The sequence below is a fragment of the Pantoea dispersa genome (assembly GCF_035783935.1).
In the GTDB taxonomy this organism is placed as follows: domain Bacteria; phylum Pseudomonadota; class Gammaproteobacteria; order Enterobacterales; family Enterobacteriaceae; genus Pantoea; species Pantoea dispersa_C.
This window is the reverse complement of sequence record NZ_JALKOV010000002.1, coordinates 115,344-172,467: the sequence shown is the minus strand read 5'-3', so window position 1 is coordinate 172,467 and position 57,124 is coordinate 115,344. Positions and strand designations below refer to the sequence as shown.

At 58.7% G+C, this 57,124-nt stretch carries 54 protein-coding genes (2 of these 54 only partly in view); 22 read left to right on the top strand and 32 right to left on the bottom strand.

Going from position 1 to position 57,124, the window contains the following annotated elements:
* The 4 genes from MXF20_RS05625 to yddG form a co-directional block, all read right to left on the bottom strand.
* Positions 1-230 carry the beginning of a cytochrome c gene (locus MXF20_RS05625; protein ID WP_325968127.1) on the bottom strand. 1,066 nt of this gene lie to the left of the window's left edge, so the window shows 230 of its 1,296 coding nt (coding positions 1-230); the start codon lies at positions 228-230; the stop codon falls past the left edge of the window.
* 18 nt (positions 231-248) lie between these two features.
* Complete coding sequence (locus MXF20_RS05620) at positions 249-2,024, bottom strand: GMC family oxidoreductase (RefSeq protein WP_325968125.1); 1,776 nt, start codon at positions 2,022-2,024, stop codon at positions 249-251.
* Positions 2,021-2,755 (bottom strand): gluconate 2-dehydrogenase subunit 3 family protein, encoded by a 735-nt coding sequence (locus MXF20_RS05615; RefSeq protein ID WP_325968124.1) that lies wholly within the window; start codon positions 2,753-2,755, stop codon positions 2,021-2,023. The genes MXF20_RS05620 and MXF20_RS05615 overlap by 4 nt, the downstream gene beginning before the upstream one ends.
* A 646-nt stretch (positions 2,756-3,401) precedes the next feature.
* On the bottom strand, positions 3,402-4,316 hold the full coding sequence (gene yddG / locus MXF20_RS05610; protein ID WP_325968122.1) for an aromatic amino acid DMT transporter YddG: 915 nt from the start codon (positions 4,314-4,316) through the stop codon (positions 3,402-3,404).
* 314 nt (positions 4,317-4,630) lie between these two features.
* On the opposite strand from yddG, the gene MXF20_RS05605 reads away from it, so the two are divergent.
* A complete protein-coding gene (locus tag MXF20_RS05605; RefSeq protein ID WP_325968121.1) occupies positions 4,631-5,638 on the top strand; it encodes an alpha/beta hydrolase in 1,008 nt (335 codons plus the stop codon).
* Positions 5,639-5,689: 51 nt separating this feature from the next.
* On the opposite strand, the gene MXF20_RS05600 is transcribed toward MXF20_RS05605, so the two are convergent.
* Complete coding sequence (locus MXF20_RS05600; protein ID WP_325968119.1) at positions 5,690-6,541, bottom strand: Vmh family MBL fold metallo-hydrolase; 852 nt, start codon at positions 6,539-6,541, stop codon at positions 5,690-5,692.
* 123 nt (positions 6,542-6,664) lie between these two features.
* Between MXF20_RS05600 and MXF20_RS05595 the strand changes: the two genes are divergently transcribed.
* The 5 genes from MXF20_RS05595 (at position 6,665) to MXF20_RS05575 (ending at position 12,128) form a co-directional block, all read left to right on the top strand.
* On the top strand, positions 6,665-7,549 hold the full coding sequence (locus tag MXF20_RS05595; RefSeq protein ID WP_325968117.1) for a LysR family transcriptional regulator: 885 nt from the start codon (positions 6,665-6,667) through the stop codon (positions 7,547-7,549).
* Positions 7,550-7,785: 236 nt separating this feature from the next.
* A complete protein-coding gene (leuE, locus tag MXF20_RS05590) occupies positions 7,786-8,424 on the top strand; it encodes a leucine efflux protein LeuE (RefSeq protein ID WP_325968116.1) in 639 nt (212 codons plus the stop codon).
* Between the two features lie 252 nt (positions 8,425-8,676).
* The gene (locus tag MXF20_RS05585; protein WP_325968115.1) at positions 8,677-10,125 is read left to right on the top strand and encodes an amidase; all 1,449 of its coding nucleotides are present in this window, start codon (positions 8,677-8,679) and stop codon (positions 10,123-10,125) included.
* Positions 10,118-11,428: a purine-cytosine permease family protein gene (locus tag MXF20_RS05580; RefSeq protein WP_325968114.1), complete on the top strand. Its 1,311-nt coding sequence runs from the start codon at positions 10,118-10,120 to the stop codon at positions 11,426-11,428. Before MXF20_RS05585 ends, MXF20_RS05580 begins: the two co-directional genes overlap by 8 nt.
* The gene (locus tag MXF20_RS05575) at positions 11,421-12,128 is read left to right on the top strand and encodes an isochorismatase family cysteine hydrolase (RefSeq protein ID WP_325968113.1); all 708 of its coding nucleotides are present in this window, start codon (positions 11,421-11,423) and stop codon (positions 12,126-12,128) included. The genes MXF20_RS05580 and MXF20_RS05575 overlap by 8 nt, the downstream gene beginning before the upstream one ends.
* A gap of 125 nt (positions 12,129-12,253) precedes the next feature.
* Here the strand turns inward: MXF20_RS05575 and MXF20_RS05570 are convergent, their stop codons facing one another.
* From MXF20_RS05570 to MXF20_RS05540, 7 genes are all read right to left on the bottom strand, one after another.
* Positions 12,254-13,048 (bottom strand): hypothetical protein, encoded by a 795-nt coding sequence (locus MXF20_RS05570; protein ID WP_325968112.1) that lies wholly within the window; start codon positions 13,046-13,048, stop codon positions 12,254-12,256.
* A 34-nt stretch (positions 13,049-13,082) separates the two neighbouring features.
* Complete coding sequence (locus MXF20_RS05565; protein WP_325968111.1) at positions 13,083-14,234, bottom strand: MFS transporter; 1,152 nt, start codon at positions 14,232-14,234, stop codon at positions 13,083-13,085.
* Positions 14,235-14,745: 511 nt separating this feature from the next.
* On the bottom strand, positions 14,746-15,129 hold the full coding sequence (locus tag MXF20_RS05560) for a drug:proton antiporter (RefSeq protein ID WP_325968110.1): 384 nt from the start codon (positions 15,127-15,129) through the stop codon (positions 14,746-14,748).
* A 57-nt stretch (positions 15,130-15,186) separates the two neighbouring features.
* Complete coding sequence (locus MXF20_RS05555; protein WP_325968109.1) at positions 15,187-15,882, bottom strand: YafY family protein; 696 nt, start codon at positions 15,880-15,882, stop codon at positions 15,187-15,189.
* A 39-nt stretch (positions 15,883-15,921) separates the two neighbouring features.
* Entirely contained in the window at positions 15,922-17,238 is a 1,317-nt protein-coding gene (locus tag MXF20_RS05550; RefSeq protein WP_325968107.1) for an MmgE/PrpD family protein, read from the bottom strand.
* Complete coding sequence (locus MXF20_RS05545) at positions 17,235-18,386, bottom strand: amidohydrolase (RefSeq protein WP_325968105.1); 1,152 nt, start codon at positions 18,384-18,386, stop codon at positions 17,235-17,237. The genes MXF20_RS05550 and MXF20_RS05545 overlap by 4 nt, the downstream gene beginning before the upstream one ends.
* Positions 18,383-18,928 (bottom strand): GNAT family N-acetyltransferase, encoded by a 546-nt coding sequence (locus MXF20_RS05540; protein ID WP_325968104.1) that lies wholly within the window; start codon positions 18,926-18,928, stop codon positions 18,383-18,385. Before MXF20_RS05540 ends, MXF20_RS05545 begins: the two co-directional genes overlap by 4 nt.
* 252 nt (positions 18,929-19,180) lie before the next feature.
* Between MXF20_RS05540 and MXF20_RS05535 the strand changes: the two genes are divergently transcribed.
* The 3 genes from MXF20_RS05535 to MXF20_RS05525 are packed head-to-tail and all read left to right on the top strand — an operon-like array spanning position 19,181 to position 22,800.
* Positions 19,181-20,251 (top strand): iron-containing alcohol dehydrogenase family protein, encoded by a 1,071-nt coding sequence (locus tag MXF20_RS05535; RefSeq protein ID WP_325968103.1) that lies wholly within the window; start codon positions 19,181-19,183, stop codon positions 20,249-20,251.
* A 34-nt stretch (positions 20,252-20,285) separates the two neighbouring features.
* Positions 20,286-21,584: an LLM class flavin-dependent oxidoreductase gene (locus MXF20_RS05530; protein WP_325968101.1), complete on the top strand. Its 1,299-nt coding sequence runs from the start codon at positions 20,286-20,288 to the stop codon at positions 21,582-21,584.
* Between the two features lie 16 nt (positions 21,585-21,600).
* Complete coding sequence (locus MXF20_RS05525; RefSeq protein ID WP_325968098.1) at positions 21,601-22,800, top strand: aminotransferase class I/II-fold pyridoxal phosphate-dependent enzyme; 1,200 nt, start codon at positions 21,601-21,603, stop codon at positions 22,798-22,800.
* Positions 22,801-22,925: 125 nt separating this feature from the next.
* Here the strand turns inward: MXF20_RS05525 and MXF20_RS05520 are convergent, their stop codons facing one another.
* On the bottom strand, positions 22,926-23,327 hold the full coding sequence (locus tag MXF20_RS05520) for an H-NS family nucleoid-associated regulatory protein (RefSeq protein WP_325968096.1): 402 nt from the start codon (positions 23,325-23,327) through the stop codon (positions 22,926-22,928).
* A 384-nt stretch (positions 23,328-23,711) separates the two neighbouring features.
* On the opposite strand from MXF20_RS05520, the gene MXF20_RS05515 reads away from it, so the two are divergent.
* Complete coding sequence (locus tag MXF20_RS05515) at positions 23,712-23,954, top strand: hypothetical protein (RefSeq protein ID WP_325968095.1); 243 nt, start codon at positions 23,712-23,714, stop codon at positions 23,952-23,954.
* Between the two features lie 98 nt (positions 23,955-24,052).
* Entirely contained in the window at positions 24,053-26,251 is a 2,199-nt protein-coding gene (fhuE, locus tag MXF20_RS05510) for a ferric-rhodotorulic acid/ferric-coprogen receptor FhuE (RefSeq protein ID WP_325968093.1), read from the top strand.
* A gap of 134 nt (positions 26,252-26,385) precedes the next feature.
* On the opposite strand, the gene MXF20_RS05505 is transcribed toward fhuE, so the two are convergent.
* Positions 26,386-27,288: a nickel transporter gene (locus MXF20_RS05505; protein ID WP_325968091.1), complete on the bottom strand. Its 903-nt coding sequence runs from the start codon at positions 27,286-27,288 to the stop codon at positions 26,386-26,388.
* A gap of 160 nt (positions 27,289-27,448) precedes the next feature.
* On the opposite strand from MXF20_RS05505, the gene fetA reads away from it, so the two are divergent.
* Positions 27,449-28,117 (top strand): iron efflux ABC transporter ATP-binding subunit FetA, encoded by a 669-nt coding sequence (gene fetA / locus MXF20_RS05500; protein ID WP_325968090.1) that lies wholly within the window; start codon positions 27,449-27,451, stop codon positions 28,115-28,117.
* Positions 28,104-28,865: an iron efflux ABC transporter permease subunit FetB gene (fetB, locus tag MXF20_RS05495; RefSeq protein WP_125310522.1), complete on the top strand. Its 762-nt coding sequence runs from the start codon at positions 28,104-28,106 to the stop codon at positions 28,863-28,865. The genes fetA and fetB overlap by 14 nt, the downstream gene beginning before the upstream one ends.
* Positions 28,866-28,947: 82 nt before the next feature.
* Here the strand turns inward: fetB and MXF20_RS05490 are convergent, their stop codons facing one another.
* The 10 genes from MXF20_RS05490 to MXF20_RS05445 are packed head-to-tail and all read right to left on the bottom strand — an operon-like array spanning position 28,948 to position 39,011.
* Complete coding sequence (locus tag MXF20_RS05490; RefSeq protein ID WP_325968088.1) at positions 28,948-29,247, bottom strand: YicS family protein; 300 nt, start codon at positions 29,245-29,247, stop codon at positions 28,948-28,950.
* Positions 29,244-30,266: an HAD family hydrolase gene (locus MXF20_RS05485; protein ID WP_325968087.1), complete on the bottom strand. Its 1,023-nt coding sequence runs from the start codon at positions 30,264-30,266 to the stop codon at positions 29,244-29,246. The genes MXF20_RS05490 and MXF20_RS05485 overlap by 4 nt, the downstream gene beginning before the upstream one ends.
* Positions 30,263-31,279, bottom strand: a complete 1,017-nt coding sequence (locus tag MXF20_RS05480; RefSeq protein ID WP_325968086.1) for an oxygen tolerance domain protein — start codon at positions 31,277-31,279, stop codon at positions 30,263-30,265. The genes MXF20_RS05485 and MXF20_RS05480 overlap by 4 nt, the downstream gene beginning before the upstream one ends.
* Positions 31,276-32,778: a VWA domain-containing protein gene (locus MXF20_RS05475; RefSeq protein WP_325968084.1), complete on the bottom strand. Its 1,503-nt coding sequence runs from the start codon at positions 32,776-32,778 to the stop codon at positions 31,276-31,278. The genes MXF20_RS05480 and MXF20_RS05475 overlap by 4 nt, the downstream gene beginning before the upstream one ends.
* Positions 32,775-33,752, bottom strand: coding sequence for a VWA domain-containing protein (locus MXF20_RS05470; protein WP_325968083.1), 978 nt, complete (start codon positions 33,750-33,752; stop codon positions 32,775-32,777). Before MXF20_RS05470 ends, MXF20_RS05475 begins: the two co-directional genes overlap by 4 nt.
* Positions 33,745-34,182, bottom strand: coding sequence for a DUF4381 family protein (locus tag MXF20_RS05465; RefSeq protein ID WP_325968082.1), 438 nt, complete (start codon positions 34,180-34,182; stop codon positions 33,745-33,747). The genes MXF20_RS05470 and MXF20_RS05465 overlap by 8 nt, the downstream gene beginning before the upstream one ends.
* Positions 34,163-35,092, bottom strand: a complete 930-nt coding sequence (locus tag MXF20_RS05460; RefSeq protein WP_325968080.1) for a DUF58 domain-containing protein — start codon at positions 35,090-35,092, stop codon at positions 34,163-34,165. The genes MXF20_RS05465 and MXF20_RS05460 overlap by 20 nt, the downstream gene beginning before the upstream one ends.
* The gene (locus MXF20_RS05455; protein WP_325968078.1) at positions 35,089-36,087 is read right to left on the bottom strand and encodes a MoxR family ATPase; all 999 of its coding nucleotides are present in this window, start codon (positions 36,085-36,087) and stop codon (positions 35,089-35,091) included. Before MXF20_RS05455 ends, MXF20_RS05460 begins: the two co-directional genes overlap by 4 nt.
* Positions 36,084-37,379 (bottom strand): anaerobic sulfatase maturase, encoded by a 1,296-nt coding sequence (locus tag MXF20_RS05450; RefSeq protein ID WP_325968077.1) that lies wholly within the window; start codon positions 37,377-37,379, stop codon positions 36,084-36,086. The genes MXF20_RS05455 and MXF20_RS05450 overlap by 4 nt, the downstream gene beginning before the upstream one ends.
* Positions 37,380-37,427: 48 nt before the next feature.
* On the bottom strand, positions 37,428-39,011 hold the full coding sequence (locus MXF20_RS05445; RefSeq protein WP_325968075.1) for an arylsulfatase: 1,584 nt from the start codon (positions 39,009-39,011) through the stop codon (positions 37,428-37,430).
* Between the two features lie 619 nt (positions 39,012-39,630).
* Between MXF20_RS05445 and MXF20_RS05440 the strand changes: the two genes are divergently transcribed.
* A complete protein-coding gene (locus tag MXF20_RS05440; RefSeq protein ID WP_058770242.1) occupies positions 39,631-39,897 on the top strand; it encodes a YdgH/BhsA/McbA-like domain containing protein in 267 nt (88 codons plus the stop codon).
* A gap of 155 nt (positions 39,898-40,052) precedes the next feature.
* On the opposite strand, the gene MXF20_RS05435 is transcribed toward MXF20_RS05440, so the two are convergent.
* The 7 genes from MXF20_RS05435 to MXF20_RS05405 are packed head-to-tail and all read right to left on the bottom strand — an operon-like array spanning position 40,053 to position 47,609.
* Positions 40,053-40,451 (bottom strand): peptidase dimerization domain-containing protein, encoded by a 399-nt coding sequence (locus tag MXF20_RS05435; protein WP_325968073.1) that lies wholly within the window; start codon positions 40,449-40,451, stop codon positions 40,053-40,055.
* A 2-nt stretch (positions 40,452-40,453) separates the two neighbouring features.
* Entirely contained in the window at positions 40,454-41,557 is a 1,104-nt protein-coding gene (locus tag MXF20_RS05430) for an alkylhydroperoxidase domain protein (RefSeq protein ID WP_325968072.1), read from the bottom strand.
* 12 nt (positions 41,558-41,569) lie between these two features.
* Positions 41,570-42,574, bottom strand: coding sequence for a putative FMN-dependent luciferase-like monooxygenase (locus MXF20_RS05425; RefSeq protein WP_325968071.1), 1,005 nt, complete (start codon positions 42,572-42,574; stop codon positions 41,570-41,572).
* Positions 42,571-44,181, bottom strand: a complete 1,611-nt coding sequence (locus tag MXF20_RS05420; protein ID WP_325968070.1) for an ABC transporter ATP-binding protein — start codon at positions 44,179-44,181, stop codon at positions 42,571-42,573. The genes MXF20_RS05425 and MXF20_RS05420 overlap by 4 nt, the downstream gene beginning before the upstream one ends.
* Positions 44,178-45,035 (bottom strand): ABC transporter permease, encoded by an 858-nt coding sequence (locus tag MXF20_RS05415; protein WP_325968069.1) that lies wholly within the window; start codon positions 45,033-45,035, stop codon positions 44,178-44,180. Before MXF20_RS05415 ends, MXF20_RS05420 begins: the two co-directional genes overlap by 4 nt.
* Complete coding sequence (locus MXF20_RS05410; RefSeq protein ID WP_325968466.1) at positions 45,035-45,976, bottom strand: ABC transporter permease; 942 nt, start codon at positions 45,974-45,976, stop codon at positions 45,035-45,037. The genes MXF20_RS05415 and MXF20_RS05410 overlap by 1 nt, the downstream gene beginning before the upstream one ends.
* Before the next feature lie 10 nt (positions 45,977-45,986).
* Positions 45,987-47,609 (bottom strand): TIGR04028 family ABC transporter substrate-binding protein, encoded by a 1,623-nt coding sequence (locus tag MXF20_RS05405; protein ID WP_325968068.1) that lies wholly within the window; start codon positions 47,607-47,609, stop codon positions 45,987-45,989.
* Positions 47,610-48,024: 415 nt separating this feature from the next.
* Between MXF20_RS05405 and MXF20_RS05400 the strand changes: the two genes are divergently transcribed.
* The 8 genes from MXF20_RS05400 to MXF20_RS05365 all read left to right on the top strand — a co-directional run bounded on the left by MXF20_RS05400 (position 48,025) and on the right by MXF20_RS05365 (position 55,661).
* Positions 48,025-49,020 (top strand): MsnO8 family LLM class oxidoreductase, encoded by a 996-nt coding sequence (locus tag MXF20_RS05400; protein WP_325968067.1) that lies wholly within the window; start codon positions 48,025-48,027, stop codon positions 49,018-49,020.
* A 12-nt stretch (positions 49,021-49,032) separates the two neighbouring features.
* Positions 49,033-50,169: an amidohydrolase gene (locus MXF20_RS05395; RefSeq protein WP_325968066.1), complete on the top strand. Its 1,137-nt coding sequence runs from the start codon at positions 49,033-49,035 to the stop codon at positions 50,167-50,169.
* Between the two features lie 79 nt (positions 50,170-50,248).
* Positions 50,249-51,562, top strand: a complete 1,314-nt coding sequence (locus tag MXF20_RS05390) for an LLM class flavin-dependent oxidoreductase (RefSeq protein WP_325968065.1) — start codon at positions 50,249-50,251, stop codon at positions 51,560-51,562.
* A gap of 17 nt (positions 51,563-51,579) precedes the next feature.
* Entirely contained in the window at positions 51,580-52,512 is a 933-nt protein-coding gene (locus tag MXF20_RS05385) for an ABC transporter substrate-binding protein (protein ID WP_325968064.1), read from the top strand.
* 9 nt (positions 52,513-52,521) lie between these two features.
* On the top strand, positions 52,522-53,034 hold the full coding sequence (locus MXF20_RS05380) for a GNAT family N-acetyltransferase (RefSeq protein WP_325968063.1): 513 nt from the start codon (positions 52,522-52,524) through the stop codon (positions 53,032-53,034).
* Between the two features lie 11 nt (positions 53,035-53,045).
* A complete protein-coding gene (locus MXF20_RS05375; protein ID WP_021509060.1) occupies positions 53,046-53,972 on the top strand; it encodes an amino acid ABC transporter permease in 927 nt (308 codons plus the stop codon).
* Positions 53,956-54,750: an amino acid ABC transporter ATP-binding protein gene (locus MXF20_RS05370; RefSeq protein ID WP_021509061.1), complete on the top strand. Its 795-nt coding sequence runs from the start codon at positions 53,956-53,958 to the stop codon at positions 54,748-54,750. The genes MXF20_RS05375 and MXF20_RS05370 overlap by 17 nt, the downstream gene beginning before the upstream one ends.
* On the top strand, positions 54,750-55,661 hold the full coding sequence (locus tag MXF20_RS05365) for an ABC transporter substrate-binding protein (protein ID WP_325968061.1): 912 nt from the start codon (positions 54,750-54,752) through the stop codon (positions 55,659-55,661). The genes MXF20_RS05370 and MXF20_RS05365 overlap by 1 nt, the downstream gene beginning before the upstream one ends.
* 120 nt (positions 55,662-55,781) lie before the next feature.
* On the opposite strand, the gene MXF20_RS05360 is transcribed toward MXF20_RS05365, so the two are convergent.
* Positions 55,782-57,124, bottom strand: partial view of an EAL domain-containing protein gene (locus tag MXF20_RS05360; protein WP_325968060.1) — the 3' portion only. It continues 16 nt past the right edge of the window; the window shows 1,343 of its 1,359 coding nt (coding positions 17-1,359); its start codon lies beyond the right edge, outside the window; the stop codon is at positions 55,782-55,784.

The following is a 57,124-nucleotide window of genomic DNA, read 5'->3' as shown; positions in this document are numbered from 1 at the left end:
GCTTTATCAGGGGTGATATTGGTCGAGTAAATCGCGCCAACCGGCGTCATCATTTTCAATCCGCCGGTAAAGCTCTGTTTTCCGGCAATGGAGTGACAGGCAACGCAATCTCCGGCAGTGGCAATATATTTACCCTTGTTGATGAGCTCCGGGGAAATATCCTCCGCTGCAGAGGATAACGCGCAGAATAGCGATAATAAGGATAGCCACTTCAAACAGGTCATTTTCATCTTCTTATCCTTATCCCCTTAAGCCTGAACCATTGGGCCTGGATTTTTCAGGTAAATCGTTTTGATTGCGTTCGCTGAAAACAGCGTGGTTGCACCGACGATTCCGGTTGGGTTGTAAGCATGGTTTTGTGGGAAGCAACTTGCACCGGCCACGAAAACGTTGGATACGTCCCAACACTGCAGGTATTTGTTAACCACGCTGGTCGCCGGGCTGTCGCCCATCACGGCGCCACCGGTGGTATGCGTAGATTGATATGGGCGAACATCGTAATGCGTAGATAAGTTTTTGAAGCCCATGTCGTAAGAATCTGGCCCGATAGCCTTAACGATATTTTCCGTTTTGCCCGCCATGAACTGGGTCATTTTGAGTTCATTCTGCTGCCAGTCAAACGTCATTCTTAATAAAGGCAGTCCATAACCATCGGTATAGGTTGGGTCAAGATCAAGATAACATTGCTTATATGGCATGACAGATGAACTGACGCCAATGCTCATATTATGCAGGTAGCTATCCCTGATTGATTTTTTCCAGCCGCTGCCCCATTTGGGCGCATTTTTCGGCGTGACAGTTTGCTCAATAGGTCGGGCACCGGTGACATGCGCAGAGACCGTACTGCCGCCGATAAAGCCTGCAGCAGAGTGATCAAAGTTTTCACTGTTGTAATTGTCAATGTAGGCACCGGACGCACCGGTGGCGGCAAAATGGTTGAAATAGGTATCTTTATTGAAGAACAGTTTTGCGCCGCCTAACATTTGATAGGCGTAATTCCTGCCAACAACCCCTTCGCCTGTTTCTGGGTTATAAGGCTTACCGATTTTAGACAGCAAAAGCAGCCGGATATTATGCAACTGGAATGCACTAAGAATCACCAGCGCCGCGGGTTGATCTACTTCACTGCCATTTTCATCAATGTAAGTTACGCCAGTGGCCAGTTTCCCCGTATTGTCTTTATTGACGCGGAGTACATGTGACTTACAGCGCAATTCAAAGTTATCGTATTGTTTGAGGGCCGGGATAATGGTGGTTTGTGGCGACGCTTTAGAATAGTTATAGCAACCAAATTTCTCACAAAAACCACAGTAATTACAGACGCCGAGGGCAACGCCATAAGGATTGGTATACGCCTCAGTGCAGATGGCGGCGGGACCCGGGAAAGGATTATAGCCCAGTTCTTTCGTGGTTTTTTCAAACAGCATGGCAGAATACTGGTAAATCAAGGGCTTGGTCGGGAAAGGGTTCGCTCGCTGCGCTTCAAAGGGGTTGCCACCTTCAATGATATTGCCATTGAGATTTCCGGCCTGGCCTGACGCGCCACAAATTTTCTCAAACTTATCAAAATAGGGTTCAATTTCACTGTAAGTGAAAGGATAGTCCTGCAGCGTCATTCCCTCGGGAATAAAACTGGCACCATATTTTTCCGTAATCACGGTTTTCAGTCGGAGATCCGCTTCCAGAGGACGCCACAGTAATCCATTCCAGTGAACGCCAGCACCGCCCACGCCGTCGCCGGGTAAAAAAGAACCCATGCGGCGATAAGGTAAAGCGGTATCTTTAGAGGTATGTCTGACCGTCACGCTCTCTTTTGATATGTTCTGAAAAAGTTTTAGCCTGACACCATATGTCAGTTCATCAATGATACGGGGATAGGCGAAGTCAGGGTAAGTATCGCGTTGTTCTCCCCGCTCCAGCGCCACAATTTTTAATCCGGTGGAGGCTAATTCCATCGCCATCAACGAGCCAGCCCAGCCAAAGCCAACAATAACTATATCTACAGGTTCTTTTTTAATCGTCATTTTTTTGCACCATACTTGCCAGAAATACTCACAGGGCCTAAAGGATAAGCTTTATCGGGGTTCTCCATTACCTGAATAAAGTCCGCGCGCGCGCCCGGAAAACCAATCAATTTCCAGGATGCCATGGTTTGATTACCGCCATGCACCGGATCGGCTAGATAACCTTCTTTCGTATTTTGCAGTAACTGAGAGAAAAATAACTTACCCGAAACGGAATCAAGCACGATTTTTCCGGACTCCAGTTCATGAAAAATCGCTTCCTGTTTTTCTTTGCTTAAATCAGCGAAATTATTCTGGAAATTTTCCCGGCAGTATTTGTTCAGGTTAATAATGCCCCGGCGGTAAATCTCGCGCGGTACCAGATTGGTCTGGTATCCCATCTCAGGAATCGACTCCTGAAACGGTGGGCTCATATACCACAGGTAACCATAGCCGTAAGGCAATTCCATTTGCTTATCGATGTAAACGGGCACGCCTTCACTCACCGCACCGGGGCCAAATTCGTCTTCGGGGATCAGCAGATCCGTTGCGGATAAAATAAATCGCCATTCATCATTGTTAAAGAAAACCGGAACGTAATGATAAGTCTCACTTTTTTCGTTAGCCGGAGCTGCAGAGGCCATCGTGCTCACTGCTGTGGTGCCCGCAATAGCGGTGAAGGGGATAACAGAAAGGGTTTTCTGCAGAAATGACCTTCTGGATGTTTTGATTTGTTGCTCTTTTGATTTCATTCAAATGATTCCTGAGTACAAAGACATTGCACTTTGCACTGCTTGTTTTTGCCCACCCCCCTTTCTTTCCCAGGGGAATAATAAATAACCTCAACTAATTGTTTTTCTGTATTCAATCCGCTGGGCATGCAGCAGCCCGATCTCTCAGGGATCGATGCGTGCTGTAAGCAGCCTCAATGGATAGTCGTTTCGATTTTACATGGTGAAACAGTGTTGTACCATATGAAACAAAGCGGTTTTGTCGCCCTATTTGTAACGAAGATATACATAGGTGGTAGGCAGATTGTTATCGATCAGTCGCTTTCATTAACATCCTGGACGGGCAAAATGTTCAGCAGACGTCAGGCAGCACGGTAGCGGTGGCGGGGTATTCGCGGGATAAAAAATGCCCGCAGAGCGGGCATAACAAAAAACCATGTGGAAAAATCTCGTAGCAACGCTTTAGCTGTGTGTTGCGTCACTATAGTAGCAACGAAAGTTCGCCCATGCTGATAATGTTCGATGAGTTAATTTTGTTGCCGTGATTCATCGCGCGCGTTTCCGTGCCATTCCGGTTGTTCGCGATGATTTCTCTGCGCTGTCCATGTCATTCGGCCCAGCGCGACTGACAGATAACCCGGCAAAAATTCATCGGGCGAAAGGCCGGTTATTCCAGCGTGTTGCTCTCCAGCTTACGCGTTGCAATTCCGCGCGTTGACCACCAGCAAAGCAGCGAACCGAGGCAAACCATCGCCGTGCCTTGCCAGAACGAAAACGTCAGGCTGGAGTGAAGGATAAACGCGGCTAACAGCGACGAAAGGATAGGGATAAAGTAAGACGCTGCGGCTAACAGCGTGACGTTGCCGTGCAGAATACCCACGTTCCACGCCGCATAGCCGAGCCCCATCGCCATCGCAGCCAGCGCCAGGCTGATGCAAGCCTGCAGTGAAAACATCACCGGCGGTTGCGGTGAAAACAGGGTCTTCAGCCACAGCGTCAGCGCCGTCAGGATGAAAAACAGCGTGATGCCGTTACTGCCTTTGGCGATGTTTTTCGTCACCACACAGTAAACCGCCCAAATCATCGCGCCGCTCAACGCCAGACCATAACTGAGCGGATTATCCATTACGTTATGGATCATTTCGTCCAGCGAAAACCCCTGATCGCCGCTCAGCACCCGGCATATACCGGCGACGGCCAGCAGCACGCCGGGAAGGATTAACAGGCTGGTCTTTTGTCGGTTGACGAGCACCGTTAAAACGATGGTCATCGCTGGCCACAGATAATTGACCATGCCGACTTCAATCGCCTGATGGCCGCTATGAGTGAAACCGAGCGACAGCGACAGACAGAGCTCGTAGCTGACAAAGAGCAGGCTGCCAATGATCACATAGCGGCGGGGAAACTGGCGCAGGTCTGGAAAACCCACGGTAACCAGCAACAGCAGGGCGCTGCCGCTGTAAATCAGTGCGGCGCCCATCACCGGACCAAAACCTTCGCTGACGCTTTTTATTAATCCCACTATCGTGCTCCACAACAGAATGGCCAGCAGACCAGTCAGGGTGGCTTTACTCTGCAGCATTGCCCGTTACCTCAATGTATGAAAAATCCCGGCGTGCTGGCCAGTGTGGCTGCTGCCAGGGGCGCAGACAAGAGCAAACTGCGCGTTGCCGATATACGCACCGCTAAAAGTGAATTCTCTGCGGTGTAATTAACAAAAAATATCCATATTAAAATCAATCGCATACGATAATTTCGCTAAACCCGGCATAAAAATAACTTGCTATTAAATAGCGCACTATATAAATTCAGACCCAGTTCAGAACACGGCCTCCGGGTCACAAACATTTAAATAGTGCGCGATATAATCGCAAAAAACTTTAAAGGAGTAACACCATGAAATTACAACACTCTCTGTTGGCCGTGGCGATGGCGACTGCGTCTGTTAACAGCTTTGCTGAGGCGCCACAACCTGAACGTCACGTGCAGCAATTTTTACAGGCGCTGAACAGCAGCGGCGGCAAACCGATTGAGCAACTGTCGCCGCAGGCGGCGCGGCAGGTACTGATTGATGCGCAGAAGGGGGTAACGCTGCCGCCGGCCGACGTCACTGAAAAAACCATTCAGGTAAACGGCCAGCCCATTAAGCTGAACATCGTAAAACCGCAGGGCGCGCACGGTACGTTGCCGGTATTCATGTTCTTCCACGGCGGCGGCTGGATCCTCGGTGATTTCCCGACCCATGAACGTCTGGTGCGCGATTTAGTGGTGGAATCAGGTGCGGCAGCGGTATTTGTCAATTACACGCCGTCACCCGAAGCGCATTATCCGGTAGCCATCAATCAGGCTTATGCCGCGACACGCTGGGTGGCAGAACACGGTAGTGAAATTGGGGTAGATGGTAAACGCCTGGCGCTGGTCGGTAACAGCGTCGGCGGTAACATGGTGGCGGCGGTTGCACTGCAGGCAAAACAGCAGCAAACGCCAGCGATTCGCTATGACATCATGCTGTGGCCGGTGACCGATGCCCGCTTTGATACCGCTTCCTATCACCAGTTTGCCAACGGTTATTTCCTGTCGCGCAACATGATGAAATGGTTCTGGGACGCCTACACCACCAAACAGAGCGAGCGCGACAATATCCTGGCTTCACCGCTGCGCGCCACCAAAGAGCAGCTGCAGGGCTTACCGCCGACGCTGATTCAGACGGCAGAACTGGATGTGCTGCGTGATGAAGGTGAAGCCTTTGGCCGCAAACTGAATGCCGCCGGAGTGGATGTCACCGTGACGCGCTACAACGGTCTGATTCACGACTACGGCCTGCTCAATCCGCTGAGCGAAGTACCAGCGGTCCGCACCGCGATTCGCCAGGCGGCGGAAGAGTTGAAAACCCATCTGCAGTAAGCATCAGGCCAGGCGCGGCAGCGTCTGGCCCTTTTTTTCACCGGCGAGTCATTACCACTTCATCTCACCGGTATTCACCTTCGCGCTCAGCTCAAGCGAACTCTCATCGGCCAGCGTCGGCCATGCCTGTTTCATCGCCTGGATTACCGCCGTCGAACCCTTGTGCTGTTGCAGCGCCCGCTCAAAACTTTGCAAATAATCCAGGGTAAAGGTGACCGCCTTATCGCCCGCCGGACGCGCACCCAGATAATGGCCGGGGATCACCACCTGCGGATTTAACTGCTGCATTTCACGCAATACCTGACGCCACTCAGCGCGACTGGCTGCGGTCTGCGTGTCCGCAGTCCAGACGTGAATGCCGGAGGACACCACGGTGCCACCCAGTATTGCCTTACTGGAAGGAATCCACACGTAGGCTGATTTTTCTGCAGCATGGCGCAGTTCGATGCGCTCACCATCGACACTGAACCGCGTCTGGTGGGTAATCTGCGGCACATACAGCTGGTGCGGCGCAGCGCCGTTCATCTGCGGTCCCCAGTACTGCAGCTTGGCGTCTTTGGTCGCTTCGATATGTTCCACTACCCGCGGCGAGGCGACAATTTTGGCCTGCGGAAACGCCTGCACCAGCGGCTCAAGACCGAAGTAGAAATCCGGATCGCCCGAGGTGATCACGATGTGGGTCAACTGCTTGCCGCGCGCTTTAATCAGTTCCACCAGCTTTTCACCATCTTTGGGGCTGAACTGCGCATCAAACAGAATCGCTTCATGCGGACCGGAGACCAGCGTCGACGAGACCGGGAAAATTCCCTGTTCCTGTGGGTTATACACGTCTAACTGCAACGGGGCGGCAAAAGCCGGCGCGGCAGCTAAGGTCACCAGCAGCGCGAGTGATTTCATCTTCATGGCATCTTCCTTTTTACGGCAACGTGCCGTCACTGAAAGACGCTATTGTAAGCAAATCGCCAGCTGGCAGAATTCCCGCAATCAGATATGATCAGTTGCATAAAACGATCAGATGGAGCCTGCATGGACAGAGTGACGGCAGCGCGGGTGTTTAACCGCATTTGTGAGCTGGGGAGCCTGAGCGCGGCGGCGCGCGCGCTGGATATTTCGCGTCCGATGGTCAGTCGCTACCTGGATGAGATGGAAAAGTGGGCGGGCGCACGGTTGCTGCACCGGTCATCGCGTCGTCTGACTATCACACCGGCGGGCGAGCAGATTTTGCATAAGACACGCGCGCTGGCGCGTCTGGCCGACGAGATTGAACAGCAGGGTGATGATGGTCAACCGCAGGGCACGCTGCGCGTGGCCTGTGCGCATTCAACGGCCACCCATATTCTCGGGCCAATGATTCCGGCGTTTCTGGCGCGTTATCCGGCGGTGCGCATCGAGCTGGAGATCAATAATCAGCCGGTTAGCCTGGTGGGCGAGCGCATCGATGTGGCCATCCGTATTACCGACGATCCGGAACCCGGTGCCATTGCCCGCCGGCTGGGTGAATGTGCCTCGGTGGTGTGTGCCGCACCCGCCTATTTAACGCAGCGGGGCGAACCGCAAACGCCAGCGGATCTGACGCAGCATAACTGCCTGCACTACAGCCGTTTTGCCGGGCAGCGCTGGCAGTTTCGCGATCCGCAAGGCGAGGCGGTTGCTGTGGTGGTGAGCGGCAATTTCAGCGCCGGTATTTCATCCGTATTGTGCGATGCCGCCATCGCCGCTTGTGGTGTGGCCATGGTGCCGGAAATGGAGGCACGCGCGGCGCTCGCCAGCGATCAGTTACGGAGCGTCCTGTCTGATTTTCAACCGCGCACCTTAGGCATTTATGGCCTGTATATGTCGCGCGAACGCCAGCCTGCAGCACTGCGCGTGTTCCTGGATGCCGTGGCGCAGCAGTTGCAGACGCTGTCATGATGCATTTGTGACAATGTCACTGATTAGCAAAGCGATGCCAGCGACGGGTTGCGCCTGGCCCGCTGTATTTTTTGCGTAACACCGCTGCACAACGCACATCGTCGCGTGAAGCGACATCGCCAGTGAACTGCTGCTACTATGCGCTGCGCCGCAGCAAAGTACGCGGCGGATTCCACTTTCAATGAATAATCAATGCGCTGGGTTTTCGCTGGCCAGCGGCATGGGGTAGCAGCGTCATGTTTCACGATTTAGGCATCATCAACCTCTGGACTTTCCTGGCGGGCGCGCTGGTGATCATTTTATTACCGGGACCCAACAGCCTGTACGTGCTGCGCACCGGGATGAGTCGCGGCGCAAAACCGGCCTGTCAGGCGATTGCCGGGGTGATGGCGGGCGATTTGGTGTTGATTTTTCTCGCCTGGGCGGGCGTTGCAACGCTGATTCGCACCAGTCCGCATATCTTTATGGTGGTGCGCTACCTCGGCGCCATGTTCCTGCTGTATCTCGGCGTGAAAATCATCATCGGCGCGCTGCGCAAACGCACCGGCGGGCAACCGGCTGAAGCGGTAAAACAGGAAAACTATTTTCTGCGCGCGCTGCTGCTGGGTGTGACCAACCCCAAGGCGATTCTGTTTTACGTTTCCTTCTTCATACAGTTTATCGATCCGCGCGTAACCCATACCGCACCGGCGTTTGCCACCCTAGGCGCGCTGATTCAGGTGATAAGTTTCAGCTACTATTCTCTGCTGCTGGTGGCTGGCGCGGTGATGGTGCGCTATCTGCGCAGCCGCACTCGTCTGGTTAAGCTGGCGAATATGCTGACCGGTATGCTGTTTTTTGGTTTCGCCGTGCGACTGGTCAGCGCACAAAGTTAACCCTTCAGATTCACGCCAACTCTTCAACAACGCCGCCGGCGGCTGCACGCTAAAATGGCAAAAGCTGATGCAGCGGTGCGCACAGATTGTGCGCGCTGCCTGCTTCCGCACGTCCGCCGCATCCATAAGTATTCCATCTTGTATCCCAGACCGTATCCCATCTGGCCCGGCGCATAACGGCCGCGCACATCACGCTATTCTGGCACGTAAACTGCACCACTCCCGTCAGCTAATTACCCCGGGAGAACGATCATGTTTGAAGCACTGCTGGACGAAGATGCTACCCAGCTGGCGGCACGGGTGCGCGATGGCGAGATCTCCGCGCGCGAGTTAACCCATGCGACGCTGGATCGCCTGGAACAGCGCGAACCGCTGATTCAGGCCTTCTGCACGCTGACGCCAGAGCGGGCGCTGGCACAGGCTGAGCAGATCGACCGTCGCCGTGCACGCGGCGAGGTGCTGGGCGCGCTGGCGGGCGTACCGCTGGCGGTAAAAGATCTGATCTGTACCGCCGGTGTCAGAACCACGTCAGGGTCGGCCGCCTACGCCGATTTCATTCCCGAAGAGGACGACATCACCGTTGAGCGCCTGTTGGCGGCGGATGCCATCCTGCTGGGCAAAACCACCGCGCCGGAATTTGGCTACAGCGGCGTCGGCCATAATCCGCTGTTTCCCTCACCGCGTAATCCCTGGGATGTGAGCAAAACGCCGGGCGGATCGAGTGCGGGTTCCGGCGCGGCGCTGGCGGCGCGGCTGTGTCCGATTGCGCTCGGCAGTGATGGCGGAGGATCGGTGCGCATCCCGGCGGCGCATTGCGGTGTTTATGGATTCAAGGCTTCGATGGGACGGGTGCCGCTATGGCCGGGCTGTCGCGATGAGCGTTATCCTGGCGTCTCCAGCTGGGAATCCCTTGAACATATCGGTCCGATGACGCGCACCGTGCGCGACAGCGCGCTGATGATGTCGGTGATGGCCGGTCCGGACATGCGCGATCGGCACTCCATCCCGTGCAGTGATGTTGACTGGCTGGCCAGCCTCGTCCGGCCACTGCAGGGGTTGCGCATCGCGTTCAGCGCCGACTTTGGCTATATCGCCGTCGATCCGGAAGTGCGCGCCGTGGTCACCGCGGCCGCGCGCCGTTTCGCTGTAGAGTTAGGTGCGGAGCTGGAGGAAGTCGATCCTGGCATTGCCGATGAGAGCGCCAGCTTCGCTGCGCTGGTGGCGTTCGAAAGCGATCTCAGCGGCATGCGCCAGATGCAGAGTCAGCTGGGTACAGCGATGTCACCGCACCTGAGCGCCATGCTGCAGCGCGACTGGCGCGCAGAGCATTTCACCGACGCCAACACCACGCGCAAAAAGCTCTGCAACCAGCTATGGCGCTTTATGCAGCGCTACGATCTGCTGTTGTCGCCGACGCTGGCGGTGCCGCCGTTTGCGCTGCACATGCAGGGCCCGGAGGTCATTGATGGCCGCATGGTGCGCAGCGATCACTGGCTGTCGTTCTGCTTCCCGTTCAATTTTACCGGTCAGCCTGCCGCCTCGGTGCCCGCCGGCTTCACGGCCAGTGGTCTGCCGATTGGCATGCAAATCGTGGGTCGTCATCTGGACGATGGCCTGGTGCTGGCGGCCAGTGCCGCCTTCGAGCGCATCCAACCATGGAATCATCATTATCCTGCTGCTATTGGAGTTCTCCATGAGTAACAAATCTTCCCCTGCGCTGGAGCAGGAGTTCGAACATGAACCGGTGCCGCTAAGCCATCGCCACTCAACCGGTTCGGTATCAGCGGTGTGGTTTGGCTTTCCGATGATCCTCACCAATGCGCTGTTTGGCGGCATCATTACCTGGCATCTTGGTTTCTGGCCGGCACTGCTGGCGATTTTGCTCGGTAACCTGGTGCTGTTTGCCTATGTGGGTGCGCTCAGCTGGTTCGCCGGGCATACCGGCATGAACTTCGCGCTGCAGGCGAAGCGGACCTTCGGCACCAAAGGCTATATTCTGGTGTCCGGCTTTCTCTCCACGGTGGTGATTGGCTGGTACGCCTTCCAGACGGGCCTGACGGGCACGGTGATCAACCAGACCTTTGGCTGGAATGCGCTGGCGGTTACCGCGTTTGCCATGGTGCTGTATACCGGTGTTACCTTCCTTGGAGTGCGGGCGCTGTCGGTGCTGGGAATGATTGCCGCGCCGCTGTTTGTGGTGCTGGGGCTGGTGGCGCTGTGGCTGGTGAGTAAGGATCATGATTTCACGATGCTGACGCAGTGGCAGGGCAGCCCGGCAGCCGCTGGTGCCATGAGCATGGGCACGGCGGTCACCATGGTGATTGCCGGCTTCGCCGATTCTGGCACCATGACGGCGGATTTTACCCGCTGGTCGAAAGACGGCAAATCGGCGGTGATCGCCGCATTTTCCGCATTCCCGCTGGCAAATGTGATTTCCTATCTGTTTGGCGTAGTGATTGTAGCGGTCGGCGCGGCGGTCGATCCGCTCAGCAACGGCGGCAACTTTCTGCCGCTGCTGATGGGGCACGGCATGCTGCTGTCGGCCATCGCCTTTCTGTTTGTATTTATCAACCTCGGTTCGGTGTGCACGCACTGCCTGTATAACGGCGCGGTGGGTTTCAGCCATCTGTTCAGCAGCAAAATGCGCCTGTGGACGCTGATACTTGGCGCCATCGGTGGCGTGCTGGCGCTGGCCGGCGTGTGGTCCTGGTTCCTCGAATGGCTGAGTCTGCTCGGCATGGTGGTGCCGCCGTTTGGCGCTGTGATGATTGTTGATTTGATCTTTATGGCGAAAATCAGCGAACGGCGACAAACCCGACGCCTGCGCGGCAGCGCATTCGCCGCCTGGGCCATCGGCAGCCTGTGTGCGGTGATTGCCCACCTTGAATTCCCGCAGTTTGGTGAAGCGGTTATTGGTCTGGTGGCAGCGGCAGTGAGCTACACGCTGATCGTGAAATGGAAACCGGAAAGCAGCGCGGCGGTAATGGAGAAAAGCAATGCCTGATTATATCGTTGATTCAACGCCTTATCCGTGGCCATTTGACGGCAACTGCACGGTGCAAAACACCGCGCTGCTGGTGATTGATATGCAAACCGACTTCTGCGGTAAGGGCGGTTATGTTGACACCATGGGTTACGACATCTCTCTCACGCGTGCGCCCATCAAGCCGCTGCAGCAGGTGCTGGCGCACATGCGCGCATGCGGCTTCCCGATCATCCATACCCGTGAAGGACATCGTCCGGACCTGAGCGATCTGCCGGCCAACAAACGCTGGCGATCGCGGCGGATGCAGGCGGAGATCGGTGCTCCCGGGCCCTGTGGTCGCATTCTGGTGCGTGGTGAGCCGGGCTGGGAAATCATTCCCGAGCTGGCACCGTTACCGGATGAAGTGATTATTGATAAACCCGGCAAAGGCTCTTTTTATGCCACCGACCTTGAGCTGATTCTGCACAGTCGCGGTATCCGCAATTTGATCATCAGCGGTATCACCACCGACGTCTGCGTGCACACCACGCTGCGTGAAGCCAACGATCGCGGTTTTGAATGTCTGGTGCTGAGCGACTGCTGTGCGGCGACGGAGTTGAAACATCACGAGGCGGCGCTAAGCATGATCCACATGCAGGGCGGTATTTTTGGCGCGGTCGCCGACTCGGCAACGCTGCTGGCCGCGCTGAACAGCCCGGCAGCGGCGCGGGTGAGCTAATCCGGCAACGGACGCCAACGGCGGGCTGGCCAGGCGTTGAGGTGCCGGGCCAGCCAGAACCGAACACCAACCCTGCGTAGGCGTGATGATGCAGTCTGACCGGCACCCGCCGGTCATGACCCCCCTCAGCCGACATTGCCGGCAATCGTCAGGTAGTCGGTATACATCTGCGGTGCGCCGGAGAACGAGGCCATGGTGCGCCATTCATCATACATACGCTCACTCTCCTGATGGTTTTTCACAAACGTCAGCGATTTTTCGGTTGAGACGTCCATTGCCGGATGGAAGCTGTTGAGCGAGTCGAGGCTCTCGATCACCAGCATCACCGCATACTGCTCACTTCGATTACCGCCGGTGCCTTTCAGCATATGAAACTTCCAGCCGGGATAGTCATCAATGCGCGCAACGTTCTCAATCATGAAGCGATCAAAGTCGGCGGCCGTCACGCCAGCGCGCAGCGCCAGATGATGAAAACCGACCACGCGCGCCACGGCAGGTTGGGCATCGGGCTGAAAGTTTGGGCCGGGCGGCAGTGAGCTGTGGCGGTTTTCTGCCAGCAGCGAGAACGTGGAAAACAGCGTCGGTAACTCCCCAAAGGTGGCAAAGTTCTTCCACTCTTCAAGCACAGCACAGGCCTCGGGTCGCTGTTGCCAGAAGGCGACGGCCTCGGCCGTGAGTTCACCCGCCGGTGTGATATAGCGCTCATAGTCTGCCTGACTGGGTGCCTGATACACCATCAGATATTGCTCCTGACGTTCGCCGCGCAGACCTTTTAACAGCGTCCATTGCCAGCCAGGATAAGCAGGAATCTGCGTGCCGCGCGCCCGGAGAAAGGCTTCAAACGTGGTGGCATTAACGCCTTTCTTCAGATTGAGCCCGACATAATGCAGGCTGAACACCGGTTGTGTTGAGGTTGTCATAGAAACTCCTTGTGAATATGACAGAGCAGTGGCGCTACTTCGCTGTCAGGGCGAAACGCGCCGCGAACGTGACCAGCAGCAACATCACGATGCCGGCGCTGAGCGTGGTGGTCAGGGAAGTAAGTTGTGCGCTAACGCCGATCAGCGCTGGCCCAATCAACAGTCCGGAGTAGCCGCACAGCGTGACGGCGGGGATGGCGAAGTGTGCGGCGACATTGCGCTGGTTGCCCGCCGTCGTGAACAGAATCGGCACGATATTAGCCAGACCAATACCGACCAGCACAAAGCCGAGCAGGGCGCTCCACAGCCAGGCGGAGAAAATGGCCAGCGCCAGACCGCCGCTGGCAACCAGACCGCCCCAGGTGAGAACTCGCTGGCTGCCATAGTGATTGATCAGCCGATCGCCAAACAGCCGCAGCGTGGCGACGGCCGTGGCATAGAGTGTGAAGCTGAAACCGGCCAGCTGCATCGACATGGCGCGTTCACTGTTCATAAACACTGCCGACCAGTCGAGCATGGCACCCTCGGTGAGAAACAGCAGGAAACACAGCAGCGCAATCAATGCCACGTTACCCTTTCTCAGGGCACGCAGCGTGCCGCGTGACGGTGGCTCATCCGTACTTTGGCGGGGCAACAGCGCGGCCTGGCTCATTATCAGCAGCAGTAAAATCAAGCCGCACAGCGGCAGCAGTGCCAGCAGCGGCGCAACCTGCAGCCACAGCAGCAGGCTGACTGAACCCGCGCCGGCAATGCTGCCCAGGCTGTAAAAGCCGTGAAAGCCCGACATTTTGCTGACACCGGACTCGCGCTCAACGATCACCGCCTGATAATTCATGCTGACATCCATCAGTCCGTTAATGACACCGAACAGCAGCAGTGCGCCCGCCATCGGCAGCGGTGATGACAGCAGCATCAGCAGCGGTAAATCCAGCGCCAGTCCGACACCACACAGCAGCAGTAAAGTACGGCAGCCGAAGCGGGCAATCAGCGCGCCGGTAAAGGGCATGACTGACATGGAGCCTGCGGCGATGCAGAACAGCAGCAGCCCCAGCATGCCGTCATGGATCGCCAGCTGCGCCTTAGCGAACGGGATAAGCGGTGCCCAGGCGGCCATGCCCAGCCCGGCGATAAAAAACAGGGTGCGCGTCGCACGCTGCTGACGCAGGTTGCGTTGATTACTGGTCATGATCACATCCCGGTGTTCTGCGGTATTCCATTGCCAATCCTTATCCTTTCTGACGCAGCTGAGGTGCAGCAGCACTTACCGATAGCCATAAAAACGTAATTAATATTTACCAGTAATAAGACCTGTCCTGGAATTTAGCCGGCGAGCTCAGGTGGCTGTATTCAGGCGAGTTTATTTTTTGCCTGCGCCAGCGGGATTTCACTTATGGGCAAAGCGCCGGCTAAAAACACCCATGCGCGATAAGGGGAGCGGCGAACACTTAATTTATTTGATTGATATTTAATGAAATTTATTGATGTGTAATTGACGAGCATACAATGTCACGCTATGGAGAGCGGCGCAATTTATCGCACCATAAATCGCACCGCCATCCACCAGCATGAATTACCTGCACGTTGCTTAACTGAGCAGCAGCGTTAATGTCATTAAAAGGTCATGTGAGTTATAAATATTTTTAATGATTATTTAGGGCGTTTAACAATCCGCAGCTGAGCGTAACGAGGTCGCTCATTTACTCATTGAGCTGCAAATAGCAGACACGCAGTCGGTGCCCGTCCAGGTCCAGCGCGGTAAAGGTGTAGCCAAAGTCCATACGCAGCGGTGACTGAATGATGGTGATTTCACGCAGCACGCCCCATTCGTGATAAAGGAAATCAACATCATCTTTGCTGGCGGTTTTAAAGACAATTTCGCTGCGTGCGCCACTGGCGGGCAGGGAAAGGGCGGGTTCAACGGTATACTGCGACCAGATGCCCAGTTTAAAGCCGCTCTCAAACACAAACATGGCAAATGTCGGGCTGAGCTCCACGGGTTTGATGTCGAACAGCGCGGCATAGAAGCCGGCACTTTTCACGACGTTGGGCACATAAATAATGGTCATGTTAGCGGTAAGCATGGTGATCTCCTTGTGTGTTTACCGCTGCATGGTAGGGCGAGGCTGTGACAGATTTTGTCAGGAGTCCACCGGGTGTCGTAAGTTGTGGTAATCACGCCAGCGCTTAAGCAACTGATGGCGCGTGCCGGGATAGACGTCGCTGCTGACGCTGATCGCTTCAATGCGGTCAACGCGGAAATTGCGGAACTCCTGGCGCAGTTCGCACCAGCCGCACAGCAGGCGCACGCGTTCAAAGTAGCCAATCACCACCGGCCAGATGGTGCGGGTGGAGAGGTTATCCTGCAGATCTTTGTAGCGCAGGCTGATTTTGCTGCGCTGATGAATGGCCTGGCGAATCTGCGGCAGATGCGTTTCGAACAACGCTTCGCCCTGGGAGGCGATCAGCAGCGACTGATGATCAATGCCCTGCGTCAGGTGGGGCGGAATGACGGCCTGCACTTTGGCCAGCGCATTGAGCGCGGCGGACTTCAGTTCAGCGTCGGTGTGCCGGCTGACCCAGTTAAGTCCAAGCACCAGCGCGTCAATCTCCTGACGGGAAAACATCAGCGGCGGCAGGTGGCCGTCGGATTTCAGCAGATAGCCGACACCGGCACTGCCTTCAATGTCAACGCCCTGTTGCTGCAGGCTGAGGATATCGCGGTAGACGGTGCGCACGCTGATCTGTAGCTGTTCGGCGATACGCTGCGCGGTCAGCGGATAACGGTGACAGCGCAGCAGTTGCAGCAGTTCAGGAAGCCGCTGAGTTTTGGACATGATTTGCCCGCCTTAAGCCAGAAACGCGCGCCGCAGGATTCAGGCGCGCAACAGTTGGCTTAATGTAGCCAAATCCGCCGCGCTTTGCAGCTGACTGATAGCCAGTAACTGCTGCTGGCGCGTCGGTGCTTCATGGCGCAGCGCCTGACGCAGTTTGCCAGCTACGTTTACACCATCCGCCAGCGACTGCTGCCGCGTGCGGCGCTGCTGCAGCTGGCGACCATCGCGCAGCGTCAGCGTAACGAGGTGAAAGCGCAGCGCGGGGTTGAGCGCATCCGGCGGTGCGGACTCATCCGGCGTGCGACGCACTTTGGCCGCCAGCGGCATCACCGCCGGATTGAGCGCGCCTTCGGCAAAATCTTCCAGCCGCAAATCGTCATACATCAGCATGGCGGCAATTACGTACTCAAGGCTGAAGCGTGCTTCGATGCCGTTGGCCGGCACACGGACTGCCGCCGCGATATCGCCACCCGGCGGGAAGGCGACCGTGATGTCATCAATATTTTCCAGCAGCGATTCCAGCGAATGACCTTCTGCCAGCCAGGTGTGTCGCAGCAGACGTGCCGCTTCAGCGGCACTGTGGGTGCCGGCGCAGGTAGGAAAGGGTTTAAATTCCAGCCCTGGCGTGCTGATGCGCCACGGCGCGCCCCAGTTTTCCACCAGTCGTTGCGGCTGCGCCTCGCCGTTACTGCTGGCGGCAAGAAACGCGTCAATCACGCCTTCTTGCCGGCCGTCGAATCCCGCCAGCGTCAGCTGCGCCGCCATCACCGCCCGTTCTGCTGCCAGCCCGGCGTGCAGCGGCTTCACCGCTGAACCAAACTGCGCGCGCAGCCCGCTGGCCTGGGTCGCCGCGATGCCGATCAGCGTGGCACAGTGGGTCGCACTAAGCTGCAGCAGGCGCGCCAGCGCAGCGGCTGCCGCCAGCGTACCCAGCGTGGCGGTGTTGTGATAACCCAGCGCATAGTGCTGCTGACTGGCGGCCAGCCCCAGCCGGCCCGCCACTTCCACGCCGATGACGTAAGCATCGAGAAATGCCTCAGCGCTGGTGGGCTGCTGTTGCTGCCAGGCAAACAGCGCGGGCAGAATCGCCACGCTGGGGTGGCCGCGAAAATCGGCATGGAAATCATCGTAATCCAGCGCATGCCCGGCATAGCCCAGCAGCAACGCCTGCGCGCGCAGACCGCCGTCGCTGTAGACCTGACGCAGCGCCGGTAAGCCGCTGTCCGGTACCTGCTGCTGTAGCACCGGCCAGCTCACGGCGAGAAAATCCTGTACGCCAGTGCGTGCGGCCGCGCGTGCCGCGTCATCCGGCTGGCTTTGTGTGATGCGCTCAGCCAGCGCATGGCTCAGGTTCACGGCTGCTCCAGGCTGTGCAGCGCCGCCACGGCCAGCTGTGCGAGGTAACGCGAGGTAGGCAGCAGCACCGCATCATTGATGCGGAAAGCCGGATGGTGCAGCGCGTAGGGTTCGCCGGTGCCGATCATCATAAAGGCGCCGGGCAGCTGTTGCTGATAAAAAGCGAAATCTTCGCCGATCGGGCTGGCTTCCACCACGCGCGCTTCCAGTCCGCTGGCGGTGGCCTGCTGCAGAGCGAAATCCGCCCAGTGCGCATCATTCACCACCGCTGGCGGACCGGCGTGCCAGTTAAACTCAACCTCTGCGGCAAAAGCCGCACCGATACCGAGCACGATTTCGCGGAAACGCTGCTCCAGCCGCTCACGCGTGGCCTGAGAGAAGGTGCGTACCGTGCCTTCCAGCCAGGCGCTGTCCGGAATGACGTTCCAGGTGCTGCCGCTGTGCAACTGGGTGATCGACACCACCGCGTTGTCAGCGGAAGGGGCGTTACGGCTAATCAGCGTTTGTGCTGCGGAGACAATCTGTGCGGCGATAACAATCGGATCGTTCCCCTGATGCGGCTTGGCCGCATGGCTGCCGGTGCCGGTGATGCGGATATCAAAGCGATCTACCGCCGCGGTCAGCGCCCCGGCTTTGCTGCCGACCACACCGGGCGGCAGAGACGGATCGTTATGAATGCCGAATATCGCCACCGCGTCGTGCAGCGCGCCGGTGGCGATGACATCCGGCGCGCCCTGGCCGGTCTCTTCGGCAGCCTGGAACAGAATTCGCACGCGTCCGGGCAAGGTCGCTTCCTGCTGTTTCAAAAGAATTGCTGCACCGAGCGCCGCGGAAGCGTGAAAATCATGTCCGCAGGCGTGCATCACACCGGGACGCTCCGAGCGGAAAGCGACGTCCGACTGCTCTTCAATCGGCAGTGCATCAATATCCGAACGCAGCACGATCAACGGCCCCTGTGCCGGGCCGACTTCCGCCACCAGGCCGGTTTTCAGCGGTAAATCAACGAGGCGAATCTGGTGCTGTTCCAGCTGCTGGCGCAGGCGGGCGGTAGTTTCAAATTCCTGGTTAGAGAGTTCCGGAAAACGGTGCAGTTCGTGGCGAAAGGCGATCAGCTGCTCGCCCAGCGCAGTTTCATTCAGTTGGCTCATGCCTGGCTTCCTTGTGATGCCGCCTGGCGCGTCAGCCAGGCATCGTGCGCGGTTTCATCCAGCACTTTTTTCATATATTGCGTGATGTGGCCTTTGCCGAGATCGGTGGTGTGCATGAGCACAAAACCACGCTTGCGATACATATCAATCAGCCACGGATGGCTGATGGCGGTGCCGAGCGAAACCGCTGGCGCGCGTAGCTGGCCGCGTAAAATCTCCTGCTCAAGACGATCCTGCACCTGGCGGCCAAACTGCTGTCCCGCGTAGTCCGGGTGAGCGCCAAACCAGCCGATATGCGGCAGACCAAACGGGCCGGGCAACGGGCCCCACGGATAACGCACGGTGACCGAGGAAACCATCACGCCCTGTGCATACAGCGCATAGACGCCATGGCTTTGCAGATGACGCAGCGTTTTTTCGCGGTCGGCGGTGGCGGCGTCAAATTTGATCCCCAGCGCCAGCGTGGGCGCGTAGGCGGCATGCATCAGCGCCTGATATGTTTCCACTTCGTCTTCTCTGACCTGACGAAATTCAAGTGTCATAGCTATCCCCGGAAAACCGCCCGGCGGGCGATAAATAAAGAAGGCTCAGAGTAGCAGTAAAGCGCCAGCGGGCTATATGTGAAATCCGGATAAGCTAATGCAAATTTGTGAAAATGAAATGGCGGCTTTTTCATTGCACAAATCACTATTTACCGTAGTATGCATAAAATAGATAGCGCTATAACTATTTCGTAATAATCCTCTGAAATATAACAACTTTGTTATGGCGATTTTCCTAATCAGGGTGACAACGTGTTAGCGATTAAATCTCCGCGTGCCTACGCACACGAGCCGGGACTGCGTGCGCGCACCGGCGAATTTATCAAACCTTATGCTACGCATATTCGTATTTTCACCTCTCCGCGCGCCTGGCAGGCGGTTAATCCGCAATTAACGCAAAGTCTCGAAACCTGCGGGATTCGCTGGGAAATTGAGTACCTGCACGGCGAATGTACTGATGCGGCCATTGATACGCTGAAAAATAATCTGCAACAGCAGCAGGCGGAACTGCTGCTGGCGATTGGCGGCGGGCGCGTGCTGGATGCGGCGAAAGCGGTCGGCAGCCAGTTACCGGAAATCACCGTCGTCAATTTCGCCACTGTCGCGGCCACCTGTGCCGCCTGGTCGCCGGTAGCGATTATTTATGATGCGCAGGGCGGTCACGTGCGCAGCCAGCCGCTGGGCAAAATGCCCGAACTGGTGCTGGTGGACAGCGAAGTGATTGCGCAGAGCGATGTGCGCTATCTCAACGCGGGCATTGTTGACGCGCTGGCCAAGTACTACGAGTTCGCGCCTTATTTGCGGCAAAACCCTCACGATCTCGCCCTCGATCTTAAAGTGATGACCGCGCAGCGCGCGCTGGATGTCTATCGCCAGCACGGTGCCGCCGCCGTACAGGCCAACCAGCAACAGCGCGTGACGCCGGAACTGGTGAAGGTGATCGATGCCAGCATTGTGCTGGCCGGCCTGGCCAACAGCGTGCGTGACGTGCTGCCGACGCCGGGCTTTGCCCATGCGATTCACAATCGTCTGACCCATCAGCCGGAACTGCACCACTGGCTGCACGGTGAAAAAGTCGGTTACAGCCTGCTGGTGCAGTCGCTGATGGAGCATGCCGGTGAGCCGGACGCGGAGCTGCTGGCGCTGCTGCGGCGGTACGCGATGCCGCTGAGCCTGGCGCCGCTGCACGGCGATCGGCGCGCTGCCATCCGACGCATTGCCGAACAGGTTAAATTCCCGGCGGCCAGCGCCGAACGTCTGCCGTTCCGCATCAGCGCGGATGCCTTAGAGCAGGCGCTGCTGGCCACCGAACGTGCCTTTTAATTGTTTTTGACCCTTTTATTGACCAGGAAAAATTATGGCTACTTCATCTTCACGCCGCATCCGTTTAGGACTGTTTGTGCAACCGGTAGGCCAGCACGTGAGCGGCTGGCGTCTGACAGAAAATCTGGGCGATCCCACGGACATTGACTGGCTGATCACCATCGCGAAAAAAGCCGAAGCCGGTAAGTTTGATCTGTTCTTCGTGGGTGATGCACTGGCGACCAGCATGTATCGTCTGCCTTCCACCATGGCGCGTCTGGAGCCGTTAACGCTGCTGTCGGCGCTGGCCGTTAACACCAAACGCATTGGCCTCGCGGCGACCGCCTCGACCACCTTCAGCGATCCGTTCACTATGGCACGCAGCTTCTCGTCGCTGGACCACATTAGCCGTGGACGCGCCGCCTGGAACGTAGTGACCTCGTTCTCTGCCGATGTGGCGCGTAACTTCAGCCGCAGCGATATGCCAAACCATGCGGAGCGCTACGCGCGCGCGCGTGAATTCCTCGACGTTACCTGCAAGCTGTGGGATGGCTGGCAGGCGGGGGCGGTGCAGCCCAACAAAGAGACCGGTCAGTATTTCATTGATGACAAAATTCAGCCGATTAACCACGTAGGCGAGCACTTCCAGGTGCAGGGCCCGCTGAACATTACCCGCTCACCGCAGGGGCGTCCGGTAATTATCGAAGCCGGATCATCCAACGACGGGCAGAAGCTGGCGGCAGAGACCGCCGAGGTGATTTTCACCGCATCAGCCAGCCTGGAAGAGGCGCAGAGCTTCTACCGTTCGCAGAAAGATCAGGTGATTGCCGCCGGACGCAACCCGGATCACGTGGTGATCATGCCCGGCGTGATGCCGATTGTCGGCCGCACGCGTGAAGAGGCCAACGCGCTGTGGAAAGAGCTCAACACGCTGGTTGATATTGATAACGGTCTGCGTCAGCTCTCGCTGCGTTTCAATATGGATCTGAGCCAGTATCCGCTCGACGGTCCGGTGCCGGAAGTGCCGCTGGGTGAAGGCAACCAGAGCCGCGTGAAACTGATGACCGACATGGCGAAACGTGAAAATCTCACGCTGCGTGAACTGGCGGCGGTGGCTGCCGGATCGCGAGGGCACCGGGTGATCGTCGGTACCGCGCAGGATATCGCCGATGACTTTGAGCTGTGGCTCAATGAAGGTGGCGCAGACGGTTTCAACATTATGCCGGCCATCATGTCGGAGCAGCTGGATTTGTTCGTTGAGCTGGTGATCCCGGAGCTGCGCCGCCGTGGCCTGTTCCGCGAAGAGTACGAATTCGCTACGCTGCGCGAAAACCTCGGTCTGCCGGTGGTGTAATAAACAGGAGCGCAACATGGTCACCTTATCGAAGCGCGTGCAATCCGTCTCGCTTTCGGCTAACGCAGCGGCGCGCCAGCTGACCCGGCAGCTGAAAGAGCAGGGCGTGGATATTCTCGATCTCACCACCGGTGAGCCGGATTTTGATACGCCAGCCCACATCCGTGCCGCCGCCTGCGCCGCGATGGATGCCGGTGAAACCCGCTACACGCCGACCAATGGCACCGCAGCGCTGCGTAAAGCGGTGCAGGCCAAGCTGGCGCGGGAAAATCAGCTGCAGTATGCGCTGGGGCAAATCTGCATCGCCAACGGCGCAAAGCAGATCATCTTCAATGCATTTGCCGCGACCCTGAACGACGGCGACGAGGTGATTGTGCCCACGCCTTACTGGCCGACATTTCCCGACAGTGTGCGCTTCAACGGCGGCGAGGCCGTGCTGCTACCTTGTCCGCTGGAGCAGCAGTACAAGCTGCATCCGCAGCAGCTGGCGCAGGCGATCACCGGAAAAACCCGCTGGCTGGTGCTGAACAATCCCGGCAATCCTTCTGGCATGGTGTACAGCGCGCAGGAGCTGATCGCGCTGGCGGCGGTGCTGCGCGATCATCCCACTGTGTTGATCATGCTGGATGAACTGTACGAACATATTCTGTTTGACGATCGTCAGCACGTTAGCCTGCTGCAGGTGGCGCCGGATCTGGCGGAACGTGTTTTGCTGGTGGGCGGCGTGTCGAAAACCTATGCTATGACCGGCTGGCGCATTGGCTTTGCCGCCGGACCGCAGTCACTGATTGATGCCATGGTGGTGGTGCAGTCCCAGAACAGTTCCGGTGCCAGCGCTATCAGCCAGGCGGCGGCGGTTGCGGCTTACTACGGCGGGCTCGATTTCCTGCCGCCGCAGCGCGCCGCGTATCAGGCACGACGCGATGTCATTGTGCAGCAGCTGCAACAGGTGGCCGGTATTGACGTGCTGCAACCGCAGGGGGCATTTTTTGTTTTCTGTCGCTGTGCGGGCCTGCTGGGCAAAACCCGGCCAGATGGCAATCTGCTGCAAGATGAACAGGATGTGCTGAATTATCTGCTGGAGAGCGGTGTGTCGGGCGTGGCTGGCAGCGCCTACGGTCTCTCGCCGTATTTCCGCTTATCCATTGCCACAGATATTGATAGCGTACGCGAGGCCGGTAAACGTATTGCCCATGCCTGCGCAGCATTAACCTGACGGCGGGTGAGGAACGATTTAATTGTGTTAGATCGCGGCGCCCTTAATGAGATCATTGATGGCGCCGCGCCACCTGGCTGAAATGCGGTAATTAGCCTGGTGTGCTCCGAAGTTACGTCACCGGATTAAATCAGGAAATCGTCCAGTGAACCGCCCGCGTCAATCGCTGATTTAATCGGGGAAGGGGTGCGCCCCTGACCGGTCCAGAATTTTTCATTACCCTGTTCATCGGTAAATTTATACTTCGCCGGACGCGGTGCACGTTTTGCTTTGCTCTTCGTTTCACTGAGGTTTAATTGCGCCAGTTCATTAATATCAATGCCGTCTTTACGCAGCATCTCTTTATATAACGCCAGCTTCTCTTCTTTTTCACGCTGGGCTGCACTGTCGGCAGCCGTCTCTTCACGGCGCTCAGCGACGACCACGGCGAACTTTTCCAGCATTTCATTCAATACCACAACCTCAATATTACGTGCTTCAGCACGCAGCGTACGAAGATTGTTCAATGCCTTGAGTGCATCGCTCATGTATAAACCCTTATTACTGATGTGACAGATATTAAAAAGCGCATTCTACGGCAATTTTTTTAAAATGAAAATATTAACCCGCCAACAGATTTGTCCGTAAATAAACGCAATCCTGTACAGTTTTTGATTATGCGTAAAGATTTTTGTCTGCTTTTTGATTACGAATAAAAGTTTTATCAGGAGCTTTAATATCGTCAGTTATCAGCGTCAGGCTGTTGCTTTAAGCTTGCCGCAGGTCGCACAATATACGTCACGGCGCGATTTATGGCACCCTGCATTGTGTTGCATTCCACAACGCAGCGATTGCTGAATGGATGAATTTAAAACATGACTGACCCGCCTTAAAGCGATGCTAACAGGGATAACGCGCTACCTCAGCAGCAGATGAAATATCATTTCTGGCAGAAGTGGCATGATGCGCATCATTTAAAAAAAGCGCGTCGCGCCATTGCCGTGCCAGTTCACACGGCCCGCCTGTGCAACGGTGTGCGAGCGGGTGACAACGCGCGTTTAGCGATAATAACGATGCTTTCAGCCGTGATAGTTTCCCGTAATAGTGCCACGCAGTTGTTAGCCCCTGAAGCATATGAATTTTTACCCAATGTAAAGGCGTCAGAAAGGCAGTAACAATTTCTTGCAATGTTAATCTTAATGCGTATATTTCTCATTTGCTTTCTTAACCATATGCCCACCACAGAATAACGATAAGCAGATTGAGGAATATTATGTCTTTCAAACAGATGCGCGCCAGTAAAGCGGATCGTGCGCCGCAGCACCTGCTGCGCCTGTCGCTGCTGGCGATGCTGGTTGCCTCGGGAATCGCGCAGGCGGCAACGACGCCAGACAGTGAAACCACCCTGACGGTGGATGCCAGCGCCAGCGCTGAAGCGCAGCAGGCGCAGGCCGCAGCCGATTACAGCGTGCCGGTAACGCGTGCCGGTACCAAAATGGCGCTCACCGCGCGTGATATTCCTCAGTCGGTCACCATCGTCAGTAAACAGCGCATGGAAGATCAGCAACTGCAGTCGCTGAATGATGTGCTGAGCAACACCACCGGTATTCACGGTGTGGCAGCCGATATGGATCGTACTAACTACTATTCGCGCGGTTTCCTGATTGATAATTACATGACCGACGGGATTCCAACCGCGTTTGCCCAGCGCTGGAATCTGGGTGATGCGCAGACCGATACCGCGCTGTATGAGCGCGTCGAAGTGGTGCGCGGTGCAACGGGCCTGCTGACCGGACCGGGCAATCCTTCCGCCGCCATCAACATGGTGCGTAAACATGCCGACAGTAAAGAGTTTACCGGCAGCCTTGAAGCGGGCTATGGCAGCTGGAATAAGCAGCGTTACGTCGCCGATCTCTCAGCACCGCTGTCACCGGAAGGCAACGTGCGCGGTCGCCTGGTGGCCGGATATGAAGACAAAAACAGCTTCATTGAACGCTACGGCGCCGATAAGAAATTTATCTACGGTGTGGTCGACGCTGACGTGACGGATGCCACCAGACTGTCTGTCGGTTATGAGTTCAGCCAGGTGAATACAGATTCACCGATGTGGGGCGGGGCGCCGCGCTGGTACACCGACGGCACGCAGGTCCACTCCCGTCGTGGCTATAACACCGCGCCAGAATGGGCTTACAACAACAAAGAAAATAAAAAAGTCTTTGTTAACCTGCAGCAGAACTTTGATAACGGCTGGAACATCACCCTTAACGGCACGCACAACGAAATGTTCCTCGACAGCAAACAGCTGTATCTCGACGGCTACTTCGATAAAACTACTGGCGCAGGCGTTTCTGGTTATGCCGGCTATCCGGTGGTGGGCGGAACCGGCTATAACACCGGCAAGCGTAAAGTGGATGCGGTGGATGCCTTTGCCAGCGGTCCTTACGAACTGCTGGGCCGTCAGCATGAGCTGATGGTCGGGGTGAACTACAGCCGTCAGGACAACAAATACTACAGCGCATGGGCCAACATTTCGTCAGGCGAGCTGGGTAACTTCAACCAGTTCAACGGTGACTTCCCGGAAACTGACTGGAACCCGCGCGAACCGGCGACCGACACCCAACTGGTGCGGCAGAAATCCGCCTACCTCGCGACGCGCATCAATCTGGCCGATCCGCTGCACCTGATTGTCGGAGCACGCTACACCAACTGGAACCGCCAGACGCTGACGGCGGAAATGGAGAAAAACAACATCACGCCGTACGGTGGGGTGATTTGGGACTTCTACGATAACTGGTCTGCCTACGCCAGCTACACGTCGGTGTTCCAGCCGCAGGATTATCAGGATGCGTCAGGCGCTTATCTCTCGCCGGTGATCGGCAAAAACTACGAAGCCGGCGTGAAATCTGACTGGTTCAACAGCCGTCTGACGACGTCGGTATCGATTTTCCGCACCGAACTGGATAACGTCGGCCAGAGCACCGGTCAGACCAATGCGCAAACCGGTAATACTATTTACGTGGCGAAGAAGGGCGTGGTAAGTCGTGGCGTCGAGTTTGAAGTGAACGGAGCGCTGACCGATAACTGGCAGATGACCTTTGGCGGGACCTCGTATGTGGCGGAAGACGCCAACGGCGATCGTTACAATTCACAGCTGCCGCGCACCTCATTCAACCTGTTCACCAGCTATCGCCTGCCGATGCTGGACCAGCTGACGCTGGGCGGCGGTGTGAACTGGCAGGCGAAAACGTACGCTGACATCAGTGGCCCGGATGGCAATGGCACCTGGCGCACCCGTCAGGGCAGCTATGCGCTGGTGGATCTGTTCGCGCGCTACGACGTGACCAAAAACCTCAGCCTGCAGGCCAACCTGAATAATCTGTTCGACAAAGAGTACGACGAAAACGTCGACAGCACCGGCATCGTCTACGGCGAACCGCGCAACTTTATGCTGTCCGCGAAATACCGGTTCTGATCATTAAGCCAGTATCAAAAGTAGCACTTAACGTCCCCTCTCCCGGGGAACAGGCCGCACCTGACATTCCCTCTCCCGCGTGCGGGAGAGGGTTAGGGTGAGGGGAAAACCGCACCTTTCCCAACCCGTGCACCTCAGCATCCCGCCGCAATGTAATCCCCGCTGGCACTCACCGGCACCACGGTAAAAAACAGCACCAGCGCAAACATCACCAGCAATACCCCACCGGCGATCCGTACCGCCCGCAGCAGCGATGCCGCCTGCGGCGAGCGTTCTGCCAGCCACAGCTGCCCGGCGCGCTGACGGTAATGCTGCACAAACAGTGCCAGCGCCACCAGCGCCATGCCGGTACCGAGCGCCATACTCATCACCGCCAGCATGCCCCAGCGCGTAATCCCGATGACGCTGGCGAACAGCAGCACCGTCAGCGCACCGCTGCACGGCCGCACGCCGGTGGCAATGATGATGCCCGCCCAGCTTTTCCAGTCGCTGCCGTGACCAGCCCCGACGCCGTGCGCGTGGCCGCAATGATCATGCTGATGATCCTCCGCCTGCGGCCTGCGCCAGGCCTGCAGCAGCATCATCACGCCCAGCCCGGCAATGAAAACAGCGCTGGCCTTCTCCAGATACCAGCGGCTCAGGCTGAGATCGCCGGTGGTGAGGTTAAAACCAACCGCCAGGATGAACACAAACGCAATCGCGCTCAGCCCCTGCACCAGGCTGCCCAGCAGCGGCACGCTCAGCGCCACGCCGCGCGGTGGCTGATGGGTGGTCAGCCAGGTGGTGACGATAAATTTGCCGTGGCCGGGACCCACCGCGTGCAGAATGCCGTAAATGAAGGTCACCGCCAGCAGCCACAGCCCGGCGCTGTACTGGCCGCTGTTGATCTGCAGTAAATGGGTGACCAGCAGTCGGTGCAGCTGAATCTGACTCTGCAGCGCCCATGCCTGAAATGCGCTCCAGTGCAACGACAGCAGCGTCAGCGCGCTCAGCAGCAGCACGGTGGCGATGAGAAATCCGGTTTTGGTGGCTGTCATAGTGATGAAAAGAGTGGTCCTGAATGGCAACAGCATGCGGATTTCTGGCGCGATGTAAAGCCACGGCGGTTAAACGGCTGCCGCTCTCCGCATCGTGACGCATTCCCCTGCCTTGTGCCGCTGTCTATAATCTGCCGACGATTTCTCACGGATACCTTTTATGTCTGCTGATTCTCCTTTGCTGGCGGTACAAGACGTCACGCTGGCCGTGCAGGGGCGCACCTTGCTGGCGCCGGTATCACTGCAGCTGTACGCAGGTGAAACGCTGTTGCTCACCGGCCCGTCCGGCAGCGGCAAAAGCACGTTGCTGAAAATTATTGCCTCACTGCTGGAGCCCGATAGCGGCCAGATCCTGTTTCAACAGCGGGATATTCACATGCTGAAAGTCGAACACTATCGCCAGCAGGTCTCCTACTGTTTCCAGACACCGCAACTGTTTGGTGACACGGTCTACGATAACCTGGCGCTGCCGTGGCAGCTGCGTCAGCAACAACCGTCACGCGAGCAGCTGGTGGCGGCGTTGCGTAGTCTGCATTTATCCGGCGACATGCTGGACAAAAACGTTGCCGAACTCTCTGGCGGTGAAAAACAGCGGGTGGCCTTGCTGCGCAATCTGCAGTTTCTGCCACAGGTATTGCTGCTGGACGAAGTGACCAGCGCGCTGGACGAGCCCAATAAACAACGGGTTAACCAGCTGATTGCCGCACTGGTGGCGGAAAAAGGGCTGGCGGTGATCCGTATCAGCCATGATGTGCAGGAGATTGATGCCGCTGGGCGCATTCTGCGACTGACTCCACCCGCAGCGGGAGGACAGCATGAATCAGCATAATATCAGCGACAGCTCGCTGCTGCTTTCACTCATGCTGGTGCTGGTGGCGCTGCTGATTAGCCAGAAAGAGAAGCTGGGGATGAGCAAAGACATTCTGTGGAGTGTCGCGCGCGCCATTATTCAGCTGGTGATTGTCGGCTACGTGCTGAAGTCGATTTTTGATGTCAATAATGACTGGCTGACGCTGCTGATGGTGCTGTTTATCTGCGTCAATGCAGCGCTAAACGCGCGCAAACGCAGCCGGCAGATTGATCATGGTTTTATCATCGCGCTGGTGGCGATTACCAGCGGTACGGCACTCACGCTATCGGTGCTGCTGCTGAGCGGCGCCATTGCCTTTGTTCCCATGCAGGTGATCCCCATTTCCGGCATGATTGCCGGTAACGCCATGGTGGCGGTCGGGCTGTGTTTCACCAACCTCAATCAGCGCTTTAGCGACAACCAGCAGAAAATTATGGAGATGCTCAGCCTGGGCGCGCCGATCAAGCGCGCATCCGCCGGGCTGATGCGTGACAGTATTCGTGCCGCGATGATCCCCACTGTTGACGGCGCGAAAACGGTGGGGCTGGTGAGTCTGCCAGGCATGATGTCCGGGTTGATTTTCGCCGGGATCGATCCGGTAAAGGCCATCAAGTACCAGATCATGGTGACGTTTATGCTGATTGCCACCGCCAGCCTGTCGACCATCATCGCGGCGTATCTGTCCTACCGCCGCTTTTACACCGCGCGGGCGCAGCTCAAACCGTAGATCACGCCTGAAATCTTAGCGCCACGTCGCTGGCTGTTCTGCGCTGACCACGATGGCGTCTGGCGTTTCCTGCCAGCGACGATCAGCTAAAATCCGGGCAGTGGATCTGCGCCATCAGCTGCTGATAGTGCTGATGCTTACCCATCTTCAGCGCATCAGCCGCCTGCAGCAGCGCGTTGTGATTGTCCTGATCCGCCAGAAAGGTCTGTTTGATTTTTTCGTCGTCGATGGAGACCGGCACGCGACAGTGAGTACGCAGGTCGTTGATCATGGTTTGCTGCCGCAGCGCCAGCGCCAGATTCTCATACGGCGACGCTGCCAGCGCGGGCGGGATACTCAGGGTGAGCAGGGTGAGCACAGCAGCGAAAGGTAATGTTTTCATTTTGCTTCTCCTTGATGAACGGAAACGGCGGCCGGGCACTGGGCGGGATCGAACACCGTACGCCAGTCCTGTTTCATATCGACAACGGTCCAGCCATAGTGCGCGGCCAGCCTGAGACCGTTAACCAGTTTGCCGCTGGCCAGCGGATGCGCATCGTAGGCGTATTCCCGCTGCGCATCGGTGTGATGCACCAGCAGGCCGAAGGTGCTGGCGGCAGGATTCCCCGAGGTGTATTGCAGCATCGGGACATCGCCGTCGCTGTTGCCAAACGCCGCCACCGGACGATGGCCCATGAACAGATGGATTGCCACCGGTTTGGCCGCTTCATCATCATAAAATGCACCATTCATGGTTTTTCGCAACTGCGTGCCGTTGTCGCTGAGTGAAAATTCCGCGAGGGAAAACGAGCCAACCACCTGCTCAGGTGGAATGCCGTACATCTGTTCCGCCAGCACGCGCATAAAATCGATGCCGCCGCCGGAGATAATCCATGTGCGGAAACCGTGAGCGCGCAGGTAATCCAGCAGCTGGCGCATCGGCAGATAGCCCATGCGATCGTAGCGGCAGCCAAAACGCGCATCCCGCTGCGTCGCTACCCAGTTCTGCACGCGCCGGGCAAACTCATCGGTGGTGATACCGCTATGGGTCAGCGTCAGCAGATGCATCAGGCCCTTTTTCCCGCTGGCGGCGATGGCGGCTGTGTTGTTACTGAGCACCGCCTGCACCAGCGCATCCTGCTGCCACTGCGGATGTTGCGGTGCCAGCCGTTTTACTTCGTCGAGCGCAAACTGCAGCTGAAAGGTGAGCGGTGCTTCCGGCCACAGCGTGCCGTCATTATCGAACACCACGTAGCGCTGGTTGAGAGGAATAAAGTCAGCGCTGCCGGCGCGGGTGGTGTGATCAACCCACTGTGTGATGGCACGTTTTGCCGCACCGTCACGCCAGGCAGAGAGATCGTCAGCCTGACTGACGGTAGCGAGGCACAGCGTGAGGCCCGCCAGTAGTGGTGCGGTTTTCATCGGCGACTCCTGTGATGTGGAACGAGATCGGGCAGCGTGTGAGTGCGCCACAGGCGGCACCACGCATGAGCGGCAAACATCAGCGCCTGGCGCAGTAAACGGCGGCCAGCCCACAGCCCCGCGGCGATGAGAACCACGGCTGCGGCGAGCAGCAGCCACTGCCACCATTGGCGTGCAGGTCCGGCGCGCAGCGACTGTTCAATGCCGGCCGCGCGCGCAGGCAGAATGTCATAGTGATGGGCGGGCAGCGTGGCGAGCTGCCATGTCTGTTGTCGCGTATCCCACCAGCGCAGCTGCACCGGCGGCAGCGTCAGGCTGCCGGCGCTGTCCGGCAGATAGCGCAGCCGCTCGCGTCGCTGGCTGCCAGTGATCTCACCGCGTCCGCTGGTCAGGGCGCTGACCTCGGGCGTCAGCAGCTGGGTGCTGGCACCGGGCAGGTCGATCAGCACCGGTGGAATCTGTCCGCCGACCACACCGCTGGCCTGCAGCGTTATCTGCCGTTCCACCACGTCGCCGACATGCAGCGCGTCGCCCTGCGCGGCACGATACAGTGTCACTTTTTCCTGCAGATGCAGCGTGGCGGCGGGCAGGAAGCGATCCGGCTGCTGCACATCCGGCGGCCAGCGCACCCGTTTTTCCAGCGCCGGCAGCGCGACAGTCTGCGGTGGCTGGCCTGCGGATTGCAAAGTGATGTCCAGCGCCGGCAGCTGCAGTTTGCCCTGATCCCAGGCCATCAGCTGCCGCTCCATGCGGATGCCGCTCCAGCTCACGCCGTCACGCTGACGCGATACCAGCTGATTGGGAATGGCCGCCGGCAACAGCGTGCCGTTGCTGACCGGAAAGTCAGGCCACTGCGGCGGCGGGTTAAACCAGCTATCGGTCCAGTAGGTTACCGCGACGCGCAGCGGCTGGCCGGGCACCAAACGGTCATCGCCGACCAGCTCGCGCGTGATGTCCATTGCGGCGCGCGCGGGCCCGGTCAGCAGCAGCAGGCAAATCAGCAGCGTTCTCATGGTGACTCCTGACGATAGAGATTTTCCAGCAGGCCACCGGGCGACAGGCTGAGATTGTCGTACCACTGACTGACCTGCGGTGCGGCGTGACCAGCAGGCTGCATGACCTGCTGCGCGACGCCCTGCTGTTTGTGCAGATCTTTTTTGATGCCGTCAGGATCGTAATCCTGCTCTTTTCCCTGTGCCACCTGGCGATCGCGCTCCTGCTGACGAAGCTGCATCACAATACGCGCGATGCTGGCGCGATTTTGCTGTGCCATACGCCAGTCGGGACGCAGGCTCAGCGCCTGATCGTAATGCTGCAGCGCCTGTTGCCACTGTTTCTGCTGCGCCAGGCTGTTGCCCAGCCACAGCAGCGATTCAGGCGTCACGGGGGCCTGGCGAAAAGCGCCGCTGGCGGCGGAAAAATCCCCGGCATAGTAGAGCGCAATGCCGCGGCGCAGCGGATCGACATAGTGCTGCGCCGCGCGGGCGTAATCCTGCCGCTGAAAAGCGTGTTGCCCTTGCAGGTCGGGCGGGATAAACGCATCCAGCAGCGCAGCGGCCGCCGGCGGCGTGATGCCACTGAGCGGTAACCCAATCAGCACGATCAGTATCTGGCGACGCCACCACAGCAGCAGCAGTAACATCGGTGCAATCAGCCAGTAGCCGCTGTTGTGCCACGGCAGATCCGCGCGACTGTTTTGCTGGGCGCTGAGGCTTTGCTGAATATGACGCCTGATGGCAGGCAGATCGCTGTCATCGGGGGTGGCGAGCGTAACCGCCACGCCGTTGTCACGTAGCTGCTGGAAGCGCGCCACGTTGAGGCGGGTATCAATAGCCTGACTGGCGAAAGCGGGCGGCAAGGGGCCACCGAGTGCGGTGCCGGGCACCCACAGCTGCAGTGGCAGTGAGGTCTGGCTGAGTGATTGTGTATCTTCCGGGCGCAACGTATCGGCCACCAGCACAATGCTGCGCGGCGTGTCCGGCAGGTTATCATCGGCCAGCCGGAGGGCGGCCGCCAGGCCGTTGCCCTGACCGTCCGGCAGCAACGTTGGCTGCTGCGCCTGCAAAAACAGCGAGTAAAAGGCCGGATCGTTGGTGAGCGGCGTGGTAAGCCATGCACCGCCGCGATACACCACCAGGCCAAAGTGGCTGCCCGGCATCTGCTGCATCAGCTGGGCGATCTTATGCTGCATGCGCTGATGCCGGTCGGGCGGGAGATCCTGCGCCAGCATGCTGAGATCCTGTTGCAGAATCACCATCACGTCACTTTGCGGCATGACGCCGCCCGGTAACGCTTTCTGCCATGACGGTCCTGCCAGTGCCAGCACACCCAGCGCCAGCAGCCACGGGACGGGTGACAGCCGCTGCAGTCGCTTACCGGTAATCAGGGCGTGAAACGGCGCAGCCATAATGCGCTGCCAGGCGCTGCGTGGCGCGCGCAACAGCCACGCCAGTGCCAGACAAACCAGCAGCCCGGACAGCCACCACGGGTGCAAAAAATGAAAGCCATTCATGCTGCACGCTCCCGCAGCCGCGCCAGCAATAGCGCCGCGGTTAACAGCGCCAGCGCCGCGCCGAGCGGCCAGGCAAATAGCGGGCGCGTAAACGACAGACCCAGCGTCGCCACCTGCGCCGGCGTTTGGGCATCAATGGTTTGCCAGACACGCTGCAGGGCGCTGCCTGAGGTGGCTGCCTGAAACGCGCTGCCGCCGGTGATGCGGGCAATATCCTGCATCAGCGCGCTATCGACTTTGTCCTCGCCGCTGGCGTTGAGATCGCCAAAGGCAATGGTATCAACCTGCACCTGATGTTCTGCTGCCAGCTGCGCAGCGAGGGCGGGCGGCAGCTGTGAAGCGGTATCGTTGCCGTCGGTGAGTAAAATCACCATGCGGCTGGCGTCCTGTTCCAGGCTGCTGTCCAGCAGTTTGACCGCCACACCCAGCGCATCGCCGATGGCGGTTTGCTGGCCGACCATGCCGGGTGCCAGCTGGTTGATGCGCGCCAGCAGAGCCTGCTTATCGGCGCTGATCGGCGCAAATGGCCACGCCTGACTGGCAAAAATCACCAGACCGATGCGATCGCGGGTGCGCTGCAGCACGAAATTGTGCACCGAGCGCTGTACAGCCTGCAGACGAGTGGTGCCCGCGCCGGCGTCGTTTTTTGCCATCGAACCAGAAACATCCAGCACCAGCACCACATTGCGCATCGGCTTATGCTGTAGCTGCGGTGGCAACAGCAGCTCAGGGCGTGCCAGCGCGGCCAGTAACAGCAGCCATACCAGCCAGAACAGCAGTGTTTGTGGCCAGCGGCTGGCCGGTGGCGCATTCTCCAGACGCAAATCCCCGACCAGTTCCGGCAGGAACGGCACGCGCACCTCTTCGCTGACCGGCTGGCGCGGCGGCAGCAGAAAACGCGTCAGCAGCGGCAGCAGCAGCAGCAGCCACACCCACGGCCAGGCAAAATCGAAGCGGGTAAGCAGTTCAGACATCGGGCAGGGCCTCCAGCCAGCGCCGCAGCTGGCTGCGCAGGCGCTGCATCTCCTCTGGCGACAGGTGGTTGTCTGGCTGGCAGTAGCCGTCAAGCAGCCGCTGATAGGTCGCGGCATCCAGCGGGACCTCCTGCAGTAACTGGCTGACGCTCAGCTCACTGACCTGAGCGCGCGGCTGATGCACCAGCCGCACCCGCTTGATCAGCCGCAGGCAGCTGTCAATGCTGTTGTCGTGACCTAAGACCTGACGCGCTTCACGCCGCCAGCGGTTGCGCCGCCAGCGCGCTGTGCGCCACAGGGCCAGCAGCACAAGCAGGGCCGTTAACGCGCCCGCCAGCCACCACCAGCCCGCAGGCAGCGGCAGCCAGGAGACCGCGGGCGGCAGGTCAGGGTGCAGCAGTGGCGGAACGCTAAAGCCTTTTTCCAGCATGCTCGTCTCCCTGCGTTAACTGACGCAATAACGGTTCACTCACCACAATGTGCTGCACGCGGATGCCGAGCCGCAGCAGTCGCGCCTGCTGCTGTGCCAGCCGGGCAGTAACCCGCTCGCTAATCTGCTGACGCAACGCGGGCGAAAGCGGCAGCGTAACGTGCTGATGCTGGTAATGCGCGGCGAGGTAGCCCTGTTGCGGAAGCCGCAGATGCAGATCGTCGAGCAGCACAAAGGCGGTGATATCACACCGGCGCGCCAGCGCCGCCAGCAGCGCGTCACTCTGAGCGTCAAGATCGTGGAAATCGCTGATCACGCCCAGCCAGCTTCCGGCAGGCACCTGCGCCCGGATACGTTGCAGCACCTGATGGAGTGGCAGAGTGCTGGCGGGTTCCTGCGGATAGCGCGCCGGCAGCTGATTATTCATTTGATGCAGGTCGTTCAGGCACGGCGCCAGGGCGAGTTTCGGCGAGCGGCAGCGCTGCAGCCTCAGGGAATCATCGCTGAACACGGCGGCCCCGAGGCGATCGCCATCGTGCCAGCTACGCCACGCCAGCAGCGCTGCCAGGTGGGCGGCGGCGACCGATTTAGTGTGTCCGCGCGTGGCGAAATACATATCCAGACGCTGATCGACCAGCAGAAACACTGGCCGCTCGCGCTCTTCGTTATACAAGCGCACCCAGGGTGCGCGCAGACGCGCGGTGGCCTGCCAGTCGATCAGCCGCACATCATCGCCCGGCTGATAGCGGCGAAGACTGTCAAAATTGAGTCCGCGCCCCTGCTGACGCGAGACGCGCTCACCGGCCATCGCGCCGGGTGGCAGCTGAGCCGGCGGATTGCGCAACTGCTGCGCGGCACCCGCCAGCGCCAGCAGGTCAGATAGGGTGACGGCCAGTGCGGCATCGGTCATGCCACCACCGCGTCCAGCAGCATGCGTACCACGTCATCGGCGGTGACCTGGTCGGCGCTGGCCTGATAACTCAGCAGCAGACGATGCCGCAGCACGGCCGGGGCAATGCGCTGAATATCGTCCGGCAGCACCGCATCGCGCCCTTCGAGCCACGCCTGCGCGCGCCCGGCGCGGTCCAGCGCCAGCGTACCGCGCGGGCTGATACCCAGCGCCACATAGCTGGCAAAGGTGTCGCTGACCTGCTGCGGCTGGCGCGTCATTTCCACCAGCGAGACGATGTAATCTTCTACCGTGGGCGCGACGTAAATGTCGGAGATGGCCTGCCAGCAGCGCCCGATGTCCGCCTGGCTGATTTTCACCGGCGGCGCAGCGGCGCTGACGGTACTGGCATCCTGCTGGCGATACGTGGCCTGCTGTTCGGCGCGCACCAGCTGCATCACGCGCTGTTCATTCTCTTTCGAGGGATAGTGCACCAGCACTTTCATCAGGAAACGATCCAGCTGCGCTTCCGGCAGAGGCCAGGTGCCTTCCTGATCGACCGGGTTCTGCGTTGCCAGCACCATAAATACGCCCGGCAGCGGCCAGCTGTTGCCCGCCACCGTGACATGACGCTCTTCCATGGCTTCCAGCAGCGCCGACTGCACGCGGGCCGAGGCACGATTGATCTCATCGGCCAGGATCAGGTTGCCGAACACCGGGCCTGGCCGGAAACGAAACTGCTCCTCTTCGCGCGTGGCGTGCTGCTGGTAAATTTCGCTGCCGGTGATATCCGAGGGCAGCAGATCCGGTGTGAACTGAATGCGGCTGAAGTCGCCTTCGATATGGCGCGCCAGCTCGCGCACCGCACGGGTTTTGGCCAGTCCGGGCAGGCCTTCCAGCAGAACGTGGCCGTCGCACAGCAGCGCGATAATCAGCATGCGCACCAGCTCTGGCTGACCCAGCACCTGCTGGTTCATGCTCGCTTCCAGGTCGAGAAACGGTTGCCGCAGGGTCATTGCGTCACTCCCTGTTTTTCCCGCTCAAGCAGCGTGGCGATACCTACCAGGATCGGCTGAGCATAGGAAAAAAACGCTTTGATGCCGGGGCAGAGATAGTTAAGGCCGGGTTCACCCTCGGCGCTACGTACGATGCGGTTTTTCGGGCATTCGCCCCAGCATAATTTGAGGTAAGGACAGCGTTTGCAGATGGCGGGCAGGGTGTCGCGTTTCCCGAGGCCAAACGCTTTTTGCCGTTCGGAAAACGCCAGGTGCGCCAGTTTAGTGTTGGCAATATTGCCCAGCTGATACTCCGGATAGACGTAGTGATCGCAGGCATAGATATCCCCGTTTTTTTCAATGGCGAGCCCCTTACCGCAGAACTCTGAGGTCACGCAGATCTGGCCCGGCAGGCCCAGGGTTTGCGCCACCGCCGTTTCAAACAGGTTAACCTGTACGCGCCCTAAATCGTTGTTGACCCACTCCTCAAACACGGCGATGAGAAAGCGTCCCCAGTCATCGGGATCGACCGACCAGTCGGTCACCACCGAGTCGAGATCGCCTGGCCGCGCGCGGCGGGAACCGCTCACCGGGATGCTGTCATCGCGCCAGAACTGCGGCGCGGTTTGGGTAAAATCGACTGGCTCAACGCAGGGATTGAATTGCAGATAGGTTGCGCCCAGTTCGCGCGTGAGAAAGCGGTACACCTCCAGCGGAAAGCGTGCATTGGTCCGGTTGACCGTGACCAGCGCGTTTAACGGCACGCCATGACGTTGCAGCGCGGCCACACCCGCCATCACTCTGTCGAAAGTCGGTTTACCGCTGCGCGTGACGCGATAGCGATCGTGCAGCTCGCGCGGGCCATCAATCGACAGCCCGACCAGAAAGTGATGCTGCTTCAGAAAGCGCGCCCAGTTGTCGTTCAGCAGGATGCCATTGGTTTGCAGATCATTCTCGATGCGTTGTCCTGGCTTCTGATACTTTTGCTGCAGCGCCACCACCTTTTCGAACCACGGCAACCCCATCAGCGTCGGTTCACCGCCTTGCCACGAGAACACCACCTGATCGCCATCCTGACTATCAATGTACTGGCGAATATAGTTCTCCAGCACCTCATCAGACATGCCACTGTGATGATCCTGCTGCAGCAGCTGCTCTTTATGCAGGTAAAAACAGTAGTTGCAGTCGATATTGCAGCGCGAGCCGGTGGGCTTGGCCATCACGTGAAAGCGGCGTTTATACGCCGGACCGATGCCGTTGTATTTTTCCGCCGAGGGCAACGGGCGAACCGGCAGTGTGGTGCTGTATTTCATCAATGCCTCCGAATACCGGGCACAGCGTGCCCGGCTGTGAGTCATAACTCAGTTAGTGGCCGGGCTGCCTTCGTCAATCAGTTTCTGCACATCCGAAACGGTGAAGGAGCCGGGTTTCTGACGAGGCGGGAACTCTTTGAAGCTTTGCAGCATTTCTGCGGCATATTTCTGCGCGCCACCCAGCAGGAACAGACGGTCATAGAACCAGTGGTTGTAATCCATCCCGCTGTCACCGCGCTCCAGCGGGTCGATCTCCAGGTCGAAGATCAGTGGCGTGCGCAGTTTCACGAACGGATATTTCCACAGGTCGAGGCCGGTGTGTTCCTGAATCATGAAATGGGCTTTCCAGCGACCGTAGCGCATCGCTAACAAATCGCCGTCATCGCTCCAGTAGAAGAACTCATTACGCTGATCGGGCCCTTTGCCCTGCAGGAAATCCAGCTGGTTGTAACCGTCCAGATGCACTTTGTAGGTCATGGCGCTGGTCTTATAGCCTTTCAGCAGCTGCTGTTTGATATCCGGCACGCCCGCTGCGGCCACCAGCGTCGGGAACCAGTCGTTGCTGCCGAAAATATCGTTGATCATCGTGCCGGGCTTAATATGCCCCGGCCATTTGATCATCGCGGGAACGCGGAATCCGCCCTCCCAGCCGGTATTTTTCTCGCCACGGAATGGCGTCATGCCGGCATCAGGCCAGGTGGCGATCATCGGCCCGTTGTCGGTGGTGTAAATCACGATGGTGTTATCTTCGATACCCAGGTCTTTGATTTTTTTCAGCACCTCGCCGATCATTTTATCGTGCTCAACCATGCCGTCCGCGTAATCGCCGAGGCCGGTCACGCCCTGATCCTGCGGTTTAATGTGCGTTTTGTTATGCATGCGCGTGGTGTTGAACCAGGTAAAAAACGGTTTGCCCGCTTTGACCTGACGCTCCATGAAATCGTTGTTGGCGGCGAGGAACTCTTCATCCACCGTGCCCATACGTTTCACGTTCAGTGGCCCGGTATCTTCAACCTTGCCATCCGCGGTGGCTTTAATGACGCCGCGCGGACCGAACTGTTTACGGTACTCAGGATCTTTCGGATAGTCCGGGTTCTCCGGTTCTTCTTCGGCGTTCAGGTGATACAGATTGCCAAAGAACTCATCGAAGCCGTGTGCGGTAGGCAGGAATTCATTGCGATCGCCCAGGTGGTTTTTACCAAACTGACCGGTGGCATAGCCGAGTTGCTTCAGGATCGAGGCGATGGTCGGATCTTCTTTCTGCAGGCCCTGCGGCGCACCTGGCATACCGACTTTACTCATGCCGGTGCGGAACGGCATCTGCCCGGTGATAAACGACGAGCGTCCGGCGGTGGAGCTTTGCTCGGCGTAATACGAGGTGAATTTGGCGCCCTCGGCCGCAATACTGTCGATGTTGGGCGTTTTGTATCCCATGGTGCCCTGGTTATAAGAACTGATGTTCCAGTAGCCAATGTCATCGCCAAAAATCACCACGATGTTAGGCTTGCCCGAATTTTGCTCGGGCGCGGTAGAGGGCGTCGGGGATTGAGGAGCCGCATGGGCGCTCCAGGAACAGCAGGCCACAGATAGCATGGAAGCTAATAGCGACTTGCTAAAAGGTAATCTGGACATTTCTGCACTCCGATAATTGTATTCCGACCAGGTCAGAATTTTTCCGACCAAATAAGTGCTGCGCAGACGGTTATTTCCTCCTTACCCTGAAAGGACGGCAGATGAATAAACGCATCTTTTCTTTAGCTATTTCCCGGTGCGGAATGGCGGTGCTCAGTCAGTCTGATTATCTGTGATTCAACATAGTTTTTATTAAAGTGTGGCCCGGTGCGTGCAGGCACCGGGCTGGCGAACGCTATGCGGTGTGAGGAGGAGTAAACGTGACTAAAACGTAAGAATGTAAAAAAAGAGCAGGCTGTGTATCTGGTTATGTAGCAACCATAGCGGCTCAAAACTGGAATGCCAAGTGCTATTTTAAAAATGTGAGCGGGAAGGGGATTTTTTCTTTTCCATTATGTTGTGCGATCTCTTAGCTGAGGGTTTTCTTATTTTCAGTCTGTTATTTTTTTCCTAATGCACTGTTATTTAATCGTTATTTTTCTCCTTCTGAACGCGGCTGGTTAATTTTTACGAGGCGGGTCATATTTTTTTGTGCGCAGGTTTGCAATATATCCACGGCTCGCCTAAGCCTTAAAAGGCCATCCGGAACGCGATGGAATCAATTAATCTGGGGTGATTTATGAAAAAAATTACGGTAGCAATAATGTCATTGCTGGTGGCATCAACTTTTTCTTTATCAGCTCTGGCAGCGCAGGAAATTACTAAAGAAGAGGCTAAGCAGTATCAGGAAGTCGGTAAGGTTAGTACCAATAATGAATACAGCTCACCGGCAGAGGCCATGGCTGAAATTTCGAAAAAGGCCGATGAGATGGGCGGTAAATATTTTGTGATTACCTCCGGGAAAGAAGGTAAGAAAATACAGGGTACGGCGACAGTGTATAAATAAAAACTTATACGCTGATAATCAGGTGTCATAGCCATTACAACAGGCCGTTTTTATCACGGCCTGTTGTTGTGTTGCTATTTTTTTCAATAAGCGGTGCGATCAAGGTCTGGTTCGATTGCCGGGTCGTCAGCAGGCAATCTAATCCGGGAAACCGTTCATGACGGCAACCGCAGCGTCACACCGCTGGCCGGTTCCGCGCTGCTATCGGCTTCGCTGTGCAGTTGCCAGGCGAGCTGCGCGTCGGCGCCGAACGCCCGGGCAATATGGCTGACCAGCGTCGCGGCCTGCGCCGCTGACCGCTGACGCGCGCTGGCATCCTCGCTATGCAGCACGCCTTCTACGACGACTTCTGGCGGCAGCACGTTCCAGCTGTTGCCACCCTGAAAGCGGGTGACATCCAGGCCGGCGGCGTCCAGCGCGCTGACGATGTGGCTGCCGGTAACGATACTGTCGATGCCCTCATGCGGACGTGCAGCGTGAGCGCCTTTGCCGTGAATGGTGATATGGAAATGGTCGATAAACGCTGCCGGTGTGGCAGATAACGTGTGTGTCATGGTCATCCCTGCGGCTGTTCAGGTAAGAAAGGTTCGCCCAGCGTTAGCATCAGGCGGTTGGCCCAGGCAAAAAACGCGGCGGACTGGATCAGGTCCAGCAGCTGCAGCGTATCCAGCCCGTGCGCGCGCAGCGCCTGCAGCTGGGTCTGGCTGCTGGCGACCGGGGTTAGCGATAAGGTGGCGACAAAATCGATAATCGCCGCCCAGCGCGCGGACTGGCCGTGTGCCAGCCCGGCACCCGGCGCGACATTCAGGAGTTTCTGCACCGCAGTCTCATCTTTTGACAGCTGACTGGCTTTGCGGGCATGCACGGACGCGCAGTAAATGCAGCCGTTGACTTTACTCACCACCGTGGCCGCCAGTTCACGCTCGGCGCGAGGCAAACCGCCCGGCGTATAAAAGATGCCTTTATCCGTCAGCGTGCGTTGTTCCAGCAGCGGCAGATTGCGCGCCAGCAGACGGAAATAGTCGGACTCGCTATGACCGTTTTTTGCCAGTGTCGCCTGTTCTTCCGCCGTAAACTCGCTAAGCGGTTTGGCTGCCAGCCACGGCTCCCAGCCCAGCTCCTGCTGGGTAAACGCAGTGAGCGCAGTCTGACCGCTGGCCGTGAGCGGGGCGCTATGCCATTTGCCGGCCATCGCATGCGGCTGCGCGCGCGATGTTTCACCGCTCAGCAGGCGCAGGCCGGTCAGCAGGCGACTCTGAAAGCTGACAAATCCCACCAGCTGCGCCAGCGTGACGATGCCGCGCGGCGTCCAGCCGGCATGGCGCAGCGTGGTCAGTTGTTGCGGTGTGGCGTCGACCGGATGCAGGCTCAGCAGTTCAGCAAAGGCGCGACCGGCGGCAAAGCGCGCATCTGCCGGGCTTTGGCTGGATTGCTGCTGATAGTGTGCCTGCAATGATGTGACGCCGTGCCAGCCGGCGACCTGTCCGGCGAGCGCGTAGCGCTGCGCCAGCGGGAAATCGTCGTCATCCTGGCCAAACAGCACGTCATAGCTGCCCTGCGCGTGTCGGGTCGCGGCCTGACGCACGTTGCGCGCCTCTGCCAGTTGCGCCGCCGGGTCGATATCGGCCAGCGCCGCCAGTAAATCTGTAGCCTGAGACATGGTTTTCTCCTGTTAAGCGGCACCCAGCGCACGCAGCGTGGGTGCAATATGTTCAGCGATTAATGCCACCGAACGCAGCGTATCGGCGTGCGGCGGATCGATAGAGTGCACCTGGAAGGTGATGTCGGTGGCGCGCGTCAGCGTGCTGTCGGCCAGCAGCGAAGCCAGCACCGTGTCCGCATCGCCGATATGCGCATCGAGCTGGCGCGCGTGACTCTCCAGCGTGCTGCCGGTGATGTCGTGGCCCGCCTTGCGAAACTGCTCCGCCTGGCGCTGCAGACCGGGCGCGGCGAGGCGGCGCGCGTAGCCGTTCGAGTCGGCAACAAACGCGGTGCGTGAAGCCAGGATGCGCGGCGCAACGCCCGACGGCAGCGCCGCGAGATACGCATCGATCATCGGGTTTTGCAGCTGCTGCAGCGACAGATCCGGCTGACCCGCCGGCCGCGGCTGGGTGCGCGATAACATCAGGCCGTGACCGGCCTGGCCGGCACGCGTCGCGCCTGCAACGGAAAAGGTGGCGATCCACACGCGCTGCGCCAGCGTCGGGGCCGGCGGATAGAGATGATTGTCCGGATGGGCCAGCGTGTCGCCGCGCCATGCGCTGAGCAGCGTATGCAGCTGGTCGGCAAACACGCCAGCGCGCTGTTCGCTGGTCAGGCCAAAGGGCAAAAATGAGGTCGGCGTGCCGCCGGAGCCGAGCCCCACCTCCAGGCGTCCGTCGCTCAGCAGGTCCAGCACCGCCGCGTCTTCGGCCACGCGCAGGGCATTTTCCAGCGGCAGAGTGATGATGCCGGTGCCGAGCCGGATATGACGGGTGTGCGCGGCCACGTGGGCAAGAAACACCAGCGGTGAGGGCAGCCCGCCTTCGTTTTCATGAAAGTGGTGCTGCGCAATCCAGGCACTGTCAAATCCGCAGCGTTCAGCGTGCTGAATCTGTTCCGTCGCCAGCCGGTAGCGCTGTTGCGCCGTGGTGTCGTCGAGCAGACGGGTAAAAAAACCGATGCGTTTGCGCGTCATGCAGACTCCTTAATCAGCGGACGGAAAACCGGAATGGCGTCAATCAACGCGCGGGTGTAGGGGTGCTGCGGCGCATTGAACAGTGTGACGGTGTCACCTTGTTCAACCACTTCGCCGGCGCGCAGCACGGTAACGCTGTGCGCCAGCCGTCGTACCGTGGCCAAATCGTGGGTGATAAACAGATAGGTGAGGCCCAGCTCGCGCTGTAACTGTTGCAGCAGCTGCAGAATCTGTGCCTGCACCGTGACGTCCAGCGCCGACGTTGCCTCATCCAGCACCAGGATCGCCGGTTCCGGGATCAACGCCCGTGCGATGGCGACGCGCTGACGCTGGCCGCCGGACAGCTCGCGCGGCTTGCGCGTCAGCAGATCCAGCGGCAGTGCCACCCGCTGCGCCACCTCGTGCACCCGCTGCTGGCGTGCGGCGGCGCTGAGCGAGCCGAAGTTGCGCAGCGGTTCTTCAGTGATGTTAAACAGCGTCTGACGAGGATCGAGCGAGGCGAACGGATTCTGGTAAACAAACTGAATTTTGCGCCGCAGCTGGCGCAGCGCTTCGCCGCGCAGGCTGCTGGCATCGATGCCGTCGATCACCACTTTGCCGCGATCGGCGCGTTCAAAGCCAAGCAGAATGCGCGCCAGCGTGGTTTTGCCGGAGCCAGATTCACCCACCAGCGCGTGCGTCGTGCCGCGTGGCACCGTCAGGCTGACCGCTTTCGCCACCGTCAGCGTCTGCTGCCTGCCGAGCGCAAACTGTTTATCGATGGCGCTGAGCTGAATCGCCGGCGTGGAAAAACGGGCTGCGGACGGATAAGGCAGAGCGGTAGCGTCGGGTACCGCGTCCTGTAACAGCTGGCGGGTATACGGGTGCTGTGGCGCGCTGACCAGCGTCGCTGCGCGTCCCTGTTCCTGAATCTCGCCGTGACGAAAAACCAGCAGACGGTCAGCGCGTTCCGCGGCCAGCGCCAGGTCGTGGGTGACAAACAGCACGGCGGTGCCGGACTCACGGCGCAGCTGGTCGAGCAGATCGAGGATGCGCTTTTGCACCGTGACATCCAGCGCGCTGGTCGGCTCATCGGCGATGATCAACTGGGGTTGCAGGGCGAGGGCGATGGCAATCAGCACGCGCTGCTTCATCCCGCCAGAGAGCTGATGCGGATATTGATGCAGGCGCTGCTGCGGATGGCTCAGTCCCACTTTTTGCAGCAGCTCCAGCACGCGCTGCTGGCGCGCGGTCCGGCTAAGCTTCTGATGCAACTGCAGGATCTCGCCAACCTGATCGCCAATGGTCTTCACCGGATTAAGCGAATTACCGGGATCCTGCGGCACCAGGCTGATATGCACGCCGCGCACGCTGTCCATGCGCCGGGGTGACCAGCCGGCGATATCGGTGCCGTTCAGCAGAATTTTACCGCTATCGCGCCGGGCATTGTCCGCCAGCAGACCGATGATCGCCTGGGCCGTGGTGGTTTTGCCTGAGCCGGATTCACCGACCAGCGCCACCATTTCGCCCGGCTGCAGGGTAAAGCTTACGTTATGCACCACTTCATGCCACACGCCGCGCTGACGATAGCTGAGGCTGAGGTTTTCCACGCTCAATAGCGCTGTCATGCGTCACCTCCTGCCAGCTGACGGCTGACGCGATTCGCCGCCAGCACCACGGCGACCACCACCACGCCAGGAAAGGTGGTCAGCCACCACGCGGTAGCCAGATAGTTGCGGCCTTCGGCAATCAGCAAACCCCATTCGGGGGTCGGTGGCGGCGTGCCATAGCCAAGAAAGCTGAGGGTTGAGAGCGCCAGAATGGCCTGACCAAACTGCAGCGCGGCGAAGGCAATCACCGCGTTCAGCGAGTTCGGGACAATGTGACGCCACAGCACCTGCCAGAAACGGCCGCCACTGCCGAAGGCCGCTTCCACATATTCACTGCGGCGCACCCGTACCACTTCGCCGCGCGCCAGCCGGGCGAAACTGGCAATCGAGGCGATGCCCACCGCCAGCGCAGCGTGCACGGTGCCAAAACCCAGCAGGATCAGCAGGCTTAATGACAGCAGCAGCGCCGGAATCGAGAGCAGCACATCAACCAGTCGCATCAGCGCCTGTTCAGTGCGGCCGCCCACGGCCCCGGCCAGGACGCCCAGCGCGGTACCGCCAGTCAGCCCCATCGCCACCGCCGCGACCGCCGCAGAGAGCGACTGCGAGGCGCCATAGACGATGCGCGCCAGCAGGTCGCGTCCCAGTTGATCGGTGCCGAGCCAGTGCGCACTGTGCGGCGCTAAGCGCTGCGCGCCGGCAATGCCTTCGGTCGGGCTATAGTGGGTGAACAGTTGCGGTGCCACGGCCGCCACTAATGCCAGCGCCAGCACCGTCCATGCCAGCCACAAGCCGGGCTGCAGGCGGCGGGCACGATCGCGCCGCAAGGCCGGCTGTCCCTGACGCGCGGTAGAGTAATCGACCAGACTCATTAATTTCCTCCGGCTACGGTTTGCAGACGTGGGTCGAACAGCGGCATCAGCACATCGACCAGCAGGTTGATCAGCACAAACGCCAGGGCGGAGATCATCACCACCGCCTGTAACACCGCCACATCCTGATTGTTGACCGCCTGCTGGGTCAGCTGGCCGATGCCGCTTAAGCCGAACACGGTTTCGGTAATCAGCGCGCCCGCGATCAGTTCCCCCAGCAGCAAACCGGCAACATTGAGCACCGGCAGCAGCGCGTTGCGCATGATATGGCGCCACAGCACGTGTTGTGCGCTGGCACCTTTGGCGCGGGCCACGGCGACAAACGGCTGGGTAGCAACCTGATCAATGCTGCGAAGCAGAATCTGGGCCAGCGGGGCGGAGATGGGCACGGCGACAGTCAGCACCGGCAGAATCAGCCCCTGCAGGGGCGAAGGGTTGATCACCGGGATCCAGCGCAGTTGAAAGGAGAACAGCTGAATCAGCGCGATGCCAAGCCAGAACGTCGGCAGCGAAATAAACAGCGCCGGCAGCGACTGCAATAGCGCACGCAGCAGGCGCAGCGCAGGCAGTCGCGCCAGCGCCGACAGTGCGAAGGCCACCACGCAGGCAACGGCAAATCCGGCCAGCGCCAGCTGCAGCGTGGCGGGCAGATTGCTGCGCAGCAGATCGCTGACCGGCACACCTGCCTGCACCGAGTAGCCAAAGTCACCGCGCAGCATCGCCAGCAGCGTATGCAGATACTGCTGCCAGATCGGGCTATCGGCACCGTAGGCCTGCCGCATCTCTGCAATTTGCTGCGGGCTGAGACCCAGATCCGGATTCTGGAACTTGATCAGCACCGCATCGCCCGGCAGCACCTGTAACAGCAGAAACGACAGGGTAAACGCCGCCCATAACACCAGCAGGCTTTGTCCCGCTCTCTGCAGCAGTGCGTGTCGCATCATCATCCTCTCAATGTTTTTCCAGCCAGGCGCCGTAGAACGACGGCCGGCCTACGGCTTCAAAGCTGACGCCCTTCAGCCACGGCGCGCCGGCAAACACCTGCGGCTCTTCAAAAATCGGGATCACATAAGCCTGATCCAGCAGATAACGCTGGGCGTCGCCGGTGAGCGCCAGACGTTTCGCCGGATCGACTTCGGCCGAGATCGCCACCAATAGCTTGTTGAGTTGGTCGTCACGGAAATGCTGGACTTTGTCGCTGGAGCCGCCTTTTTGCAGCAGCGCATCGCGGTTGGCGGGGTAAAACATGCTCTTCACCACGTCCGGATCGGCGCGGCCCACTTCTGAGACCGTGAGCGGGGTTTTTAGCGGATCGAGGTTGTCCAGCGTGCGGCTGCCGGCGTCACCGGCTTTCACCGTGAGCTGGACGCCAACCTGACGCCACTGCTGAGCCACCAGCTGCAGCACTTCTTTGTTCTGCGGCTGCGGCAGCGATTCATACACGGTCAGGGCCAGCTTTTGCCCCGCCTTAGCGCGGATGCCGTCGCTGCCGGGCTGCCAGCCAGCCTCATCAAGCAGTTGTCTGGCGCGGGCGGGATCGTATTTCAGTTTGTCCGCGAGGTTGACATACCCGGCGGCCGGGGCGGCGAGTACCGAGGTGGCCTGCGGATAGTTAGGTGAAAACAGCGTTTGCACCACCTGCTGCGCGTTGGTCGCGTGTAACAGCGCCTGACGTACACGCAGATCGCTGACCAGCGGGTTATCCGGGCGGAAGCTGATGCTGTCGTTGACGCCACGCGTCGGCGCTGCGTAAACCGGGAACGCCTGCTGCTGCGCCTGTTTTTCGTCATACGCCTGCACCTGGCGAATAAAATCGGCCTGGCCGGCCAGCAGCGCGCCGATGCGCACGCTATCTTCCGGTGTGACGATAAATTTTATGCCAGCCAGATTCGCCGGTCCCTGCTGGGTGCTGTTTTTCGGTCCCCACTGGTAATCTTTGCGCGCGGTTAAATCCACTTCCCGACCGAGCTTTTCATCGCTGACCACAAACGGCCCGGAGCCAATAATATGGCGCGCATCGCCGAGCTGGTCGAAACTGCGTTGCAGCGTGCTGAGCGAAACCAGCCCGGAGCCAATGGTGGCCGTGCCCTGTAAAAATCCAGGTGAGGGCTGTTTGAAATAAAACTTCACCGTCTGGGGATCAATCACTTCGCTGCGTTCGTAATTATTAATCACTTCAGATACCGGCAGGCGCTGGGCTTTATTACCGAGTCCGTAAGTATCAAAGTTTTTCGCTACGGCATTCGCATCCAGCGGCGTGCCATCGGAAAAGGTGACGCCAGGACGAATTTTAAAGGTATATTCCGTTTTATCCGCGTTGCTGCTCCAGCTTTCGGCAATCCACGGTTCCACCTGCAGCGTTTTCGGATTTTGCCACGTCAGTTTGTCGGTGATCTGATTAAGAATGCCGCCGTTGGGATAAAAACCCCCGGCCGGCGGATAAAGATTGGTATGTGCCTGCTGTTCCAGATAAATCAGCGTGCCGCCTTTGACCGGCGTCTCCGCCGCGTGGGCGCTAAATATCCCTGTCAGCAGGGCTAAGCTCAGCGCCCGCAAGTGAAAATGCGTCTTCATGATGATTTCCTTTGTTATCAGGTGCCCGGTGGGCTGAAATCATCATCAAATGTGCAACCCGTGAGTTGAACCAATGAATTGCACTAAGCTTTTGCGAAAATAACAAAAGCGGAGAGTTAATTTTATGCCGCAATTATCGGGCTGTTTTCCTGGCTTGATAAAATTTTTTTCTCAACCTGAAAACCTGCACTGATGTTATTGCTGCTGCAGATTATTACCGGCTCGCGCAATGTTACCCCGATAAAAAGCGGAATTCGCTTTGCAGAAAATCGGGCTTTCACAAGCCAGTATTATGACTATTTCTCATTTCCTGATTCGCTTTGCCGATTTAGTTGTTTTACGAAATATAAATCTCCCCGCCACACTAAGCGCCATATTCATCGCAACCCTATTCATCGAAATAAGGAACAGGCGCATGTCATACCGACTGAGTTTGCTCGACAAATCACCGATTGCAGCCGGTGAGAGCGCCACGCAGGCCCTGCATCGCACACTGCAGCTGGCTCAGCGCGCGGAAGCCTGGGGTTATCACCGCTTCTGGCTGGCGGAACACCACAACAGCGACCAGCTGGCGAGTCCTTCGCCGGAAGTGTTGATTGCCTGGATTATTGGCCAGACCCGGCATATCCGCGTGGGTTCCGGCGGCGTGATGTTGCAGCACTATAGCCCTTATAAAGTGGCGGAAAACTTTAACCTGCTGGCGGCGCTGGCCCCCGGTCGCATCGACCTGGGCGTGGGCAAAGCGCCCGGCGGACTGCCGCTTTCCACCCGCGCGCTGCAGCTGGGGGTGCATCAGCAGGAGAAAGGCAGCTTTGCCGAACAGCTGGCGCTGCTGGATAGCTGGCTCAGTGTGCCGCCGGTGGGTGATGAGGAGATCCTGCGCGCCACGCCGCAGCCGCCGCGTCCGGCCAGTCGCTTTCTGCTCGGGGCCAGCGAAGCGAGCGCCCGACTGGCGGCTGAGCTCGGCTGGCAGCTGGTGTTCGCCGCACACCACAACGGCGATCCGCAACTGATGGCGCAGGTGCTGAACAGCTATCGCCAGCACAGTCAGGGTCAGCACGCGCTGGTGGCGGTACAGGTGGTGGTGGCGGATTCGCCGGCAGAAGCTGACCTGCTGGTCGACACACTGCGCATTTATCACGTCAGCGTGACGGGCGGACAGAGCGTTAACGTCGGCAGCCTTGAACAGGCTGAGCGCTATGTGCGTCAGGGCGGTTTCAGTGACTACGTGATTGAGCCACGCACGCCGTCGCTGCTGAAAGGGACCGCGGCACAGGTGCACGCGCAGCTGGATGCGCTGCATCAGCGCTACGGCATTGAAGAGTTTGTTATCGATACACCGGTGGCGGAGGAGCAGGCGCGGGTGAAATCCCTCGAACTGCTGGCGACGCATCGTCTGGTCAGCGCCTGACCGGGAGGTCCTGTGACGAGAGTAAGCGAACAGCAGCTGATTGACTGGCGGCGCGAGCTGCACAGCTGGCCGGAACTCTCCGGTCATGAAGTGGAAACCAGCGCGCGGCTGCGCCGCTGGCTGCAGCAGGCTGATGTGCGCCTGCTGGATTATCCGCTGCACACCGGCGTGGTGGCGGAAGTGGGTCAGGGCGCGCCCCTGATCGCCCTGCGTGCCGATATCGATGCATTGCCGATACATGAAGCCACCGGGCTGCCGTTTCGTTCACGGCAGGCCGGCGTCATGCACGCCTGCGGTCACGATGTGCACAGTGCGGTGATACTGGGTGCCACGCTGCAGCTGAAAGCACGGGAAGATCAGCTAGCGGGGCGGGTCCGCATCCTGTTCCAGCCGGCCGAAGAGATTGCCCAGGGCGCGCGCCAGTTCATCGACGCGGGAGTGCTGGATCAGGTGCAGGCGATTTTTGGCATGCACAACGAACCGGGTTTGCCCACGGGCACCTTTGCCACGCGCAGCGGTGCGTTTTACGCCAATGCCGATAAATTTGTGGTGCGCGTGCACAGCACCCGCGCGGAGGTGAACAGCATCCTGGTCGCCAGCCAGATTATTCAGGCGCTGCAATCCCTCACCAGCCGCAGCTTTAATACGCTGGACAGTCTGGTACTGAGCGTCACGCGGATTGATGCGCACAGGCACGACGCTCAGCAGACGGCTGAAGCGGAATTTGGCGGCACGGTGCGCACGCACGACAAACAGGTGCGCGCGCAGCTGGAGCAGCGTGCGCGCGAGGTGGTGGTCAATATTGCCGCCGCCAGCGGTGCCACGGCCACCTTTAGCTGGCATCCGGGGCCGCCGGTGCTGGAGAACGACGCCCACTGGGCACAGGTTGCCAGTCAGGTGGCGCAGCAGGTGGGCTATCAGGTGCAACAGGCTGAGCTGCACCTGGGCGGCGAAGATTTCGCTTATTACCTGCAGCAGCTCCCCGGCGCGTTTGTCAGCATTGGCAGCGCCAGTGAATTTGGCCTGCACCACGGTGGCTTCAACCCCGATGAAGCGCTGATCGCCCCGGCGGCACACTACTTCAGCCAGCTGGCGCAACAGGCATTGCAGCAGCTAAACGCGCGATGTCGCGACGCCATCCTTAACTGATTTCCTTCCATTTCTGGCAGCGCTGTACGGCGATAAGGCTATCGCCGGCAGGCTGCGCCATGAGTAAAGAGAGACGATTATGACTGCAAGACAACTGCGCCTCGGCACCATTCTGCACGGCGCATCCGGCAACATGTCCGCCTGGCGTCATCCGGCGGCGCAGGCGGATGCCAGCATCAGTTTTGATTACGCCCGCCGTATCGCCCGTAAAGCCGAGGCTGGCAAACTGGATTTCCTGTTTGTCGCCGATGGCTTGTTCATCAATGAGAAATCGATCCCGCACTTTCTTAACCGCTTCGAACCGCTGACGCTGCTGTCGGCGCTGGCCGGTGTTACCGAGCATCTCGGCCTGGTCGGTACGGTGTCGACTTCTTACAGTGAGCCGTTCACCGTCGCCCGCCAGTTCGCCAGCCTCGATCATCTCAGCGGCGGGCGCGCCGGCTGGAATGTGGTGACTTCGCCGCTGGAGGGCTCGGCAAAAAACTTTTCGCGTCAGCAGCATCCCGAGCATGCGCTGCGCTACCGCATCGCCGACGAATATCTGCAGGTGGTGAAAGGGTTGTGGGATTCCTGGGAAGAGGGCGCGTTTGTGCGCAACAAAGCCAGCGGTCAGTTCTATGCGCCTGACAAACTGCACACGCTGCATCATCACGGTGATTTTTTCCAGGTACAGGGACCGCTGAACATTGAGCGCACGCCGCAGGGCCGGCCAATTATCTTTCAGGCGGGCGCCTCGGAAGATGGCCGCAAGCTGGCGGCGCGTCATGCTGACGCCATCTTCACTCATCAGCCAACGCGCGAAGAGGCGCAGGCGTTCTACCGGGATGTGAAACAGCAGCTGGTGGCGAACGGGCGTGAACCGGTCGATCTGCACATTTTCCAGGGCGTCAGTGTGATCGTGGGGGAGGATGACGCAGACGTCGAGCGCCAGTACCAGACCACCGCGGCGCTGGTCTCGATTGAGGATGCACTCAACTACCTTGGTCGCTTCTTTGACCATCACGACTTCTCGCAATACCCGCTCGACCAGCCGTTCCCGGACATTGGCGACATTGGCCAGAACAGCTTCCGTAGCACCACCGACGAAATCAAACGCAAAGCGCGCGAATACGGCCACACGCTGCGCCAGGCGGCGCTGGAAGCCGCGACGCCGCGTCCGCTGTTTCACGGCACGCCACAGCAGGTGGCGGATGGTCTGCAGCTGTGGTTCGAAACCGAAGCCACTGACGGTTTCATCATTCAGGGCGGCACGCCGGACACTTTCGAACGTTTTGTTGAGCAGGTAATTCCGGTGCTCCAGGCGCGCGGCCTGACGCGTCGTGAATACCCGGGTAACACGCTGCGCGCCAGCTTTGGTCTGCAACAGCCGCTCAACCAGTTCACACCACAATAACGATGAGAAAACACGCTATGCAGAAAAAATCCCTGATTGCGCTGCTGTTACTCGGCCTGAGCAGTGCGGCACTGGCCGAGGATGTTGCCGTTAATGGTCAGCAGGTGAGCCTTGCCGCCAATAAAACGCCGATCAACACGCCAGAGAATCCTGCCGCCGTGGCGCAAATTCCGGCCGGCCACAAATTTGCCGTGCCGGGATCGTTCACCGTGGCGGTGGCAGCGCTCAACTCGCCGCCGCTCACGGTATTCAGCGACGACAATAAAACGCTGCTGGGCAGTGAGGTGGATATCGCGCGTCTGGTGGCCGACAGCCTCGGGCTGAAGCTCAACATCGTGCCCACCTCTTGGGAGGACTGGCCGCTTGGCGTGGCCTCGGGCAAATATGACGCGGCGATCACCAACGTGACGGTGACCAAAGATCGTAAACAGCGTTTTGATTTTGCCACCTACCGCAAAGATTCGCTGGGCTTCTATGTGAAAACCAGCAGCCCGATCACCTCGCTGAGCAAGGCAGCAGATATCGCCGGCCTGCGCATCATCGTCGGCTCTGGCACCAATCAGGAGGCGATTCTGCTGGCCTGGGATAAAGAGAATCAGGCTCAGGGACTGAAGCCTTTCACACCGGTTTATACCAAAGATGACGCTGCGCAGACGCTGGCGCTACAGGCCGGGCGCGCCGACGCCTACTTCGGCCCTAACGTGATTGGCGCGTGGAAAGCGGCGCTGACCAAAAAGACCCGGCTGGTGGGCAGCGTGGACGGCGGCTGGCCGAAGGCGGCGCATATCGCGGTGACGGTGAAGAAAGACAACGGGCTGGTGCAGCCAATCAACACCGCGCTCAACGGCGTGATCAAAAACGGTGACTACGACAAGGTGCTGAACCGCTGGGGTGAAGGCGTGGAGCGTCTGGATCGTTCCGAGATCAATCCGCCCGGACTGGGCGATTAAGGAGGCGGCATGAGCCAGCAATTTTTCCGCGAAGTGTCACCGGACGCGCCGGCGCTGCAGCCGATTCTTGACGGTCTGTTTGGTGAATATGCAGCACGCTACGGCGATTTCTTCAGAAAGCACAATGAAGTTGAGCTGACCGAGTGGTATCTGCCGCCGCGCGGGCTGTTCATCGTGCTGGAGCGCGACGGTGAGATCATCGCCATGGGTGCCTACAAACCCTGGGACGCCACCACCGCCGAGCTGAAGCGCATCTGGACGCGGCGTGACCTGCGCCGTCAGGGACTGGCACTGCTGATCCTGCAGGAGCTGGAGCGCCGGGCGCTGCGCGCAGGCTATCAGCGCGTGTTTCTCACCACCGGTTTCCGTCAGCCGGAAGCAGTACAGCTGTATATCGGCCACGGCTATCAGCCGCAGTTTGAGCTGCGCGACGATATGGAGATTTACGGCCAGCCGCCGCACGATGGCCGGCTGCGTTTTCTCAAAGTGATTGATGTGCACAACGTGGCGCAGGCCAGCTAAGGAGAGCCACCATGAGCAAGCAACAACCCTTAACCGTGGTGCCGGCACGCTATCCGGCGCGTACCGTCGGTGCCATCATCGCGCTGTTTATCCTTGCGGCGGTAATCGATTCCGTGGCCTTTAATCCGCGCTGGGAGTGGAGCGTGTTTGCCCGCTGGTTTTTCGATCCGGTGATCCTTAATGGCCTGGGACAAACGCTGCTGCTGACGCTGTGCGGCACGCTGCTGAGCCTGATATTCGGCGGCCTGCTGGCCCTGGCGCGGCTCTCGTCATCGTGGCTGCTGAGCACGCTGGCGTTTGGCTATATCTGGCTGTTTCGCTCGCTGCCGCTGATTGTGGTGCTGATCATTCTGTATAACTTCTCGTACCTGTACGACACGCTGTCGTTCGGTATTCCGTTCACCGCCCTGTCGTGGGGGCACTTCCAGACCATCAACGTGCTCGGCCAGTTCCCGGCGGCGGTGATTGGCCTGACGCTGGTGCAGAGCGCGTATAGCGCGGAGATTATTCGCGGCGGGTTTCTCGGCGTCGATCACGGTCAGTTTGAAGCCGCTTCGGCGCTGGGATTATCGTCGTCGCGTCGCACCTTTCGCATCATTCTGCCGCAGGCGCTGCGCGCGATTATTCCCACCACCTTTAATGAGATCATCAGCCTCGCCAAGGGCACCTCAATGGTGTATGTGCTGGCGATGCCCGAACTGTTTTACACCATCCAGATGATCTACAACCGCACCCAGCAGGTGATCCCGCTGCTGATGGTCGGAGCCGCCTGGTATCTGATCATCACCACCGTGCTGTCGCTGCTGCAGCACAGCGTCGAGCGCTGGCTGGCACGCAGCGTCACGCGTGAACCTCAACCTTCGCGCTGGCGCCAGTGGCGCAATCGCAGCGTGAACCCTGCCGTCAACGAGGAGCTGTCTCATGTCCGAAGCCATTGATTACCGCTATCTGCATACCACCGGCGCCATCAGTATTACCGGCGTCAGCAAGACGTTTGGCCGGCATAAAGCGCTGGATGAGGTGTCGCTTGAGCTGGCTCCCGGTTCGGTGACGGTGATCCTCGGGCCGTCCGGTTCTGGCAAATCGACGCTGCTGCGCACCATCAACCATCTGGAGCGCGTGGATGAAGGCTTTATTCAGATCGATGGTGATTACATCGGCTACCAGCGGCGCGGCGATAAACTCTATGAGCTGAAAGAGAAGGCGATTTTGCGGCAGCGCATCAACGTTGGCTATGTGTTCCAGAACTTCAATCTGTTTCCGCACCTGACGGTGCTGGAAAATCTGATTGAAGCGCCGATTGCCCATCGTCAGCTGTCGCGCCGGGCAGCCATCGATCGCGCCGGTGAGCTGCTGGATGTGGTCGGCCTGCGGCACAAAGCCGATGCCTGGCCGCGGCATCTCTCTGGCGGCCAGCAGCAGCGCATTGCGATTGCGCGCGCGCTGATGCTTAACCCGCGCGTGATGCTGTTTGATGAGCCGACTTCAGCGCTTGACCCGGAACTGGTGGGCGAAGTGCTGGATGTGATTAAAAAGCTGGCGCGATCCGGCACCACGCTGGTGATTGTCACGCACGAGATCGGTTTTGCGCGCGAAGTGGCGGATAACGTGGTGTTTATGGTTGACGGGCGCGTGGTTGAGCAGGGCAGCAGCCAGCAGGTGCTGAATCAGCCGCGTCATGAACGCACCAAACGTTTCCTCGCGCGGGTGCTGTAATGAAGCCGGTGATGATAGTCGCGCTGACGGGGGCGGTGCTGGCGGCACCCGCGACAGGTGCGCAACAGCTGGACGCCAGTCATAACGAAACGTCGATTACCATGGCAGCCAATCCGCAGGCGATCGCGAAGATCCCCGCCGGATTTCATTTTGTTCACCCCGGCTATTTGACCGTCGCCACCTCAGCCAATAATTCACCGCCGATTGGCCTCTGGGCGTCCGACAATAAAACGCTGATTGGCAGCGACCCGGACATTGCGCGCCTGCTGGCTGACAGCCTTGGTCTGAAACTCAGGCTGGTGCCGGCAGCGTGGGAGGACTGGCCGCTGGGCATCACGGCGGGGCGCTATGATGTGGCGATGTTTAATATCGCGGTGACCGAGGAGCGCAAGCAGAAGTTTGATTTCGCCACCTATCGCGCAGATAACCACGCCTTCGCGGTGAAAGCAGATAGTAAGATCAGCGCGATTCGTCGCCGGGAGGACGTGGCCGGCAAACGGATTATTGTGGGTTCCGGCACCAATCAGGAGCGAATATTACTGAGCTGGGATGCGAAGAATCGGGCGCAGGGCCTGGCCCCGGTGCAGCCGATTTATCTCAACGATGATGCTTCCGCCACGCTGGCGCTGCTCTCTGGCCGGGCTGATGCGTCATTTGGCCCGCAGGCTATGGCCGCGTGGAAAGTGGCTTCGCGCGGGCAAACCAAAATTGTCGGACATGGGCCGTTTCGCGCCTGGGTAGCGGTCACCACGAAGAAGGGCAATGGTCTGGACGTCGCGCTGCAGCAGGCGATCAACGGCGCTATCGCTGGCGGCCAGTATCGCCAGGTGCTGGCAAGATGGGGCGAAGAGGGCGAGGCGGTGGAGATTTCGCAGGTTAATCCGCCGGGGATTGTTTATCAGGAGAATTAGGGCGGGGTGATCGGGCGCGCGCGATGTGGTCACCATAAATGGTGACCCTACAGGCCGCGCGCGCTTTTCGTAGGGTGCGCATTGATGCGCACCGGTTTAAAAAATGAATGCTCGCCCGGTTTATCCTGCCTTTTTAATCCACTGCAACGCCTCGGCGGCGGGCAGCGGGCGGGCAAAATGGTAGCCCTGGAATAAATGGCAGCCCTTATTGCGCAGGTGCTCAAAATACTCCTCGCTCTCGATCCCTTCCGCCAGCACGTTCAGCCCCATCGCGCGCGACAGCTCAATGGTCTTTTGCACCACAATCGCCGCCGATTCGTTTTCAAAAATGTGCATGATCAGGGATTTATCAATCTTAATATCATCAATAGCGAAATCGCTCAGCGACTTTAGCGAAGAGTAACCAACGCCGAAATCGTCGATCGCCCACTTAATGCCTAACCGGCTGAAGTGGCTGATGACATTGCCAATGCGTTGCTGATCGTAAATAAAGGTGGTCTCGGTGATTTCAAACTTCAGCCGTTCGGGACGAATTTTATAGTGGGATAGCGTTAGCAGCGTGTCATGAGTAAAGTCGCGGTGCATCAACTGCAGCGGACTGATATTGATGGAAAACACCAGCGGGGGCAGCCGCAGCACGCGATCCCACTCGACGATTTGCTGCAGCATGCGCTCCAGCACCCACTTACCAATATCAATGATCAGCCCGCTTTTTTCCGCCACCGGGATAAACACCTCCGGCGAGATAAAACCTTTCTCCGGATGCTTCCAGCGCAGCAGCGCTTCAAAACCAATGAGGTTTTTCTCGCTGTCGACCTGCGGCTGATAATAGAGCTCCAGCTGCTGCCGCTCGATGGCAGACGCGAGTTCACGTTTGATGAGGTCGGTAGCGGAATAATTACCGCCGTAGGTAAACACGGTCAGGAGCAGCGCCGTGACCGGCACCAGACAATTGAAAACGGTAAAAACGGCTTCCTGCGGAATATTCAGTTGAAAGTGGTTATTTTCCCAGATCAAACCGGTGGTGACAAAAAACAGGTAACACACAAGGCACAGCAGCGGAAATATTTTACTCAGATAAAAGGATTGCTGGCGCAACACCAGCGCTGAACCGATGATTAAGGCCACCAGGTAGTTATATTCTGAACGCTTGCCGGCAGCATGGTGATTATCCACCAGCAGCAATAACACAATGGTGAACAATAGCGCGTGGGTAATGATCGCCAGGTGCCGCTCCAGCCGGTCGCTGAAGGCGCCGATGATGATGTAGCCTCCCAGCGCTATGCTGGCGATATACAGACAGCCAATGTCATGATGACCGTGACTAAAATTCAGCGTTGCCATAAAGATACCAGCCACGATACTGGCGACGCCGGCGATCAGCAGCGTCAGGCGGAGCTTTTTTTCCGGGCTATCACCCTGCAGAATGAAGGGCAGATTACTGATGCGCGACCAGGCTGAAC

Coding starts and splice junctions, on each gene's coding strand:
- MXF20_RS05620 (WP_325968125.1), bottom strand. CDS start 2,024: ATGACGATTAAAAAAGAACCTGTAGATATAGTTATTGTTGGCTTTGGC.
- MXF20_RS05615 (WP_325968124.1), bottom strand. CDS start 2,755: ATGAAATCAAAAGAGCAACAAATCAAAACATCCAGAAGGTCATTTCTG.
- yddG (WP_325968122.1), bottom strand. CDS start 4,316: ATGCTGCAGAGTAAAGCCACCCTGACTGGTCTGCTGGCCATTCTGTTG.
- MXF20_RS05605 (WP_325968121.1), top strand. CDS start 4,631: ATGAAATTACAACACTCTCTGTTGGCCGTGGCGATGGCGACTGCGTCT.
- MXF20_RS05600 (WP_325968119.1), bottom strand. CDS start 6,541: ATGAAGATGAAATCACTCGCGCTGCTGGTGACCTTAGCTGCCGCGCCG.
- MXF20_RS05595 (WP_325968117.1), top strand. CDS start 6,665: ATGGACAGAGTGACGGCAGCGCGGGTGTTTAACCGCATTTGTGAGCTG.
- leuE (WP_325968116.1), top strand. CDS start 7,786: ATGTTTCACGATTTAGGCATCATCAACCTCTGGACTTTCCTGGCGGGC.
- MXF20_RS05585 (WP_325968115.1), top strand. CDS start 8,677: ATGTTTGAAGCACTGCTGGACGAAGATGCTACCCAGCTGGCGGCACGG.
- MXF20_RS05580 (WP_325968114.1), top strand. CDS start 10,118: ATGAGTAACAAATCTTCCCCTGCGCTGGAGCAGGAGTTCGAACATGAA.
- MXF20_RS05575 (WP_325968113.1), top strand. CDS start 11,421: ATGCCTGATTATATCGTTGATTCAACGCCTTATCCGTGGCCATTTGAC.
- MXF20_RS05570 (WP_325968112.1), bottom strand. CDS start 13,048: ATGACAACCTCAACACAACCGGTGTTCAGCCTGCATTATGTCGGGCTC.
- MXF20_RS05565 (WP_325968111.1), bottom strand. CDS start 14,234: ATGACCAGTAATCAACGCAACCTGCGTCAGCAGCGTGCGACGCGCACC.
- MXF20_RS05560 (WP_325968110.1), bottom strand. CDS start 15,129: ATGCTTACCGCTAACATGACCATTATTTATGTGCCCAACGTCGTGAAA.
- MXF20_RS05555 (WP_325968109.1), bottom strand. CDS start 15,882: ATGTCCAAAACTCAGCGGCTTCCTGAACTGCTGCAACTGCTGCGCTGT.
- MXF20_RS05545 (WP_325968105.1), bottom strand. CDS start 18,386: ATGAGCCAACTGAATGAAACTGCGCTGGGCGAGCAGCTGATCGCCTTT.
- MXF20_RS05540 (WP_325968104.1), bottom strand. CDS start 18,928: ATGACACTTGAATTTCGTCAGGTCAGAGAAGACGAAGTGGAAACATAT.
- MXF20_RS05530 (WP_325968101.1), top strand. CDS start 20,286: ATGGCTACTTCATCTTCACGCCGCATCCGTTTAGGACTGTTTGTGCAA.
- MXF20_RS05525 (WP_325968098.1), top strand. CDS start 21,601: ATGGTCACCTTATCGAAGCGCGTGCAATCCGTCTCGCTTTCGGCTAAC.
- MXF20_RS05520 (WP_325968096.1), bottom strand. CDS start 23,327: ATGAGCGATGCACTCAAGGCATTGAACAATCTTCGTACGCTGCGTGCT.
- MXF20_RS05515 (WP_325968095.1), top strand. CDS start 23,712: ATGAAATATCATTTCTGGCAGAAGTGGCATGATGCGCATCATTTAAAA.
- fhuE (WP_325968093.1), top strand. CDS start 24,053: ATGTCTTTCAAACAGATGCGCGCCAGTAAAGCGGATCGTGCGCCGCAG.
- MXF20_RS05505 (WP_325968091.1), bottom strand. CDS start 27,288: ATGACAGCCACCAAAACCGGATTTCTCATCGCCACCGTGCTGCTGCTG.
- fetA (WP_325968090.1), top strand. CDS start 27,449: ATGTCTGCTGATTCTCCTTTGCTGGCGGTACAAGACGTCACGCTGGCC.
- fetB (WP_125310522.1), top strand. CDS start 28,104: ATGAATCAGCATAATATCAGCGACAGCTCGCTGCTGCTTTCACTCATG.
- MXF20_RS05490 (WP_325968088.1), bottom strand. CDS start 29,247: ATGAAAACATTACCTTTCGCTGCTGTGCTCACCCTGCTCACCCTGAGT.
- MXF20_RS05485 (WP_325968087.1), bottom strand. CDS start 30,266: ATGAAAACCGCACCACTACTGGCGGGCCTCACGCTGTGCCTCGCTACC.
- MXF20_RS05480 (WP_325968086.1), bottom strand. CDS start 31,279: ATGAGAACGCTGCTGATTTGCCTGCTGCTGCTGACCGGGCCCGCGCGC.
- MXF20_RS05475 (WP_325968084.1), bottom strand. CDS start 32,778: ATGAATGGCTTTCATTTTTTGCACCCGTGGTGGCTGTCCGGGCTGCTG.
- MXF20_RS05470 (WP_325968083.1), bottom strand. CDS start 33,752: ATGTCTGAACTGCTTACCCGCTTCGATTTTGCCTGGCCGTGGGTGTGG.
- MXF20_RS05465 (WP_325968082.1), bottom strand. CDS start 34,182: ATGCTGGAAAAAGGCTTTAGCGTTCCGCCACTGCTGCACCCTGACCTG.
- MXF20_RS05460 (WP_325968080.1), bottom strand. CDS start 35,092: ATGACCGATGCCGCACTGGCCGTCACCCTATCTGACCTGCTGGCGCTG.
- MXF20_RS05455 (WP_325968078.1), bottom strand. CDS start 36,087: ATGACCCTGCGGCAACCGTTTCTCGACCTGGAAGCGAGCATGAACCAG.
- MXF20_RS05450 (WP_325968077.1), bottom strand. CDS start 37,379: ATGAAATACAGCACCACACTGCCGGTTCGCCCGTTGCCCTCGGCGGAA.
- MXF20_RS05445 (WP_325968075.1), bottom strand. CDS start 39,011: ATGTCCAGATTACCTTTTAGCAAGTCGCTATTAGCTTCCATGCTATCT.
- MXF20_RS05440 (WP_058770242.1), top strand. CDS start 39,631: ATGAAAAAAATTACGGTAGCAATAATGTCATTGCTGGTGGCATCAACT.
- MXF20_RS05435 (WP_325968073.1), bottom strand. CDS start 40,451: ATGACACACACGTTATCTGCCACACCGGCAGCGTTTATCGACCATTTC.
- MXF20_RS05430 (WP_325968072.1), bottom strand. CDS start 41,557: ATGTCTCAGGCTACAGATTTACTGGCGGCGCTGGCCGATATCGACCCG.
- MXF20_RS05425 (WP_325968071.1), bottom strand. CDS start 42,574: ATGACGCGCAAACGCATCGGTTTTTTTACCCGTCTGCTCGACGACACC.
- MXF20_RS05420 (WP_325968070.1), bottom strand. CDS start 44,181: ATGACAGCGCTATTGAGCGTGGAAAACCTCAGCCTCAGCTATCGTCAG.
- MXF20_RS05415 (WP_325968069.1), bottom strand. CDS start 45,035: ATGAGTCTGGTCGATTACTCTACCGCGCGTCAGGGACAGCCGGCCTTG.
- MXF20_RS05410 (WP_325968466.1), bottom strand. CDS start 45,976: ATGCGACACGCACTGCTGCAGAGAGCGGGACAAAGCCTGCTGGTGTTA.
- MXF20_RS05405 (WP_325968068.1), bottom strand. CDS start 47,609: ATGAAGACGCATTTTCACTTGCGGGCGCTGAGCTTAGCCCTGCTGACA.
- MXF20_RS05400 (WP_325968067.1), top strand. CDS start 48,025: ATGTCATACCGACTGAGTTTGCTCGACAAATCACCGATTGCAGCCGGT.
- MXF20_RS05390 (WP_325968065.1), top strand. CDS start 50,249: ATGACTGCAAGACAACTGCGCCTCGGCACCATTCTGCACGGCGCATCC.
- MXF20_RS05385 (WP_325968064.1), top strand. CDS start 51,580: ATGCAGAAAAAATCCCTGATTGCGCTGCTGTTACTCGGCCTGAGCAGT.
- MXF20_RS05380 (WP_325968063.1), top strand. CDS start 52,522: ATGAGCCAGCAATTTTTCCGCGAAGTGTCACCGGACGCGCCGGCGCTG.
- MXF20_RS05375 (WP_021509060.1), top strand. CDS start 53,046: ATGAGCAAGCAACAACCCTTAACCGTGGTGCCGGCACGCTATCCGGCG.
- MXF20_RS05370 (WP_021509061.1), top strand. CDS start 53,956: ATGTCCGAAGCCATTGATTACCGCTATCTGCATACCACCGGCGCCATC.
- MXF20_RS05365 (WP_325968061.1), top strand. CDS start 54,750: ATGAAGCCGGTGATGATAGTCGCGCTGACGGGGGCGGTGCTGGCGGCA.